This is a genomic window from Ectobacillus antri (genome assembly GCF_003852715.1).
Taxonomy (GTDB): Bacteria; Bacillota; Bacilli; order Bacillales; family Bacillaceae_G; genus Ectobacillus; species Ectobacillus antri.
Map to the genome: position 1 here is coordinate 1 of NZ_RIAV01000018.1, position 57,671 is coordinate 57,671.

Annotated in this window: 58 protein-coding genes, 2 pseudogenes and 2 riboswitches (1 of these 62 running past the window's edge); of the genes and pseudogenes, 48 read left to right on the forward strand and 12 right to left on the reverse strand. The window is 39.1% G+C overall.

The annotated features are described in order from the left end of the window. The 11 genes and pseudogenes from EEJ45_RS13840 to EEJ45_RS18755 all read left to right on the forward strand — a co-directional run. The coding region (locus EEJ45_RS13840) for an RHS repeat-associated core domain-containing protein (protein WP_164464292.1) at nt 1-706 on the forward strand (706 nt) is incomplete at its 5' end. A 20-nt stretch (nt 707-726) separates the two neighbouring features. Continuing rightward, nucleotides 727-1,092 carry a ribonuclease E inhibitor RraB gene (locus tag EEJ45_RS13845; protein ID WP_124565406.1) on the forward strand — a complete coding sequence of 122 codons (366 nt, stop codon included), beginning with the start codon at nt 727-729 and terminating at the stop codon, nt 1,090-1,092. Nucleotides 1,093-1,203: 111 nt separating this feature from the next. After that, on the forward strand, nt 1,204-2,217 hold the full coding sequence (locus tag EEJ45_RS13850) for a leucine-rich repeat domain-containing protein (RefSeq protein WP_124565407.1): 1,014 nt from the start codon (nt 1,204-1,206) through the stop codon (nt 2,215-2,217). A gap of 116 nt (nt 2,218-2,333) precedes the next feature. Beyond that, a protein-coding gene (locus EEJ45_RS13855) for an IS3 family transposase (protein ID WP_124565408.1) occupies nt 2,334-3,484 on the forward strand; the annotation gives its coding sequence in 2 pieces (ribosomal slippage) (nt 2,334-2,583 and nt 2,583-3,484; 1,152 coding nt in all). Nucleotides 3,485-3,543: 59 nt separating this feature from the next. Next, nucleotides 3,544-3,879: a hypothetical protein gene (locus EEJ45_RS13860; protein ID WP_124565409.1), complete on the forward strand. Its 336-nt coding sequence runs from the start codon at nt 3,544-3,546 to the stop codon at nt 3,877-3,879. A gap of 105 nt (nt 3,880-3,984) precedes the next feature. Further along, a pseudogene (locus EEJ45_RS13865) lies at nt 3,985-4,761 on the forward strand (RHS repeat-associated core domain-containing protein); the annotation flags it as partial. An 8-nt stretch (nt 4,762-4,769) separates the two neighbouring features. After that, on the forward strand, nt 4,770-5,309 hold the full coding sequence (locus tag EEJ45_RS13870; RefSeq protein ID WP_124565410.1) for a hypothetical protein: 540 nt from the start codon (nt 4,770-4,772) through the stop codon (nt 5,307-5,309). 551 nt (nt 5,310-5,860) lie between these two features. After that, nucleotides 5,861-6,094: a helix-turn-helix domain-containing protein gene (locus EEJ45_RS13875; RefSeq protein ID WP_124565411.1), complete on the forward strand. Its 234-nt coding sequence runs from the start codon at nt 5,861-5,863 to the stop codon at nt 6,092-6,094. 360 nt (nt 6,095-6,454) lie between these two features. Beyond that, nucleotides 6,455-6,736, forward strand: coding sequence for a DUF3986 family protein (locus EEJ45_RS13880; protein ID WP_124565412.1), 282 nt, complete (start codon nt 6,455-6,457; stop codon nt 6,734-6,736). A gap of 269 nt (nt 6,737-7,005) precedes the next feature. After that, on the forward strand, nt 7,006-7,308 hold the full coding sequence (locus tag EEJ45_RS13885) for a nucleotidyltransferase family protein (RefSeq protein WP_124565413.1): 303 nt from the start codon (nt 7,006-7,008) through the stop codon (nt 7,306-7,308). A gap of 100 nt (nt 7,309-7,408) precedes the next feature. Continuing rightward, nucleotides 7,409-7,633: pseudogene (locus tag EEJ45_RS18755) on the forward strand (HepT-like ribonuclease domain-containing protein); the annotation flags it as partial. 219 nt (nt 7,634-7,852) lie between these two features. Here EEJ45_RS18755 and EEJ45_RS13895 read toward each other — a convergent pair. Together EEJ45_RS13895 and EEJ45_RS13900 are read right to left on the reverse strand one after the other, a co-directional pair. After that, nucleotides 7,853-8,479, reverse strand: a complete 627-nt coding sequence (locus tag EEJ45_RS13895; protein WP_124565414.1) for a hypothetical protein — start codon at nt 8,477-8,479, stop codon at nt 7,853-7,855. Next, nucleotides 8,476-9,276: a hypothetical protein gene (locus tag EEJ45_RS13900; protein ID WP_124565415.1), complete on the reverse strand. Its 801-nt coding sequence runs from the start codon at nt 9,274-9,276 to the stop codon at nt 8,476-8,478. Before EEJ45_RS13900 ends, EEJ45_RS13895 begins: the two co-directional genes overlap by 4 nt. A 493-nt stretch (nt 9,277-9,769) precedes the next feature. On the opposite strand from EEJ45_RS13900, the gene EEJ45_RS13905 reads away from it, so the two are divergent. From EEJ45_RS13905 to EEJ45_RS13960, 12 genes are all read left to right on the forward strand, one after another. Beyond that, on the forward strand, nt 9,770-10,114 hold the full coding sequence (locus tag EEJ45_RS13905) for an ArsR/SmtB family transcription factor (RefSeq protein ID WP_124565416.1): 345 nt from the start codon (nt 9,770-9,772) through the stop codon (nt 10,112-10,114). Nucleotides 10,115-10,137: 23 nt separating this feature from the next. Then, the gene (gene arsB / locus EEJ45_RS13910; RefSeq protein ID WP_124565417.1) at nt 10,138-11,199 is read left to right on the forward strand and encodes an ACR3 family arsenite efflux transporter; all 1,062 of its coding nucleotides are present in this window, start codon (nt 10,138-10,140) and stop codon (nt 11,197-11,199) included. Nucleotides 11,200-11,220: 21 nt separating this feature from the next. Then, complete coding sequence (arsC, locus tag EEJ45_RS13915) at nt 11,221-11,649, forward strand: arsenate reductase (thioredoxin) (protein WP_124565418.1); 429 nt, start codon at nt 11,221-11,223, stop codon at nt 11,647-11,649. A 66-nt stretch (nt 11,650-11,715) separates the two neighbouring features. Further along, the gene (gene arsD, locus EEJ45_RS13920; RefSeq protein ID WP_124565419.1) at nt 11,716-12,075 is read left to right on the forward strand and encodes an arsenite efflux transporter metallochaperone ArsD; all 360 of its coding nucleotides are present in this window, start codon (nt 11,716-11,718) and stop codon (nt 12,073-12,075) included. Between the two features lie 17 nt (nt 12,076-12,092). Continuing rightward, complete coding sequence (gene arsA, locus EEJ45_RS13925) at nt 12,093-13,853, forward strand: arsenical pump-driving ATPase (protein ID WP_124565420.1); 1,761 nt, start codon at nt 12,093-12,095, stop codon at nt 13,851-13,853. Nucleotides 13,854-13,979: 126 nt separating this feature from the next. Continuing rightward, on the forward strand, nt 13,980-14,261 hold the full coding sequence (locus EEJ45_RS13930; protein WP_124565421.1) for an adhesin: 282 nt from the start codon (nt 13,980-13,982) through the stop codon (nt 14,259-14,261). A 23-nt stretch (nt 14,262-14,284) separates the two neighbouring features. Continuing rightward, entirely contained in the window at nt 14,285-14,713 is a 429-nt protein-coding gene (locus EEJ45_RS13935) for a protein-tyrosine phosphatase family protein (protein ID WP_124565422.1), read from the forward strand. A gap of 149 nt (nt 14,714-14,862) precedes the next feature. Then, complete coding sequence (locus EEJ45_RS13940; RefSeq protein WP_124565423.1) at nt 14,863-15,183, forward strand: ArsR/SmtB family transcription factor; 321 nt, start codon at nt 14,863-14,865, stop codon at nt 15,181-15,183. A 96-nt stretch (nt 15,184-15,279) separates the two neighbouring features. Beyond that, nucleotides 15,280-16,641, forward strand: a complete 1,362-nt coding sequence (locus EEJ45_RS13945) for an FAD-dependent oxidoreductase (RefSeq protein ID WP_124565465.1) — start codon at nt 15,280-15,282, stop codon at nt 16,639-16,641. Nucleotides 16,642-16,712: 71 nt separating this feature from the next. Then, nucleotides 16,713-16,916, forward strand: coding sequence for a hypothetical protein (locus EEJ45_RS13950; RefSeq protein ID WP_124565424.1), 204 nt, complete (start codon nt 16,713-16,715; stop codon nt 16,914-16,916). A gap of 4 nt (nt 16,917-16,920) precedes the next feature. Next, entirely contained in the window at nt 16,921-18,171 is a 1,251-nt protein-coding gene (locus tag EEJ45_RS13955) for an MFS transporter (protein WP_124565425.1), read from the forward strand. A gap of 80 nt (nt 18,172-18,251) precedes the next feature. Beyond that, complete coding sequence (locus tag EEJ45_RS13960) at nt 18,252-18,683, forward strand: cell wall hydrolase (RefSeq protein ID WP_124565426.1); 432 nt, start codon at nt 18,252-18,254, stop codon at nt 18,681-18,683. A gap of 170 nt (nt 18,684-18,853) precedes the next feature. On the opposite strand, the gene EEJ45_RS13965 is transcribed toward EEJ45_RS13960, so the two are convergent. Further along, nucleotides 18,854-19,963, reverse strand: a complete 1,110-nt coding sequence (locus EEJ45_RS13965; RefSeq protein ID WP_124565427.1) for a murein hydrolase activator EnvC family protein — start codon at nt 19,961-19,963, stop codon at nt 18,854-18,856. A gap of 526 nt (nt 19,964-20,489) precedes the next feature. On the opposite strand from EEJ45_RS13965, the gene EEJ45_RS13970 reads away from it, so the two are divergent. The 4 genes from EEJ45_RS13970 to EEJ45_RS13985 all read left to right on the forward strand — a co-directional run bounded on the left by EEJ45_RS13970 (nt 20,490) and on the right by EEJ45_RS13985 (nt 25,240). Further along, nucleotides 20,490-22,580, forward strand: coding sequence for a hypothetical protein (locus tag EEJ45_RS13970; RefSeq protein WP_124565428.1), 2,091 nt, complete (start codon nt 20,490-20,492; stop codon nt 22,578-22,580). A gap of 283 nt (nt 22,581-22,863) precedes the next feature. Then, the gene (locus EEJ45_RS13975) at nt 22,864-23,388 is read left to right on the forward strand and encodes a phosphatidylglycerophosphatase A family protein (RefSeq protein ID WP_124565429.1); all 525 of its coding nucleotides are present in this window, start codon (nt 22,864-22,866) and stop codon (nt 23,386-23,388) included. Nucleotides 23,389-23,637: 249 nt separating this feature from the next. Then, nucleotides 23,638-23,742, forward strand: a riboswitch (SAM riboswitch). 108 nt (nt 23,743-23,850) lie between these two features. Next, on the forward strand, nt 23,851-24,429 hold the full coding sequence (locus EEJ45_RS13980) for an O-methyltransferase (protein WP_124565430.1): 579 nt from the start codon (nt 23,851-23,853) through the stop codon (nt 24,427-24,429). A 100-nt stretch (nt 24,430-24,529) separates the two neighbouring features. Then, entirely contained in the window at nt 24,530-25,240 is a 711-nt protein-coding gene (locus EEJ45_RS13985; protein ID WP_124565466.1) for an alpha/beta hydrolase, read from the forward strand. A gap of 214 nt (nt 25,241-25,454) precedes the next feature. Here the strand turns inward: EEJ45_RS13985 and aspA are convergent, their stop codons facing one another. The 3 genes from aspA to EEJ45_RS14000 all read right to left on the reverse strand — a co-directional run bounded on the left by aspA (nt 25,455) and on the right by EEJ45_RS14000 (nt 29,575). Beyond that, entirely contained in the window at nt 25,455-26,870 is a 1,416-nt protein-coding gene (aspA, locus tag EEJ45_RS13990) for an aspartate ammonia-lyase (RefSeq protein WP_245999932.1), read from the reverse strand. A 98-nt stretch (nt 26,871-26,968) separates the two neighbouring features. Further along, nucleotides 26,969-28,138, reverse strand: coding sequence for a beta-aspartyl-peptidase (gene iadA, locus EEJ45_RS13995; protein WP_124565432.1), 1,170 nt, complete (start codon nt 28,136-28,138; stop codon nt 26,969-26,971). A 24-nt stretch (nt 28,139-28,162) separates the two neighbouring features. Further along, the gene (locus tag EEJ45_RS14000; RefSeq protein WP_124565433.1) at nt 28,163-29,575 is read right to left on the reverse strand and encodes a YfcC family protein; all 1,413 of its coding nucleotides are present in this window, start codon (nt 29,573-29,575) and stop codon (nt 28,163-28,165) included. Between the two features lie 198 nt (nt 29,576-29,773). Here EEJ45_RS14000 and EEJ45_RS14005 point away from each other — a divergent pair, with 198 nt between their 5' ends. After that, nucleotides 29,774-31,834: a sigma-54 interaction domain-containing protein gene (locus EEJ45_RS14005; protein ID WP_124565434.1), complete on the forward strand. Its 2,061-nt coding sequence runs from the start codon at nt 29,774-29,776 to the stop codon at nt 31,832-31,834. A 40-nt stretch (nt 31,835-31,874) separates the two neighbouring features. Here EEJ45_RS14005 and EEJ45_RS14010 read toward each other — a convergent pair whose 3' ends face one another. Then, nucleotides 31,875-32,939 carry a cyanophycinase gene (locus tag EEJ45_RS14010; RefSeq protein WP_124565435.1) on the reverse strand — a complete coding sequence of 355 codons (1,065 nt, stop codon included), beginning with the start codon at nt 32,937-32,939 and terminating at the stop codon, nt 31,875-31,877. Between the two features lie 257 nt (nt 32,940-33,196). On the opposite strand from EEJ45_RS14010, the gene EEJ45_RS14015 reads away from it, so the two are divergent. Next, on the forward strand, nt 33,197-33,970 hold the full coding sequence (locus EEJ45_RS14015; RefSeq protein WP_164464293.1) for an MBL fold metallo-hydrolase: 774 nt from the start codon (nt 33,197-33,199) through the stop codon (nt 33,968-33,970). 11 nt (nt 33,971-33,981) lie between these two features. On the opposite strand, the gene EEJ45_RS14020 is transcribed toward EEJ45_RS14015, so the two are convergent. The 3 genes from EEJ45_RS14020 to EEJ45_RS14030 form a co-directional block, all read right to left on the reverse strand. Continuing rightward, on the reverse strand, nt 33,982-34,629 hold the full coding sequence (locus EEJ45_RS14020; protein WP_124565437.1) for a lysozyme family protein: 648 nt from the start codon (nt 34,627-34,629) through the stop codon (nt 33,982-33,984). Between the two features lie 165 nt (nt 34,630-34,794). Further along, nucleotides 34,795-36,399, reverse strand: coding sequence for an MDR family MFS transporter (locus EEJ45_RS14025; RefSeq protein ID WP_278018270.1), 1,605 nt, complete (start codon nt 36,397-36,399; stop codon nt 34,795-34,797). 39 nt (nt 36,400-36,438) lie between these two features. Further along, nucleotides 36,439-36,876: a MarR family winged helix-turn-helix transcriptional regulator gene (locus EEJ45_RS14030; RefSeq protein ID WP_124565438.1), complete on the reverse strand. Its 438-nt coding sequence runs from the start codon at nt 36,874-36,876 to the stop codon at nt 36,439-36,441. Nucleotides 36,877-37,094: 218 nt separating this feature from the next. Between EEJ45_RS14030 and EEJ45_RS14035 the strand changes: the two genes are divergently transcribed. The 5 genes from EEJ45_RS14035 to EEJ45_RS14055 all read left to right on the forward strand — a co-directional run bounded on the left by EEJ45_RS14035 (nt 37,095) and on the right by EEJ45_RS14055 (nt 40,900). After that, nucleotides 37,095-37,757 carry a type 1 glutamine amidotransferase domain-containing protein gene (locus tag EEJ45_RS14035; protein ID WP_124565439.1) on the forward strand — a complete coding sequence of 221 codons (663 nt, stop codon included), beginning with the start codon at nt 37,095-37,097 and terminating at the stop codon, nt 37,755-37,757. Between the two features lie 57 nt (nt 37,758-37,814). Then, complete coding sequence (locus tag EEJ45_RS14040; protein ID WP_124565440.1) at nt 37,815-38,978, forward strand: iron-containing alcohol dehydrogenase; 1,164 nt, start codon at nt 37,815-37,817, stop codon at nt 38,976-38,978. 12 nt (nt 38,979-38,990) lie between these two features. Next, nucleotides 38,991-39,275 carry a putative quinol monooxygenase gene (locus EEJ45_RS14045; protein WP_124565441.1) on the forward strand — a complete coding sequence of 95 codons (285 nt, stop codon included), beginning with the start codon at nt 38,991-38,993 and terminating at the stop codon, nt 39,273-39,275. A 61-nt stretch (nt 39,276-39,336) separates the two neighbouring features. Then, entirely contained in the window at nt 39,337-39,945 is a 609-nt protein-coding gene (locus tag EEJ45_RS14050; protein WP_124565442.1) for a substrate-binding domain-containing protein, read from the forward strand. An 82-nt stretch (nt 39,946-40,027) separates the two neighbouring features. Then, nucleotides 40,028-40,900, forward strand: coding sequence for a LysR family transcriptional regulator (locus EEJ45_RS14055; protein ID WP_124565443.1), 873 nt, complete (start codon nt 40,028-40,030; stop codon nt 40,898-40,900). Between the two features lie 129 nt (nt 40,901-41,029). Here EEJ45_RS14055 and thiC read toward each other — a convergent pair whose 3' ends face one another. Both thiC and EEJ45_RS14065 read right to left on the reverse strand, forming a co-directional pair. Then, nucleotides 41,030-42,799 (reverse strand): phosphomethylpyrimidine synthase ThiC, encoded by a 1,770-nt coding sequence (thiC, locus tag EEJ45_RS14060; protein WP_380018202.1) that lies wholly within the window; start codon nt 42,797-42,799, stop codon nt 41,030-41,032. A gap of 108 nt (nt 42,800-42,907) precedes the next feature. Next, a riboswitch (TPP riboswitch) is annotated at nt 42,908-43,022 on the reverse strand. A gap of 55 nt (nt 43,023-43,077) precedes the next feature. Then, complete coding sequence (locus EEJ45_RS14065; protein WP_124565444.1) at nt 43,078-43,386, reverse strand: DUF4870 domain-containing protein; 309 nt, start codon at nt 43,384-43,386, stop codon at nt 43,078-43,080. A 419-nt stretch (nt 43,387-43,805) separates the two neighbouring features. On the opposite strand from EEJ45_RS14065, the gene EEJ45_RS14070 reads away from it, so the two are divergent. From EEJ45_RS14070 to EEJ45_RS14135, 14 genes are all read left to right on the forward strand, one after another. Beyond that, the gene (locus tag EEJ45_RS14070; RefSeq protein ID WP_124565445.1) at nt 43,806-45,128 is read left to right on the forward strand and encodes a hemolysin family protein; all 1,323 of its coding nucleotides are present in this window, start codon (nt 43,806-43,808) and stop codon (nt 45,126-45,128) included. Then, the gene (locus EEJ45_RS14075; protein ID WP_164464294.1) at nt 45,058-45,576 is read left to right on the forward strand and encodes a sporulation protein; all 519 of its coding nucleotides are present in this window, start codon (nt 45,058-45,060) and stop codon (nt 45,574-45,576) included. Before EEJ45_RS14070 ends, EEJ45_RS14075 begins: the two co-directional genes overlap by 71 nt. Nucleotides 45,577-45,738: 162 nt before the next feature. Next, nucleotides 45,739-46,716 carry an ABC transporter substrate-binding protein gene (locus EEJ45_RS14080; protein WP_124565447.1) on the forward strand — a complete coding sequence of 326 codons (978 nt, stop codon included), beginning with the start codon at nt 45,739-45,741 and terminating at the stop codon, nt 46,714-46,716. A gap of 233 nt (nt 46,717-46,949) precedes the next feature. After that, a complete protein-coding gene (locus EEJ45_RS14085) occupies nt 46,950-47,270 on the forward strand; it encodes an antibiotic biosynthesis monooxygenase family protein (protein ID WP_124565448.1) in 321 nt (106 codons plus the stop codon). Nucleotides 47,271-47,316: 46 nt separating this feature from the next. Continuing rightward, nucleotides 47,317-48,054 (forward strand): helix-turn-helix domain-containing protein, encoded by a 738-nt coding sequence (locus tag EEJ45_RS14090; protein WP_164464295.1) that lies wholly within the window; start codon nt 47,317-47,319, stop codon nt 48,052-48,054. 125 nt (nt 48,055-48,179) lie between these two features. Beyond that, complete coding sequence (locus EEJ45_RS14095; RefSeq protein WP_124565450.1) at nt 48,180-49,946, forward strand: IucA/IucC family protein; 1,767 nt, start codon at nt 48,180-48,182, stop codon at nt 49,944-49,946. After that, nucleotides 49,930-51,660 carry an IucA/IucC family protein gene (locus tag EEJ45_RS14100; protein ID WP_124565451.1) on the forward strand — a complete coding sequence of 577 codons (1,731 nt, stop codon included), beginning with the start codon at nt 49,930-49,932 and terminating at the stop codon, nt 51,658-51,660. Before EEJ45_RS14095 ends, EEJ45_RS14100 begins: the two co-directional genes overlap by 17 nt. Next, entirely contained in the window at nt 51,647-52,879 is a 1,233-nt protein-coding gene (locus EEJ45_RS14105; protein ID WP_124565452.1) for an AMP-binding protein, read from the forward strand. The genes EEJ45_RS14100 and EEJ45_RS14105 overlap by 14 nt, the downstream gene beginning before the upstream one ends. Then, the gene (asbD, locus tag EEJ45_RS14110; RefSeq protein WP_124565453.1) at nt 52,876-53,151 is read left to right on the forward strand and encodes a petrobactin biosynthesis protein AsbD; all 276 of its coding nucleotides are present in this window, start codon (nt 52,876-52,878) and stop codon (nt 53,149-53,151) included. The genes EEJ45_RS14105 and asbD overlap by 4 nt, the downstream gene beginning before the upstream one ends. After that, entirely contained in the window at nt 53,144-54,109 is a 966-nt protein-coding gene (locus EEJ45_RS14115) for a DUF6005 family protein (protein WP_124565454.1), read from the forward strand. The genes asbD and EEJ45_RS14115 overlap by 8 nt, the downstream gene beginning before the upstream one ends. Nucleotides 54,110-54,123: 14 nt before the next feature. Then, nucleotides 54,124-54,933, forward strand: a complete 810-nt coding sequence (locus EEJ45_RS14120; RefSeq protein WP_124565455.1) for a sugar phosphate isomerase/epimerase family protein — start codon at nt 54,124-54,126, stop codon at nt 54,931-54,933. 222 nt (nt 54,934-55,155) lie between these two features. Next, nucleotides 55,156-56,547 carry a PepSY-associated TM helix domain-containing protein gene (locus tag EEJ45_RS14125; protein ID WP_124565456.1) on the forward strand — a complete coding sequence of 464 codons (1,392 nt, stop codon included), beginning with the start codon at nt 55,156-55,158 and terminating at the stop codon, nt 56,545-56,547. 12 nt (nt 56,548-56,559) lie between these two features. Then, a complete protein-coding gene (locus tag EEJ45_RS14130) occupies nt 56,560-57,012 on the forward strand; it encodes a FixH family protein (RefSeq protein WP_124565457.1) in 453 nt (150 codons plus the stop codon). A gap of 316 nt (nt 57,013-57,328) precedes the next feature. Then, nucleotides 57,329-57,671 carry the 5' portion of a GGDEF domain-containing protein gene (locus tag EEJ45_RS14135; RefSeq protein WP_164464296.1) on the forward strand. Its footprint extends 722 nt past the window's final position, so the window shows 343 of its 1,065 coding nt (coding positions 1-343); the start codon lies at nt 57,329-57,331; its stop codon lies off the right edge, out of view.

Below are 57,671 nucleotides of genomic sequence, written 5' to 3' on the forward strand. Positions count from 1 at the left end.
GGGCAATGTGCTGACAAGCAGTGCAGAAGGTTTCGCAGCAGATAATCCGTTTGGATATGCGGGATACATGTATGATAAAGAAATCGGCATGTATTACCTCATGGCGCGGTATTACCATCCGGTGCATGGTGTGTTTATTTCGGTAGACCCAGATCCAGGTGACGCGGATGATCCGATTACGCAAAATGGGTATGCGTATGCGAATAATAATCCAGTAGTATATGTAGATCCAGATGGTCATTACTTTTGGGTTGTAATAAATGCTGGGTTCGCAGTATATGATGGCTATTCTGCTTATAAATCTGGAGCAAACGCTAGAACAATTGTAAGAAAGGCTGCTTTTGGTGCAATTGGCGGTGGTAGGTTTAAGTTAGCAGGTAAGATAGGTGCTACAGCGCTAAAAAGAAGTAAAGGTAAAGGATTTGTATATTTAAGGACTTCAAATACAGGTGGAAAATATGTAGGTCAAGCTAAAAGTTTTTCTAGATATATGGCGAGGCAAAAAGAACATCATAAAAAAAATCCTGGAAACACTTATACTTTCAGGGTAATTGGAAGGGCTAATCCTGGTAGACCTCTAAATGTGTTAGAACAAAACATGATTAATAGATATGGATATCCAAAAAGATATAAAGGTGTATTGGAAAATAAACGACACCAAATAAGTGAAAAGAACTGGAAGAAGTATGGAATTAAAAGATACTGATAAAATGGGGTGATTAATTTATGTTAGAGTCTCAAGAACATAAGAATTGGCGTGAGGAAAGGGACTTAGAAACAATTGCTTCTTTAAAGGAAGCAGGATCTAACATATTTAAAATACATTATTTACAACATTATTTCTTCCCAAAAACAGAAGAAATGGCTCATAAGGTTGCTAAAACTTTATTTCAAGAAGGGTTTGATGTATATGAACCTTTTACAGTTACAGATGAAGATGGTACAGAGTTTTTAGTGCTAAAGGCAGGCAAGAATTCCAGAATAAATGCAAAAGAAATATTTGAATTAACTCGATTTATGACAGAATTAGCAATCAAAGAATTAGGGCAGGCAGATGACTATGATGGCTGGGAAACACAAGTCATAGAATAAATGTATTTCATTTATTAGCTGTATAAAAGGCAAGTGCCGACGAATTTGTAAGGTTACTTGCCTTTTTGGAATCATTCATTGTAATAACTATTACTAAAAGTGGAGGTATGAATGAACGAATTTGAAATTCTTTCCCCGGATCGTGTACACATTCATGAAAATATTTCTGAGGATTCTATACAAAAAATTGCAATGAATTTAGAGGTGAAGTTTGTTCAAATTGCATGTGAATTATCTCAAGGCACATGGGATTTACTAAATAAAATTGTGTTTAAGGAGCGCAAAGATATCACATTAAGGTTATATGGTGACTATCTTGATGTAAGTTTTTTAAGATTTTTATATGAGGTGCAACATATTGCTATTGATTTATCAGAAGAGCCAAGAGGTCTAGAATACTTAGCTGTGTTAAGACAACTCAAATCTTTACATTTTCATATTTTTGAAATAGAAAATTTTGATGCCTTGCACGAAGTTTCCATTGATTTGGAATCATTAGGTATAGGAGAAACTCGCTCTAAAAAACCTACACTAAAGCCTATAGAACGTTTTAAACAGCTTAAGGATTTAGGTGTGGTCGGACACCAAAAGCACATTGAAGCATTAGCAAATCTGATACATTTACAAAAACTCATGTTGACATCTGTGACTACACCGAATTTGGAATATGTAGAGCGATTGAGGAATTTACAGTCTTTATGTATATCTTTTGGAGGTATCCATAATTTTAAAGCAATTGAAGGTATGAGCAATATCAAGCATCTTGACTTATATCAAATTCGTAAGTTACAGGATCTTTCATTTATTTCGCATCTCACAGGCTTACAGACTTTAACGTTAGGTGCATTGCCAAATGTAACGGAACTCCCTTCATTACAGGATTTGAGGTATCTTTATAAAATTGAGTTAGAAAATATGAAGGGATTGAAAAACCTAGATAGCTTAGAGTTTGCACCAGCACTATGCGAATTTTACCATTCTTCAGCTCAAAATATGCAGCCTGAGGATTATATACCGTTACTGTCAAACAAGAATGTAAAAAAAGTTGGTTGTGGTTTTGGAAGCATAAAAAGAAATGATGCATTTAAGCAATTGGCAAATGAATTTCATAAATTTGCATACTAAATTTATTGTACATATAATTGAACACATAGTGCTAATTAATCATTGGAGTTAGTATAGTTTTATGGACACATCTTAGTTAAGTCCTTACAATGTAGTTCAAGGAAGGATGTGTCCGTATGGAACGTAAAAATACAGGCAAAAAATACAATGAAGATTTTAAGAAAACAGTTGTGGACTTATATCATTCCGGTACCTCTGTGAAAGAATTAAGTAACGAATATGGCGTTTCTGAAGTGACGATCTATAAATGGATCAAAGAATTTACTCCTATTGGAACGGGGGAAGAATCCCTCACTCCCAAAGAGCTGGCTGCCATTCAAAAGGAGAACCTTCGATTAAAACAGGAGATTGAAATCCTAAAAAAGGCTATGGCCATATTCGCGAAAAAGTAAACGATACAGAGCTTACCGATTTTATTGATGAACACAAGAAACAGTACCCGGTTCAGATGATGTGTGACGTGCTGGCTGTTCCGAGAAGTACATACTATCATTCATTACACAAAACAGAGTCAAACTGTGAACGTGAAAATCAAGAGTTAACCAAGAAAATCATTCAGATCCATCAAGAGAGTAAAGAACGGTATGGAGCTCCTAAAATTCATCAAACACTCCTGAAAGGTGGATATTCAGTGAGTTTGAAACGTGTACAGCGTCTCATGACAAAAGCAGAAATTCGTTCGATTACCAAGAAAAAATACAGGCCTCATTCCAGCCGAGAAAAAGTGCTGGAACGTAAGAACCTGTTGGAAAGAGACTTCTCTACCACCACGATCAACGAAAAATGGGTGGCAGATATCACCTACATTCACACATTGAGAGATGGTTGGTGTTACTTGGCTTCTGTGATGGATTTACACTCTAAGAAAATTGTGGGCTATTCATTTTCGCGTTCGATGACAACAGACTTAGTAATGAAAGCTTTAGGAAACGCTTACTCTATACAAAAGCCGGCCAAAGGTTTACTCCTGCACACGGATTTAGGTTCCCAATATACAAGCTCTGTGTTTACAGAATACATTCAATCTCACGGCATCATTCAATCATTTAGCCAAAAAGGCTGTCCTTATGATAATGCCTGTATCGAGTCATTTCACGCCATTTTAAAGAAAGAAGAAGTAAATCATGCGCAATATCTAGACTACCACTCTGCCAAACTAGCTATGTTTCAGTTTATTGAAGGTTGGTATAACAGAAAAAGAATACACAGCAGTCTGGGATACCAAACTCCTCAATCAATTGAAGATCAAATCAAACAATCAGCTTAAAACTTAACTTTTTTGTGTCCAACATATTGACTCAAATCCAGAATGGAGGCCTTAAGATAATGAAAAATGAAAGTACAGAGTATGAATTATTATTTGAAAAGTATGTTAAGGATTTAGAAAGTGCTATTGAAGAAGAAAAAGAAAACATTGATGTCTCAGAAGGTGATAAAACATACAGATATGAATTAGCTATATCAGGAAGAGTTATCGATGTTTTTAGAAGATATTGGTTTGAGTGTGATAAATTAAACGATAACGAGGATATTGAAGAGTATGTTAATCCTAAAGACTTTGTCGTAGATTGGCTTTCTGGATTACATCAAAATTTATATGAAATTATAAACTCACTACCATATTATCCTATTGGTATTGATGAAAACGGAGATTACTCTTAATTCTATACAAAGAAATTGTAAGTAATAGCGCAAAGGAAAAGAATTAAATAGGTAAAATAATAATATTGAGAAGAAAAGGTTTTGCGAAGATGTATTCGTAAGACCTTTTTACATTATGGTGATGTTATTGCGATGACAGACAGCACAGGCAAAGTCGTGGTGCAATATACGTACGACGCGTGGGGCAATGTGCTGACAAGTAGTGCAGAAGGCTTCGCAGCAGATAATCCGTTTGGATATGCGGGATACATGTATGATAAAGAAATCGGCATGTATTACCTCATGGCGCGGTATTATCATCCGGTGCACGGTGTGTTTATTTCGGTAGACCCAGATCCAGGTGACGCGGATGATCCGATTACGCAAAATGGGTATGCGTATGTAAATAATAATCCGGTTATGGGTATTGACCCAGATGGGCACTTTTTCTGGCTAGCTGTGAATGCGGGGTTTGCAGCATATGATGGATATAAGGCTTATCGTGCAGGAGCTACTGTTGGAGGTATAGTAGGTGCAGCTGCGTTAGGTGCTGTTGGTGGATCGAGAATAAAAGGCGCTAAATTAGCAATAAAACCCTTTAAAAAACCTTTTCAAGTTCATCATTTTGCAACAAATAAAAGCAAACGTTATACAAAACACTTCCAAGAAATAGCCAATAAATATAATTTGGATTTAGATGCAGGTTGGAACAAAAAAAGGATGATACATCAAGGACGTCACCCTAATGCGTATCATGAATATATGTTAAGAAATATGAAAAAGATTGATAAACATGCTAAAGGAGATAGGGAGGCTTTTTTAAGGAGTTATAGGAGTTTAAGGAAACATGTTCAAAAAAATCCAGACATGTTATACTCAAGATATTGGAAAAATAGGAGATGAAATGATATATGACTCTAATCTTTGATTACTTAGATGAGATGCAAAGTGATATAGTTTCTCTAAATACTGTAGAGTTAGAGCAAAAGTATTTTAATGTTTGTGTTCAAATATCTGGAAAAGATATGGCAGAACAGATAAAAAATATTAATACAACACATTATCAAGAGTTATTAGGTGAAGCTTTCACAAAAGCAATTAAAAGTTCACTTGATTCTGAAACTAAAGCCATTTACTTTGAGTATGATATGGATAATAATTGGAAGGGCACATACTACCTTTGTACGGAATACTATCCACTGTCCGAAGAAAATGATGATTGGGCATGTGAGTGGGAGGAAAGTATTGCAGGTCCATGTTTATTAGAATTTAGTAATTTGTATGACAATAAAGGTGGATTTAATAACAGTCTAAATATAGGAGTAACACTCTATCTTATTGCTAGAACAGTAGTAGTTTTTAGAGAAATAGCTACTAAATTTAATATAAATCTTCCATTATGTATAGCCTATCATGATCAAGATCCAATAATGCGAATTTATGAGGAATAGGATTAAAAATCATAAGAATAGATTTTAGTGTAAACTCTAAGGTGGAAAGCTTTGTATATCCATGCGGTTAAAAAATTAATTGTCCTCAAGTACAAAAGCACGTCATTCTTTTTTCTTATCCTACTAAGAAAGGGTGGCGTGCTTTTTTATGTGATATTAAGTAAAAAAAGTAGACACAGTATATTAATCACAGAGCTGTCAAAGAAATTGTTTAATTGCTCTTTTGTTGAGAATTTTTCGCATAGAACATAAAAGGAATGCAGTGTAGTAAAAACAGAATACTGATATGGTCAAAATCCATCTTCAGATGCATTGAATGCTCAGAAGGTGATTAAGCATCCTATACTTTTCAACCAGCTGACATATCCGTCCACCACCCTGCATAAACTAATGGAAGGCCCCTATACATAACAAGAACGAGCAACCCTTCGCCCTCCCAAAAAAACTGCCGTGATGTATGCACCACGAGTCACATGTGTTCATACAATACAAAGACTAAATGAATACCCAAATCCCAATTTGGCTCAGGGCAGGCAAGGAGGGTTATACAGTTGAAGGAAAAAGACTTTGGATCTAAACCGTTACTTACGAAACGTGAGAGGGAAGTATTCGAGCTGCTTGTGCAAGACAAGACGACGAAAGAAATTGCCGGCGAATTGTTCATCAGCGAGAAAACAGTACGGAACCACATCAGCAATGAGATGTGTGCCCTTTGCAAACAAAATCTTAGGATACATACGAAGGGTCTCTGGTGTCAGAGGCCTTTTTTCTTTACCTATTTATAAATTCTGTTTCAACTCACTATAGTCTATTCATTGACAATTTTTATCTATGAAGGAGTTCTTGTGGCAAAATGCGAATTTTATACAATGAGGATATGCAAAATTTCATGCAGTTTGCAGAAACATGTTCCATTCCTAAATGTAGCCATGTTAAGTGTGTATAAAAAGATGCATACATGATAATAGCGGGAGAGGCTTCAAGCCCTTCCCATTTCTGTGCTTTGAGGCATTTCCCAATGCTAATAATGTGACGTTATATCGACCAGGACCGTATGGGATATACAGAAGGCATTTCTTCTCCTCACTTACAATTTACTGATAAAGGTATGTTACTGAATTTTTGAAGAAAAGAGGACCGGTTTTATGAAGAGCATATATGAACAACACCAACATGCACACATTGGTTATTATGAAAATGACTATGATCTAGAAGCGATAGGTTACAAAAAAGAAGGAATAGATGAATGGGATATATTTTTTGAACCAGAACACTACAAAGATGTTCATGTTCCTGAACAATATCCTTATATTCCAGGATACGGACATGAAATTGGAGTGATATATACTAACAATTTATTATTTGAAGAAGGAGCTGCTTTTTTTAAAAGGTGGTTACAAGATGCAAAAATTATTAACTACATATAGACTCCAATGATAAATCTTATAATAACTAATGATATTAGGTAAAGAAAGTAGACACAGGATGTGTATCGGAGTAATTAAGCACCAATAGCGCAGGCTATTGGTGTTTTTATATTCCCCCATTTATGTACCCCTCCGTTAGGGGAGCGGTCAAATTAGAGATGTTGGAATTGATTTACTGCTAAGCTTTCGGGAAATCCAAAGAATATGCACCTGTTGAAGCAAGAAATGGTGCAATAACATTAAAAGTAAAAGAAGGAGGGATAATTGCGATGACGGATAACGAAGAATTGTTCAAAAAATTACAAGAACGGGCAATGGATATTAAGCAATTTAACGTTGAGCAGTTAGGGATCTTCGGTTCTTTTGCAAGAGGAGATGCGACAGAAACAAGCGATATTGATATACTGGTGAAGTTTAATGATGGACATAAAAAATTCAAATCGTACATGGGACTGAAATTCTACTTGGAAGGATTGTTAGGCAGGGAGGTTGACCTCGTGACGAGTGAAAGTATTCGTAAAGAAATACAACCTCATATCAAGGAGGATATTCGGTATGTCCAAGGATTATAGAATTCATATCAACGACATAATAAATGAAATTGATGAAACACTTTCTTTTATAGAAGGCTTATCTTTTGAGCAATATGAACAGGATTGAAAAACTCAAAAAGCCACGATTCGGGGTTTAGAAATTATTGGTGAAACAATGAACCGGATTCCAAGAGAGTTTCAAAGTAAATATCCTGAAGTGTCTTGGAGGGACTGGATTGCATTTCGAAATGTATTGATACATGTGTACCACGCTGTTGATTTAGAATTAGTTTGGGAAACGATGAAAGATGAATTACAACTGCTTCGCAAGCAAATGGCTTCCATAATAGAAAAAGAATCCTAATATTTGGGTAGTATTCATAAATGAGTCTAATGCTCAGGAATGGAGGGTTCCGAAAAAGCTAAATAAAGCATAAAATACTCCGCACCAATTTCTGAACTGCACCCCGATTGTTAGTTGTGTCTAACAATCGGGGTGCAGTTCATTCATAGGTGGGGAGTATTTGGCGCATACCTTACTCTAAAGAAATCCTGCCTTAGAGTTTCCAAGTTCGTTTGGGAGCTAAAAAGGGTTTACTTTAAATTGGTCACTCGCTATCTTTAGGTATTGCTCTTGCTCTATATCTCTTTCATCTAACCAACTAACCTTTACGTAGATATAAGGACTATCTTTTAATACATCCTGTAGACCAACTCCCTTGTTTAGCATAAATGATGTCGAAGATGAGATTCCTTTAATATCCTTTATATTTGGACCAATCGTAAAGTTTTTTAATGTAGTTGATTTAGGGTAACTTTGTATTTCCATTAAGTTAGTTATAGTCAGGAATGGGGCATGTAAGCTACGCCATGCTTCCTTTTCGAGAGCCCCAAGTATGGTTACATTTTTCATAAACTGCTTGGGGTGATCAATTATCACTTCAAAAGTTATATAATTCTCATTAGTTTGTATCACTATAATAGAAGTTTGAAATAAATCAGTGCTTGGAGGAAATGATTTGATATCTTGTTTAAACAGATCTTCATATTCTTGATTTATAGGATTTTCTAATGCATCTTGATCTGATTCGCTCTGCACAATTATTTGGGATGATTCTGCTTTCTTGGACTCTTGTGAGTTAGAGCAGCCTGTTGTAAGTGCACTTATTAGAGTGAAGCCGCATAAGAGAAGATAGATGTAATTCATCATAGTCTGTAGCCGTATTCCGGATAGCTATAGTATTTATATCCCTTGTACCAGTTAGTCCAAGCCCGGTTTTTCAGTTCGGAATCATTGTTATAGTTAGGAGAGAAATTCGTTACTACCGGATAATATCCATTATCGCGCGTGAAGTCTATTTGTATTGTCTTTGTATAGCCAGAAGAATTTACCCAAGAAGAGTATGTATGTGCAAAGTTCTCACGAGACTTTGCCTCATACCACTTCGACCAAGAACCACGGTTATACACCTTTGCTTTTTTTCCAATGTAACGATAAGATTTATAAGCATAAACAGTAGATTCACGGTACTTATCTATGCTAGTTACTAGTCTATTTGCAGACTCAACTAAGACACCGCCGCCAGTCTTAAAAGTAAAACCTGCAACAGTAACCCCATTACTCCAAATTGAATTGGCTATCCCCTGATCAAGGTCTTGTTGAATTAATGTTCCGTTAGAATAGGCATATTTACTAATGGATGTTGTACCATCTGGATATTCTTGATAATAATTTGGACCAGGGGGAATAGGATCAGTTGCGTTCTTTTTTGCTGCCATCTGGATTTCCATGTAAGTTGGTTCATAGATAGTTGTGCCTTCATATTGTAATGCAGGAGTAGCTGTTGTATCTAACGATGTTTCCTTCTCCTCTGTCACAACTTGGTACCCCTCAATAGGTGGCGTGGGGAATTGCTCACTTGTAGATCCATCTTCAGCAAATGCTGAGGTGGGACTAAGAGAGAATGCTAGAATACCTGTTACTAAAATAGCTGCAGTTTTTCTCATCCTTAACTTCTCCTTCTGTAGATATTTTGTAGAATTATGTATATAAGTCCCACTAATAAAAAATTATATATCTCGGTTAGTATTTTGCCAATAAAAATAATTATGAAAATTCAATTATTTAAGGGTCATGACGAACTTTTTACTTGCCAAACAGGCAACTAAAGAACTCTTTTTCTTTTCATAAGGTTTAATGTGAAGTTTCGGTTCTATAGAATGGTACTTAAAAGAATGAATGAGAAAGTTAGGTGAGCCAAAAGCAATAGAACAGATACTGTATTGCTTTTTTCTATGCCCCAGCCCAAATGTAAAGATTATGTTAAAGTAGAACTATTCACTTGCAGTATATAAGTATTTGATTATATACTTATCAACGAAAAGGACAGAAAATAAGGTTTTGCGTAGAAGCTGTTGCTACTCTCCGTATAAGAAGTATGTTTTTATCAAATATATAAGTATATAATTATTTGTTAAATTAATAGAAAGGAGCGTATGTATGCAGCAAACCATACTAGATATAGAAAAAACCGCACAAACGTTAAAGCTGTTAGGTGACAAAACGAGATTAACCATTATCGCAATTCTGCAGCAGCGTGAGTGCTGTGTGTGTGAGTTTACTGAAGTATTTGATACGAGTCAGCCTTCCATTAGTCAGCATCTGCGCAAATTAAAAGACGTCGGTCTTATTAAAGAAGAACGCAGAGGGCAGTGGATTTATTATTCTTTGCATACACAAAGCGAGTTATACCCTCTTGTGCAGGAGATACTTCGGCATGTTCCCGAGCAGACAGAGAAGATTAAGCATATTGAGCTAAGTAACCCAACTGGTTGTTGTTTATAGCATCATGAAAAGGGAGTGAGGAAATGGGGAATACAGAGAAAAAACGATTGGGTTTTTTGGATCGCTATCTAACGCTTTGGATTTTCTTGGCCATGGCGGTGGGGATTGGGCTAGGATTTGCGGCGCCAGGTTTTGTCGATGGCCTTAATAGCCTACAGGTAGGAACAACGTCTATCCCGCTAGCGATTGGATTGATATTGATGATGTATCCGCCGCTAGCAAAGGTACGCTATGAAGAGATGGGCCGTGTGTTTAAGGATGTAAAGGTATTAGTATTATCGCTTGTACAAAACTGGATTATTGGTCCTGTGTTGATGTTTGCACTTGCGATTATCTTTTTACCTGATAAGCCAGAGTATATGGTTGGTCTCATTATGATTGGTTTGGCGCGCTGCATTGCGATGGTGATTGTGTGGAACGACCTTGCGAAAGGTGATACGGAATATGCTGCTGGCTTAGTGGCCTTCAATTCCGTGTTCCAAATGTTATTTTTCTCCGTGTATGCATATGTGTTTGTAACAATCATTCCAGAGTGGCTTGGATTAGAAGGTGCGGTTGTAAGCATCACAATGGCTGAAGTGGCAAAGTCGGTGTTCATTTACTTAGGTATTCCGTTTTTGGCGGGGATGCTGACACGCTTTACGTTAGTCAAAGCGAAGGGCAGAGAATGGTATGAGAAAGTGTTCATTCCTAAGATCAGCCCCACTACACTTATCGCATTATTATTTACCATCATCGTGATGTTCTCGTTAAAGGGAGACACGATTGTTAGCTTGCCTTTAGATGTGGTGCGAATTGCGATTCCATTGTTGATCTACTTCATTGTAATGTTCTTTATCTCCTTCTATATGGGTAAGAAGATAGGAGCAAATTATCCGGTTACAACAACGCTTGCCTTTACGGCTGGCAGTAATAACTTTGAACTGGCGATTGCAGTGGCGGTTGGCGTGTTCGGCATTCATTCCGGTGCTGCCTTTGCAGCCGTTATTGGACCGCTTGTTGAGGTGCCGGTAATGATTGCATTAGTTAATGTAGCATTATGGTTTAAACGTAAGTATTTCGCGGAACATACCGCATCATCATAATAAAAAAGGTGGAATCACATCATGACAAACAAAAAAACAATTTATTTCTTATGCACAGGTAACTCTTGCCGTAGTCAAATGGCAGAAGGATGGGCAAAGCAATACTTAGGTGACGAGTGGAATGTATACAGCGCAGGTCTTGAGGCACATGGTTTGAATCCCAACGCTGTAAAAGCTATGCAGGAAGCGGGCGTAGACATTACAAATCAAACGTCTGACGTAATTGATCCAAACATTTTAAATGATGCTGATTTAGTTGTTACATTATGTGGTCATGCGGCGGAGCATTGCCCAGCTGTCAGACCGAACAAAGCAAATGCACGTAAGATTCATGTAGGATTTGATGATCCGGCAGGTAAAGAGTGGTCCGAATTCCAGCGCGTACGCGATGAGATTCGTGACGCGATGAAGTATTTTGCCGAGCACGGTAAGTTTCCAAACGAGCAATAAGCTCATTGAAATGAGCAAAAAAGCCGAGAACTTGTTCTCGGCTCATTTTATAGGAGGTGCTAATGCATGAGAAAAATTGAAATCTTTGACCCAGCAATGTGTTGTCCAACAGGTGTATGCGGTCCTAGTATTGACCCGGAGCTTATTCGTATTTCGGTAGCTGTTCAAAATTTACAAAAGAAAGGTGTAGACATCGTTCGTTACAACTTAGGCAGTGAACCTGATGCGTTTGTAAACAATGAGGTAATTAGTCAACTGTTAATGGAAAAGGGGCCAGATGTGTTACCTATCGTTTTAGTTGATGGTACGGCTATCAAGGAGCAAGGGTATCCAACAAACACGGAGCTAGCAGAACTGACAGGTATACCAGAAGAACAATTGAGTCAAAAGCCCAAGGTGCGTTTAAGTTTGAACATTAACAAATAAGAAAGAAGTGAAACAGTATGAAGGAATTGTTTCATCCACAGTCCATAAAACTTACGCCGTTTTTGTTTTTTACTGGTAAGGGAGGAGTGGGTAAAACATCCACAGCTTGTGCAACAGCGGTTACGCTCGCTGATATGGGAAAACGGGTGCTGCTTGTTAGTACAGATCCCGCTTCTAACTTGCAGGATGTATTTGAAGTAGAAGTAAAAAACGAACCTACAGCTATTCCAGGTGTACCGAATTTATTTGCGGCAAATTTAGATCCAGAAACAGCGGCGCTTGCATACAAGGAGAAGGTGGTGGGGCCGTATCGCGGTAAGTTACCTGAAGCTGTCATTTTGACAATGGAGGAACAATTATCAGGAGCATGTACCGTTGAAATTGCGGCTTTTGACGAGTTTTCCACACTGCTAACAAATCAAGAACTCACAAAACGTTTTGATCATATTATCTTTGATACGGCACCGACCGGGCATACACTTCGTTTACTGCAGCTTCCATCAGCATGGAGTGGATTTTTAGAGGACAGTACACACGGTGCGTCCTGCCTAGGACCGCTCGCTGGGCTAGAATCAAAGAAAACATTATATAAGCAAACGATGGATGCATTATCTGATATGAAACAAACAACATTGCTTCTTGTTACAAGACCTGATGCTTCTCCTTTACAAGAAGCGGCAAGAGCGTCTCGGGAGTTAAGAGAGATTGGGCTCGAAAATCAGTATCTCCTTATCAATGGTGTTATGAGAAAGTATGTGAAAGACGATGCAATATCCACAGCTTTGTTCACAAAACAGTCTGAGGCGTTACAAGATATGCCTAGTGAATTGCAGAACTTACAAGGGTTTGAAATACCAATGGTTTCATTCAATCTTACAGGCGTTACACAGATTCGAAAGTTTTTCTCTTTTAAAGAAATAACCAATATGCCAATACAAGAAAATAAGTTTGTAGTAGTTCCTTCATTACAAACACTCCTAGAGAATATAGCAGAAACAAAGAAGCGTGTCATTTTTACAATGGGAAAAGGTGGTGTCGGAAAAACTACCGTTGCTTCTGCAATCGCAATTGGATTGGCTGAAAAGGGACAGCGAGTTCATCTGACCACAACAGACCCGGCAGCACATGTAGAGTACGTTTTCAACGGCGATAAAGGCAATCTCACGATTAGTAAGATTGATCCAAAAGCTGAGGTAGAAAAGTATCAACATGAGGTTATCCGTCAAGCGCAGGAAACCTTGGATGACGAGGGAATTGCTTACTTGGAGGAGGATTTACGCTCGCCTTGTACAGAAGAAATCGCTGTGTTTCGTGCTTTTGCTGATATTGTAGAACGAGCAGAAGAAGAGATTGTCGTAATTGATACAGCACCGACCGGACATACCTTACTGTTATTGGATGCGGCTCAGTCATATCATAAGGAAATTGCACGTTCAACAGGTGAAGTGCCACTATCTGTCCAAAAATTATTACCACGTCTTCGCAATCCTGAAGAAACAAGTGTTGTGATTGTCACACTAGCAGAGGCAACACCGGTTCATGAGGCCAGCCGTCTGCAGGATGACTTGCGACGCGCCAGCATCGAGCCGAAATGGTGGGTCATTAATCAAGCCTTCTACGGAACAGAAACGAAAGATCCGATTCTACATGGACGAGCAGCGTCAGAAATACAATGGATACAAGAGATTAAGCGAAAATCCAACGATTATTGTGTAATCATTCCATGGCAGCCCGAAGAGGTTATCGGGTATGAAAAGATAAAAGCATTAACACTTTAAGGATTCATAAGGAACGATAGATGCGCACAGTGATGGTATATTGTATGCAGTACTTGATTGCGAGCATTTTTTAGAAGAGAGTGCGGTGCATGACGGGAGTCAATCATTATAAAAGGGGAGCTAGTTATGATTATTACAGATAAAGCAAAAGTATTTATTGAAGGGGTTATGAAGGAGAATGGTGTATCTACCCTACGTTTTACGTTTGAAAGTGCAGGCTGTTGCGGTCCGAGCTATCGCATGGTATTAGAAGCTGCACATGAAGGTGATCGAATAGCGCAGATAAACGGAATAGAAGTAGCGATGGAGCCTAAGGTCGCAGACGTAGTGCAAACACTGATGCTAGATTATGAGGAAGATGAGCATGGAGCTGGCTTAGTAGTAAGCGGCGGTTCGAGCTGCTGTTAAATAAACATGAAGGAGAATACAAGATGGCAAATTATCATGAACTGATAACAGGAAAAGTATATATTGGCGGAGTCGATGATATTCAGGATGCGGTGAAAGGACATGGTGTTACAGATGTGTTTGATCTTCGTGAAAATGGTACGGAACCAGAAGGGTTTCCGAAAGAGGTGACACGTCATGCCTATCCAATTGTTGAAGATGTAGAAGGGCAGGATGAATCTGTCCAAAAGGCAATTAAAGCAGTAAAAGAAGCGGTAGAGCAAGGGAAAAAGGTATACTTCCATTGTTCAGGGGGAAAAAATCGTACAGGAACAGTGGCGACAGGATTATTAGTAGAAATGGGACAAGCTTCGAGTGTAGAAGAAGCAGAGCAACAGGCCAAAGAAGTTCGCTCTGTAATTAGTATCAAGCCTGAAATGAAAAATGTTTTACATCGATTATATACGAAATAATGTTGCAGCATTTCCACCTGAATTTGTCGTGAATTCAGGTGTTTTTTCAATGTATTTAAATCAATTTTTTTTGATGAATTAGTTGTTAAAATGAAAGATATGGAATATACTACTAATATCAAAAGAATTTGATTAAAGGAGCAACAGTTATGAAAGAAATTAAACTGTATAATGAATCCATAGTCGCGTCTTTTACAACGTATGAGAAAAAATTTAAGGCATTGGCAGATCAGAAAAGACTTCATATTTTGTACGAACTTTGTCAACGTGGCGAAACGTGTGTATGTGATTTAACAGGCGTGTTGGAATTACCACAGTCAAAGCTCTCGTACCATTTGAAAATCTTACTGGATGCCAATTTGATTACGAAAGACACAAGAGGAACATGGAGCTATTATGATATTAATAAAAAAGAAGTAGACGCCTTGCTTTCTGAACAGCTGTGCTGTATCTTTCGTCCAATGTCCTAAAAATTTTTCGTTAATTAATCAATTTTTTTTGATTAACAAACTTGTTAGTAGTGTATCTGCTTTATACATTATGGAATAGGGAAAGAGGGGAATATGATGAAGCCAATTCAATTGCAAGCAAAAAACACAAAAGGGTGCTGTACATCAGTAAAGGTACCTGTATTCATAGAAGCACAGGAGCAAAGTGTTAAGCGGTTACCTGTTGTAATTATTGGAGCGGGACCTATAGGGCTCGCTGCGGCTGCTCATTTAGCAAAAAAAGGAGAAGCATTTCTCTTGTTAGAGGCTGGGAGTGAAGTTGCATCAAATGTTTCGACTTGGGAACACGTTCGGTTGTTTTCACCTTGGCGTTATAACTTGGATAAAGCAGCAGTTGAATTACTTGAGAAGCAGGGATGGAAAGCTCCTGATTTAAATCAACTACCTACGGGAAAAGAGCTTGTTGACGATTACCTGCGACCTTTATCAAACCTTCCAGAAATTTATCCGTACTTCCATCCGAACACGAAGGTAGTAGGCATGAGTCGAAAAGACACAGATAAAATGAAAACAGCTGGGCGTGAGCATGCACCATTTGTTTTATATACAGAGAAAGATGGTGTATTTACAGTGTATGAGGCGCGTGCCGTTCTAGATGCCTCTGGTACATGGGGAAATCCAAACCCTGCTCATTCTAGCGGGGTATGGCTAACCGAAGAAAAGTCGCTTCATGAACAGATTTTCTATGGCATTCCAGATATATTAGGAAAGAAACAGAATCGTTACGGAAATAAGAGAATCGCTGTAGTAGGAGCAGGTCATTCAGCTATTAATACGCTATTAGAGCTAGCTGCACTACAGGAAATATATCCAGAAACAGATATCGTTTGGGTGATGAGGCGCCAACGTGTTGAAGAAGCCTATGGCGGAGAAGAAAGAGACGCATTGGCAGCTCGCGGTGCGTTAGGAAGCCGCATCCATAAGTTAGTTGATGAAGGAAAAGTAAAGGTGGTTACACCTTTTCAAGTGCAACGTATGTTAAAGACAAACAATGTGATAAATATACTAGGCAATATGAATGGAAAAAAAGAGATGATTGCAGATTTGGATGAAATTATTGTGAATACAGGAAGTCGCCCTAATTTGGATATGCTTCGTGAACTACGTACTTCAATTGATACGGCAACAGAAAGTGTAAAGGCATTGGCATCATTAATCGACCCAAATGTCCATAGCTGCGGAACGGTTCGTCCACATGGTGAAAAAGAACTGCGACAACCGGAAACAAACTTTTATATTTTAGGCTCCAAAAGCTACGGACGGGCGCCTACATTTTTAATGGCAACAGGTTATGAGCAAGTGCGCTCTGTTGTCGCATATTTAACCGGAGATAAAAAGGCGGCAGAGCAGGTAGAATTAGATTTGCCTGAGACCGGTGTTTGCAGTATAAACCGTAATACAGGGAGTTCTTGCTGCTGAGATATGCATTTTATAGGAGCCGGCATGCAGGGCTCCTTTTGTTAATGAATATACACTAGGGGGATGGCGTTATGACAATCAATCATGCAGGGAGACTTGGAAAAGATTATTTTTTATCCTATATGAAGCTCGTTATGCATGCCCGTCAATATTCTGCAGAGGAAGCGAAACAATATGTATTTCAAAACATGTTTGGAATGGATTCCAAAAGTTTGGGGCCAGTTTCATATCGAAGTTTTTTAGAGGCTTATCAAGAGTTGTTGCAGTGCGTATAGGAGGATGAGTGCTCTGAAAATGGAGAGTAAACAGAAAACAATTGTAGTTGTCGCAGTGGTTACAGCATTTAGCCTGCTGGGAGATTCAATGTTATATATTGTTTTACCTATTTATTGGAAAGAAGTTGGTCTTGATTCTTTGTGGCAAGTGGGTGTATTGCTGTCTATAAATCGGTTTATACGATTACCCTTTAATCCATTAGTAGGATGGTTGTATCAAACACTTCCATTACGAACGGGGTTAATGATTGCTGTTGTGCTCGGAGCTATAGCTACATTGGGATACAGTGTTGCAAAGGGATTTATAGCTTGGCTTATTTTGCGAGGACTTTGGGGCATCGCTTGGTCGTTCTTTCGAATCGGTGGTCTTTCAACGGTTGTATATTATGCTGATGAAAACGGACGGGGAAAATCCATGGGGTTGTATAACGGCGTATATCGATTAGGTAGCTTATTCGGCATGTTGTTTGGGGGCATACTGGTGCCTGTCATTGGAATACATTATGTTGCCGGTTTATTTGGGTGCTTGGCCTTTTTAGGTTTGCCTCTTCTCATGATAGCCTTTCGAGATAAAAATGAGAATAAACAACATGAATATAAGAAACAAAATATTATTCTTACACAAACTCAAAATGCCAGCTATAAAGCTAGTATAATCATCAGCGGTTTTTTCATTACTGTATTTATTCAAGGTGTATTCATTGCGACACTCAGTTTTATAATGGAGCGGTATTATGGCAAGGAAGTCAGCGTATTTGGTGTTGTAATGAGCGTCACGTTTCTATCAGGTCTCATACAATCGGTACGATGGGGCTGGGAACCTTACTTGGCGAGTCGGTTTGGTCATTGGTCAGATGGTCCGAAAGGCAGGCTGCCGCTATATGTGATTGCTCTTGTATTTGTGGGGCTGACCTTTGGGATGGTATCTATGAACATATGGCTACCTATGTGGATTGTTATAACACTAGGTGTCATGCTAGGTGCAACTGCACTGACTACTTTAACTGACACGTTAGCTTCAGATGTAGCAAAAACCACAAACGTAGTATCTTTTTTAACAATCTATTCGATTGTACTGGATATTGGAGCTGCAGTAGGGCCTGTGATAAGTTACGTTTTAATCACAGTAGATAAGGGGCTTATGTACCTATATTGGAGTGGAACGGGTACATTCCTTTTATTAGCTGGATTTTGGCTTGTAGTATACGTAAACAAAAAGAAAACCTCAGTAATAGAGGGGGCATATAATGGGTAAATGGTATACTTGCATAAAACACATCACTCAAAGGATTAAATCCATATATGCCTACATAGGATAGAATGGGGTGATATGTAATGCCGAGGATTAAATATACACAATCAGATATAGAACTGTTAGGACGCTTAATGCGAGCAGAAGCAGAAGGGGAAGGACAGCAAGGTATGTTGTTGGTTGGGAACGTTGGGGTAAATAGGGTTTTTGGAAATTGTTTAGACTTTAAGGGCATCACAAATATTCAACAGATGGTATATCAGCAGCAAGGTGGAAGTTATTCATTTGAGGCTGTTTCAAAGGGATATTTTTATCAACGCGCTAGGCAAGTTGACAAGGATTTGGCGAAAAAATGTTTGGATTATTGGCTAGGGCATCCTGCACGAAACTCACTTTGGTTCTTTAATCCGACAGGAAGTTGTCCTCCTGTTTGGTGGAATCAAAGAAAAGCGGGACAGTATAAAGAGCATTGTTTTTATCAGCCGAGTCAACAAGAATGTCCAAGGGTGTTTTAGGTAAGAGGCCGAGACATAACTGCATCATGTAACTCTAAAGCCGAAAGAATAGAGAATAACGAACACTCATAAAGGAAAAATCCGAACTAAATCGAATTCTGTGTCGAGAATGCCGACTAATAGTTCGGATTTTTCTTTGGCTGAAAACCTTTTGTCCCAGCCTCTATTCATTACTTTAAAAACTTCATGGGATCCACTGCGTTCGATTTGGCAGCATTCCAGCTACCTATATGAATTTCAAAGTGTAAATGTTGTCCAAACGATATGCCTGTATTCCCCATAATGCCAATTTGCTGTCCTTGCTGTACAATTTGCCCTTGCTGCACAGAACGGCTACGCATGTGTGCATAAACAGTTGTATAGCTTTTTCCAGCTATATTATGTGACATATATACCACGTTTCCATAGCTAGACGAATATTCTGAACGAATTACGGTTCCTGTTGCTGATGCAACAATGGGAACGGGTCCGGATGCTGCAATGTCTACACCTTTATGATTTTCATTGCCCCGCATGCCAAAACCAGAAGAAAACGAACCGACCGCTGGTTTAATGAATAGCTCTGTGTCTCCTGTGAGTGGAGGAACGATTCCTTGTGACTCTAGTAATCTTTTTTCTTCATCTGCATCTATAAGAGCGCTAAGATTTGCATTGAACTGCTGTTCTAGTGTTTGGATAGCCAGTTTTTTGTCTTGTTGACTCTGTTCGAGTTGTTGCTGTTTTTGAAGCAGAGAGGCCTCAGAGGAACGTAAGGCTAATTCTTGCTCTTCAATGCTGTTTTTTTCATTTTTTAGCTTTTCTTGATCTGTTTTTTGGTCATCTAGAATCGTTTTATCGGATTGAAATATTAAATTCAGCGAGTACATATTATCCAATAGATCAGCGATACTATCTGCATGAAGAAGTACATCTGTTATTAAATTTGACTTAGGTTGATCTTGTAAGGTGACCAGTCGCTTTTTAATCACTTCTTGTCTTTGACTAATCTTTTCTCGCAGCACGGTAATGTTTTGTGCTTTGTTTGCAATCATAGCCTGTGTCTCATTGATTTGGTTCTGAGTAGACTCCAATTCAGCTGCTGTTTGTACAATAGCTTGATCTAGCTGCTCAAGTTGTTGCTTAAAGGACTCAATTTCTTTCTGAAGCTCTTCTACTTGGTTTTCATGTAATCTATTTTGTGGAGTGTTCACATCCGTATTCGCTTGTGTGGATACAGGTAGCATAAAGGCTCCTGCTATCATACTTGTTAGTAAAGTGATATGAATCGCTTTTCGTGTCATTACGTACCTCCCTATGTTATACCAGATAAAGTTATAACATATAAAGGAGGTATTTCTTTGCTTGTAATCTAATTGTAAAGCCTGTTTAAAGCACAGGAGATATTTGGGGGTGATTTTGAAACGTTTTTGTGATATTGATTTCGCATTGATAAAACTATCAACGAAATATAATACAAGCCTGCTTAGTAACAAAACTTACTTCCCAACCTTTTACTAGCTCCCGGCCACGATAGCTGGCTAAGTGGTGAGTAGTTCATTTATACTATAACGTCATTGACCTCGCCTATTCATGTTAAAAACTTGAGGTGGGGCCTTTTTATGAAAAGCATAAATACATCTATTTACTGTATTTTCTGAATAATGTATCATTAATATTGAAGTGGGATACTTACAATTTGCAAATCCGCACTTAGACAATATTAGGTTAGGGGGCGTATATAATTAGCACATACGATATGTATGAAGCAGAATGTGGTTTTGTTATTAACGTATCATATATTATGAAATGAGAAAGGTAGAGAATGCAATGAAGATACATACGAAAGGCTTGCGTTACATATTCATCGTCACTTTACTTGTGCTACTACAGTTTAGTAATATATCTGCTGCATTTGCCGCTTCAACTGTCACACCAGCCAAAGGTTTGGAAGAAATAATTAAGCAAAAAGCACTAGAGCGCCAAAACCTTAAAAAGCAACCTTTTCAGCAAAAAGATAAACAAGGTGTAAATAGATTTATGAAACCATCTGCTTTTGTTGCAACTGAAAAAAGTGCAAAACAACCTGAAAGCAGAAGACAGGTAAACATCACAGGATCTATTCAAAAGGATAAAACAACAGTAAAAGCAGGCAGTGTAGTAATATATAGTCTTAATGGAGAAGGATATGGTGAATATACTACAGCCATTACGAATGGTGTATTTAGTCTGTATTTACCAGACGGTGAGTATGTGCTAGAAACATATTATGATGAAGCGACTCATGAAACTGTCACAACTTCCTACCATTTTACGGTTGTAAATGGAAAATCTGTTCCTGAAAAGCTATCCATTGTTGTGCCTACAGATAACGTGAAAGGGTTTATTCAACAGGCCAAAAACGTTATTTCAAGGGGAACGGTGTATATTACAAGTCTGGATGTAGAGGCACCAAAAGCATATGAAGCACGTATTCTAAAAGGGCAATTTAAGCTATATTTGCCAAAAGGGCAGTACAAAGTGGAAGGTTATTATGATGATACGAAGAGACAGTTTGTTACGCTTTCTCAAGAGTTCTCAATAAAGAACAATAAAAGTACGCCTCTTGCTATTTACGTTCCGGCAGACAATGTAAAGGGAACCGTACAAAAAGGAAAACAAAAGGTGAATGAGGGAGAAATTCAATTCCGAACAAAAGATGATTCTGCTTGGTACAGCGCTCGTATTCAAAAGGGTACATTTAGCTTATATATGCCGGATGGTGAATATGAAACAGACGGATACTTTGATGAAGAGAAGCAAAAGTATGTAAATCATGCTTATTCTTTTATAGTTAAAAACGGAAAAACCAAACCAGCACAGCTTAAAATACAGGTACCTGAGGATAATGTAAAAGGGCAACTAACAAAGGCAGGACAGCCTCTTCAGAGAGGTTTTACAGAGTTTAAAAATATAGATTCGGAACGTTTCTTTGAAGTAGAGATTCAAAATGGTCAATTTAGCTTGTATATGCCTGATGGCCAATATGAAATGACGGGATATTATAATGTAGAAACAGGTTTGTATGTGCCGTTTACATACAAGTTTGCTGTGGTGAATGGAAAAGCGTCACCAGCTTTTCTTAACATTGATATACCAGCTGATAATGTAACAGGTATTGTTTCCAAAAACGGCAAGGTAATACAAAACGGACTTGTGGCAATTCAGGATTCAGAACAACTCTACTCCTATGAAGCAAACATCCAAAATGGTCAATTCAGCTTATATCTACCAGATGGAGAATATGAGATCACGGGTTATTATGATGTCGACAGAGATGTATTTACAGCATTTTATCAGAGCTTTATCGTAAAGAACGGTAAAGCCGAAGCAATCACTGTGAATGTGCCTGCTGATAATGTAACAGGGACGGTACAAAAAGCGGGGCAGCCTGTGCAAAGAGGTGTGCTCATTCTACATGCCGACGAGTCCGGTACAGAAAAATGGTATCGTACAGAAATTAAGGATGGACAAATAAGCTTGTATTTGCCTGACGGTACGTACACAACAGAAGGCTATTATGATATGGAAAAAGGGGATGTTATAGCATTTCGTTATACTTTTACAGTGAAACATGGAACGGTAGAGCCGCTTCGTATTGAAGTACCAGCAGATAATGTAAAGGGAATTGTAAAGAAAGAAAACGGTACTGCATGGGGCATGCTGCAATTGCAAGCGGTTGGTGATGAGGAAGAGCTTTACTATGTAAGTGTGAATGAAGGAAGCTTCAGCTTATATTTACCGGATGGCACCTATCAAGCAGTAACATACTTGGATATGGACCTACTTGAAGAAATACCTGTGAACTATACGTTTACAGTGTCAGGTGGTAAAACAACGCCAGCAGAATTGGAAATTACGATTCCTGGAAATAAAAACTAGTGAAGAGACCGGGACATAACTGCATTATGTAACTCTAAAGCCGACAGAATAGAGAATAACGAACACCCATAAAGGAAAAAATCCGAACTAAATCGAATTCTGTGTAGAGAATTCTGACTAATAGTTCGGATTTTTCTTTGGGTGAAAACCTTTTGTCCCAGCCGCTTTCAAATTTAATCAAATGAAAATAATGATCTACGTTTACCGTATGAATAAAGTTTTAAAAGCATCTTAATAATAAAAGCGATCTCTAAAATAGATAAAGGAGGAATCCATTTAAGAGATGAAGCTTACTTTTATATCGAGTCATGACGTAAAAAAAAGGGCTATTACAGCTTTACATGAACGAGGTGTACATACAGAAGACATTGCAAAATTAACATATTTTTTACAAGAGAAATATATACCGGGTTTAACCATAGAAGAATGTGTGGAGAACGTGGAAAGTGTACTAAAAAAAAGAGAAGTGCAGAACGCTTTGTTAACGGGAATTGAGCTAGATATACTGGCAGAAAAGGGAGCATTATCTTTTCCTCTTCAGCAAATGGTAAAAGAAGATGAAAGCTTGTATGGTGTGGACGAAACATTAGCATTATCGATTTTAAATTTATATGGAAGTATTAGCTTCACGAATTATGGCTACATTGATAAGTTGAAAGAAGGTATTTTACAAATGCTGAATGATAAATCTACAGGGAGCGTACATGCTTTTTTAGATGATTTGGTTGGTGCGATTGCGGCAGCAGCTGCAAGCCGATTGGCACATCGGTACCGCGCAAAGCTGGAGAGGGAGCATAATTCTGAATAAAAAACTACGATTAGTAGGAGTCATTTTATGTGATTACAGGTTAATACAGTCGTGTGTATCATAGTTCTGTTACCGGTTTGATAACAGAGATTTTAACTTCTATATTTTTATAAAAAGGGGTGGCAATTGTATAAAAGTACTAGACTCTTCTCACTTAATAAGTATATAATTACTTTTAACTTGTATCGTGACGAATTGTAATTCGTTGACTTTTCGTATATATTTACTTAGAATTTTAATAGACGTAATTTCTTATCTAGAGAGGTGGAGGGACTGGCCCTTTGAAGCCTCGGCAACGGATTCCTTTAGAATACCGTGCCAATTCCAGCAAGCTGTGGGCTTGAAAGATGAGGAAGGACGAAGATGCTTTTGTGATGTAAAAGTATGTTCAGCCCCTTTCTTTGTTTAGGAAAGGGGCTTTTTCTTGTATAAAATCAAAAGCTCTACATAAAGGAGGATGAAATGAAACAAATACAGCAGCAAGCACCACCTGCATACTTACAGATTATAAAAGAATCAAAGAAGATAGGTTTCAATCAGTTTTGTGACTATAAAACAGGCTTTTTCTTAAAAGGATTGGCCGCAGCGAAACAAAATGGCAGATTTTTAGAACTTGGCACAGGAACAGGAGCATCCGCTTCTTGGATCTTAGAAGGTATGGACGAAACCAGCACATTGATAACTGTTGATATTGATCCTACTGTTCACGCCGTAGCCAAAAAAATGCTGGGGCATGATACACGTATCACATTTCGTTGTGAAGAGGGAAGTGCATTTATTCAAACGATGACTGAAACGTTTGACTTTATCTTTGCGGATACATGGCCAGGAAAATTTGACTTGCTAGATAAAACATTGGATCAGCTGAATGTTGGTGGATTTTATGTCATTCATGATGTATTACCGCATGAAAAATTGCCGGAGGAGTACCGTATTAAAGCGCCAACGTTAGTGCAAGCATTGCGAAATAGAAAAGATATGATTATAACGGAGATGGACTGGTCTACAGGCGTATTACTAGCAATTAAAACAGCAGAATAAATATAAGAGGAAATCCTAAAGATATACAGGATTGTATGCATATTGCGCCTTAGAAAAGTGGTAGTGCAAGTAAACAGTGAACATTGTGAGGAATCGTATGATGAAAAAATCGCTGAAAATAATTCTATTATCTTTCATAGCGCTATTGGTACTGATAACCGCAGGCTTTTTGATTTGGGCGCAAGTTGCTTATAAGCCCACAAAAGAGGCTCTTTCTCTTGTAGGAAAAAAAGAAGACAGGGCTATGGTATTTGGCAATCCAAATGCTGAAACAGGTATTATCTTTTACCAAGGTGCAAAAGTAGAAGCGGAGGCATACAGCTATATTGGATACGAGCTACAAAAGAAAGGCTACTTCACTGTTATACCGCAGTTGCCGTTGCGTTTTGCCATTTTTGATGTCAATAAGGCAGATGAAATCATCAAGAGCTACCCACAGGTAAGAAGGTGGTATATAGCGGGTCATTCTTTAGGGGGAGCGATGGGTGCCAGGTACGCTTATGAAAATAAAGATAAAGTCGCTGGGATCATGTTTCTTGCCGCTTATCCAGCAGATGACCTTTCCAACACGTCTATTCCAATTCTGTCCGTTTATGGTGAAAGAGATGGAGTGGCTACGCTGTCACAAATGAAAGAGAAAGAACAGCTTCTTTCCAAAAACACTACTCTACATATGATTAAGGGTGGAAATCATGCTCACTTTGGCATGTATGGTGAGCAAAAGGGCGATAATAAAAGTACGATTACAGCAAAGCAGCAACAAAAGGAAACCATTGAAGTTATGACAGAATGGTTAAATAGGCAACGCTAAGGAGATAACGTATGAGCGTTGTCTTTTTATATGGACTCACAATATGGTGCATGTCTAAAAAGAAGGTCATTTTTAATACTTTTTTTTAATGCGTTAATTGCTGCGACACCTGTTGTTGGAAGGGACAAAAATGAGAGACCCGCACTGTATGATTTGCTACAAAAACATACTATTTCTTTAAAGTGAAAAAGCTCCTGCGCACAGGAGCTTTTCCTTAGGATGATAACTGCCCAATCACAGATGTAGAAGGGTGTGTCATCGCATAAGGATTTAAAATAGCATCTAACGTACTCTCATCAAGAACATTGTAAAGCAAGCATAGTTCACGGACCGATTTTCCCGTTGAAACAGCTTCTTGTGCAATGCGTGAAGCTGTTTCGTATCCGATATGGGGACTAATTGCTGTAATGATGCCAACACTGTTGTCTACATATTCCTTCAGCATGTTTTCGTTAGCGACAATACCTTCTATACAATATTTTCGGAAGACCTCAAAGGCATTATTCATGATACTCATAGACTGTAGAAGATTGAAAACGAGAACGGGCTCCATTACATTCAGCTCCAGCTGACCAGCCTCAGATGCCAAACAAATGGTATGGTCATTACCGATTACCTGGAACGCAACTTGATTGATTAATTCCGCCATAACAGGATTCACTTTACCAGGCATAATAGAAGAACCAGGTTGTCGCGGCGGAAGCTGAATTTCTGCTAGGCCTACGCGTGGTCCTGAGGCCATAAGGCGTAAATCATTGGCAATTTTAGACATATTCATCATGCATACTTTAAGAGCAGCGGAAACCTCTGTATAAGCATCTGTATTTTGCGTGGCATCCACGAGATGCTCGGCACTTGTTAGAGGAAAGCCGCTAATAACAGATAAATATCGTACAACAGCTTCAATATAGCGAACATCGGCATTTAGTCCTGTACCAACTGCGGTAGCACCGATATTGACTTCATATAAGTGCTGACATGAGATATTCACACGTTTAATATCTCGTTGTAACACACGGCTGTAAGCTTCAAATTCTTGTCCAAGACGAATAGGTACTGCGTCTTGCAGGTGCGTACGTCCCATTTTAATAATATGATCAAACTCAGCCCCTTTTTTAGCAAAAGCTTCTTGTAGCTGATTCATAGTTTGCAATAATGTTTCCGCCATCTGTAGTACTGCGATGTGAATGCCAGTTGGAAATACATCGTTGGTGGACTGTGACATGTTGACATGGGTATTGGGGCTTATATAAGCGTAATCTCCTTTATCTCTTCCTAGCATTTCAAGTGCACGATTGGCAATCACCTCATTCATGTTCATGTTGAGAGAAGTTCCTGCCCCGCCTTGAATGGGATCCACGATAAACTGCTCTAGAAACTGTCCGTCAATAATCTCTTCGGCTGCTTTGACAATGGCTCTTCCTATTTCGGCTGGCAATCGCTTGGATTCCATATTGGCCAAGGCGCATGCTTTCTTGACCATAGCAATCGCTGTAATTAAAGATGGGTGAATACGATAGCCCGTGATAGGAAAGTTTTCTAAAGCACGCAATGTTTGCACGCCGTAATAAGCCTCTTTCGGAACATGCTTTTCTCCCAAGAAATCTCGCTCGATGCGTGTAGCATTCACAATTTTCACGTCTCCTTTTTATTTGAAGCTTTGCCAAAGGCCTCTGTAAATGGCAGTTACGATTTACAGAGGCTAAAAATAGGTAATTTGGATAAGGTTTATTCGAAAGTTCCTTTTACGAGCGTTTGGCTGTGCTTTACCATAACTTTCCCTTGTGCAATGACTGTATCGATTTGTAATGTATCTTTTGTCAGGAGCACAAGATCAGCATCCTTTTCAACTTGCAGACATCCTTTTTGGTTTAGTCTTAACACTTGTGCAGGATTAGCTGTTATAACTTGAAGAGCAGTTTCCAGCGGTATCCCTTCAATCAAAACGGCGTCACGTACTTCTTGGAACAGAGAAGACACTTTTCCGACCTGTAAGCCTTGATACTCACCAGTTGCATCAAATAATGGGAGGCTCGCTTGCCCATCTGAAGAGAAGGTAATGCATCCAATTGGAACACCTTCTTCTAGCATAAGGCGCAGGGCAGTACTACATTTTACTTCACCTTCCTCTAAAAACTGAGGGATGGTACTTGTTGTGAAATCCACATATCCACCGCGTTTGGCATAGTCAATGCCAGCCTGGAACAACTCTTCATTTCTGTTGATATGAGTGGGATGAAAATGACGAATCGGAATATTGGTGCGATCTGCTACTTCGTGAAGCAAAGCTAACTTTTCTTTTCCATCTCCCAAATGAATTTCTAAAAGTCCAGCTTTACCTGATAAAATGCCGCCGTTTCGCGCGGCAGTGGCAATTTTGACAAACTCTTCAAAAGTAGGTTCAGAAGAGCGATGGTCGGAAATAGCAATCTCGCCGACACCGATAATTTTATCAATCAAGATAATATCTTCTTCAATTCGCCCCGTTAATGTTTTTACTGGTACTTGATAAGAACCTGTATGAATCCAGCAGGAAACGCCTTCTTCTTCTAAAGCCCGGGCTTTTGCCAGTAAATCTTCCATTTTGCGGGTTGTACCATCAGTTCCTAGAACACCAATTACAGTTGTAATACCAGATGTGGTGAGATCACTTAATATAAGCTCCGGAGTGCGGGTTTTAAAGCCGCCCTCCCCGCCCCCGCCAATGATGTGAACATGTGAATCAATGAATCCCGGAACTACAAGCAAGTCTGTTGCATCGATAACTTGAACGGGAAAATCATCAGGGACTGTAAGATTGTCGCCCAAATATGCAATTTTCCCGCCTGCAATTAAAACATCTTTATATCCGATCTCATTGGGTGCATATACATATCCGTTTTTTATTAATGTAAGCAATTCTTCTTTCCCCCTAAACGTTGTTTAAAAAGGTCCGTAATTAATGGCATGTGCAATAATTACGGAGATCAGTCCGATGACAAATTGAATCGCGACTAATGGAAGAATCCACTTTGCCCATTTTGTCCAAGGGATACCCGCAATCGCCAAGCCCGCCATTAATGTACCGGCGGTTGGGAAAATAATATTTCCGATGCCATCCGCGAAAGAGAACGAAAGAACAGCAGTTTGACGTGTGATATCAAGTAAATCTGCAAGCGGTGTCATAACTGGCATTGTCAGCATGGCATGTCCGCTACCTGATGCTAAAATAAAGTGAATCAGTGTTTGGAATGTATACATACCAGTAACACTTAAGTAACCCGGTACATGTTTAATTGATTCAGAAACTTCGTATAGCATAGGGTCAACGATATGACCTTCATTTAAAACAACTAGAATGGCACGAGAAATACCGATAACCAAAGCACCGCTAATTAAAGCTGCAGAACCTTCTGTAAAGGATTTTACTGTGCGATCAATTGAAAGTTTACCGATGATAGCGATTACAATTGTTAAAATTACAAACAGAGAAGCAATTTCTGTGATATACCACTGATATTTAATAACACCAAATGCTAGTACCACATAGTTTAGAAGAAAAGCCGCCAGAATCCATTTATGCTTTGCGCTCAAGGACGCTTTAGAAGTTAACAAATCGTTTGCATCTTCAGTACGATATTTCCCGTAGAAACCTAAAGAAGGATTTTTCTTTACTTTCATCGCATAACGATAGACGAAAGTAACAGAAACAAGGTAAACTATCACAAATAAGGCAAGACGATAACCCATTCCTGAAAACGTAGGCAACTCTGCGATACCTTGTGCAATCCCTACTGTAAACGGATTCATAACTGCTGTTGTAAAACCGGCAGAAGCACCAACTAATACAATTGCTGTTCCTGTAATCGTATCAAAACCTAACGCTAAAGCTAGTGGAATTAATAAAGGAATATAAGCCAGAGTTTCTTCCGCCATTCCCATTAAAGAACCACCTGCAGCAAAAAATAGCATCATAACAGGGATTAATAGCTTTTCACGAGTTTGCAGTTTCGTCGCCATTGTTTTAATTAACACATCAACTGTGCCTGTTGCACTTAATACACCAAAAAATCCACCAATAATAAGTACAAAGAAGATAATATTAGCAGCTTCCACCATACCTGTATGAATTGACTTTGTCATATCAAATAATCCGACTGGTGTAGAGTCAATCCATTTAAAAGAGTTTGGATCAACTGTAGTGCGGCCGTCTTGTTCAATACGCGTATACTCACCTGCAGGTAAAATATAGGTTAGTAGTGTCGCGATAACAAGCATGCCGAGCAGTAAAGCAAAAACGTTTAATTTCCATTCTCTTTTACGCTTTGGTTCTGTAACGATTACTTCTTGCTTCATAACCTCTCCCCTTTTGTCTATTTAGTAAGATTGGGTAATGTAAGAGTCCCCTTCGCTTATTGTATAAGCAAATTTCGTGCCAATTCTAGTAGGGTTTAATTTTAAAGAATTTTAAGAAAAATAATGCAATTTTAGGTTTTTTTCGGTTGTTTTTGGGTGTTATAATGAAACCAATTATATGCAGAAAGGTGTTTTCGCATGAAGAAATCGCTTGTTTTGATTGCCGGTAGTGTTAAGACGAAAGAAGCATTACATCATCAATTAAAGCAACTGCTAGGAGATTATATTTCCATTGATAGTTATGCGATTGACGAGGGATTTGTCTGGCCACTAACAGCAGATGTCGTTTTGTATTCATCTGAAGTCGTGAAATTTGAAGCAAATCGAAAGCGGGCAATAGAAACAAATCATAGTATCGTTGGCAAACGAACATTGCATCACGAATATATTGATTTACTCTTACGGATTCCAAGCGGCCGCAGAGTATTAGTTGTCAACGATGACTATGATGCGGCGGTAGAGCTCATTCAATCCTTATATAGACTTGGTATTGATCATATTGAGTTTTTTCCGTTTAAAAAAGAACAGGTATTCTATGAGGATATATACATCGCGATTTCTCCAGGTGAGGCTCATCTTGCACCTCCTTATATGAAAGAAGTTATTGATATAGGCGTACGGTTATTTGATATGACCACAGTGTTAGAGATTGTGAAAGATTGTGGTCTAGATGAAAGTATTTCTGTTATTATTTCCGATCGTTATATTCGTAATATTATTGAATTACAGCGCAAACTCATGGAGGCAGAGCAGCTTACGAAACGTGTAAATGAACATATCCAGAACGTAGTTGATACCGTTGATGACGGTATATTGGCTATTGATGTGAATGAAATTATTACAGTATTTAATAAGGGAATGGAAGCTATTCTTCGGGTACCAATGGAACAAGCGATAGGTCAACCAATCTCTCGTATCCTACCACAGCAGGAAATAGTAGAATTTATTCGAACCGGGATAGAAGACAATAAGTACTTTAATATGAACGGAGTAGATAGTGTTGTATTTCGCTTTCCAATGTTGCAGGAAAATAAAATTGTAGTAACGTTTAAGAGTGTAAGCCAAGCTTTTGAAATAGAAAAAACAGCTCAAAGAGAATTTCGAAATCAGGGCTTTGTGGCGAAATATAGCTTTGAAGATATTATTGGTGAGCACGCTTCTTTAATTGCCTGTAAGCAAGTTGCAAAAAAGCTGGCTTTATCCGATCACCCCATTTTGATTCAAGGAGAGACGGGAACGGGCAAAGAGTTGTTTGCGCATGCTATACATAAACAGTCAAACCGAAAGAATGGCCCGTTTGTCGCTGTGAATTGTAGTGCATTTACTGAGAGTTTATTAGAGAGTGAATTATTTGGATACGAAGAAGGTACATTCACAGGTGCAAAAAAGGGTGGTAAAAAGGGATTATTTGAGCTTGCTGACAATGGTACGATATTTCTGGATGAAATTGGCGATATCAGCTTGCATGTACAATCACATTTGTTACGAGTTTTGCAGGAGCAGGAGATACGAAGAGTCGGGGGCAGAAAAATTATCCCGATTAATGTACGTGTTATTGCTGCTACTAATAAGAATATCCAAAAGAAAATAGAAGACAGTTCGTTTCGTTCGGATTTATTTTATCGGTTAAATGTATTGGGATTCCATATTCCCTCATTACGTCTTCGCAAACAGGACATTCCGCTTCTTATTAGACATTTTATTTCAAAAAGTGGCAGGTGGATTAGTGTCGAAGAAGAGGTTATGCAAACGATGATGGAGCATAACTGGCCGGGGAATATACGTGAATTAAAAGGTGTACTTGATTATATGCTGGCGGTGTCTGATGGCCGAAGCGTTACAACGAAAGACGTGCCGGGAGATCGATTTCATAGCTCAGAGCAATCACGTGCACTTTGGCATACTGAGTATAATTTTGCAAAAACGGTGCTTGAGATGCGTGAACATCTATGTATACTAGAAACAATTAAACGTTGTAATGATGCAGGAAAAGCTGCAAGCAGAGAATATATTTCATTGCAAAGCATGGAATATGATGCCTTTCTCTCTCCGCAGCAGGTTCGCCTTCGCTTAACGCACTTGCAGGAGGAGGGCTTTGTAGTAAAAGGAAAAGGACGAGCAGGAACGAAAATTACGTCTGCAGGTGTGGACTATTTACGCTTTTTAAAAACACAGCAGAATACAACTACAACCATATAAACGTAAAAAGGAAGCCGTTAGTTGGCTTCCTTTTTGTATGTTACGGCGTATTTCCGCCGTATACATTGCCTGTGGAGGAGGTAATGACGCCGTTATTTACATTTAATGTATATGGTAATCCACCGTTTCCAGTCCATGTTGTTAAGTTGAATGTACTTCCATGGAACAATTTGTAGACTGAAATATTTCTAAAGGTCAGTGGAGAACCGCTTTGGCAAACAAGAGGAGCCTCATTTGATTTTGCCATGTAAACACCTGGATTTACAGCGCCGGGTTGTGTTACAACTTTTGCTGTACCGTCTTTTTCAATTAATAGTGCCGATTTTTCGTTTACTGCAATGCCTTTTGCAGTTGCTGCAGTTTCTTCGCCGTCTTGAATATTACGTGCTATAAAGGTTAAAAACCTGCCCATGCGATCACGTTGTTCAAAATGTGTGTCAGTTTGGATATTGTGATTGACTGGTGTTTGAATTAAGTAGTCTGTAAAAGAAATGAGAGAGTTGTAAGGGTTATTGAGTGCTGTCGTGGAATCAAGTGTTGTCGAACCGGCTGAGATAGAATCGTAAATATGATCGCCTTGAATCATTGTACCCGCACTTGTGCCGCCGAACGGGATGTTTTGAATGCGGTTATTTAACGCTGTAAGAGCTGGCGTTCCTTCTAAAAAGTTAACATAATCAGCTTGATTGCCGCCAGCAAAGAAGATGGCCTCCGCTTTATTAATTTTGTCAATAACAGCAGAATCTGAACCCGCATTGTTTAAGTTTGTGACAATCAAAGTGCTAACCGAGTTCAATGGTTTGCCAATAGATTGTGCGAGATCATACACGTATTGATTGTAAGCATCTGTTCCTGTTGCTCGAATGATAAGAAAATCACCGCCGTTCGCCTTTTCAATCATCCATTTAAAAGCTTCGTCTACGTCCGTACTTCCTCCCATCATCACTTGTCCGAATGTAGTGGTAGGTGAAACGTTTGTAGTACTTCCGACGGTGTAAAGCTTGTAATTTGCCGCAGCGGAAGCTGGTAAAGAAGGGGCCACAAGGGCGGCAGCAGACAAAGCAGCAATCACTGTGTGTTTAAAGCGAGTAAAGCGTTTTTTCATACATTTGTTCCTCCTCTGAATAAAGTGTTGATTACAACTTTTACTTATGCAAGTACTGTTCCAAAACTGAAAATTAAAAATTTACAGTAAATTAAAGGGGAGATGGTGTTTTAGGGGTTGTTTAAGGTTGTTATTTGAAACAGAAATGAACCTTATATAGCCTGCAAGACGACTTGAGGAAAAGAAAAGGAGGGAATATGGTATACATAAGCGTATTAAATGTAATAACTCACTACTATAGAAAGAAGAGGAATAAAATGATTCAATCATTTAAACTTATACCAAGTGCAGCAGGAAGGAAAATGCCCGTATATATGTTTCAAATTGATGATCTTTTGCTCGATACAGGACCGAGAAGTGTAGAAAAGCAAGTACGTTCTATCGTAAAAGATATCCATATTACGCGTGTCATTCATACCCATCATCATGAAGACCACACTGGGAATAGCGCATGGATACAGAAGGAATACAATTTGCCTCAATGGATTCATCCTGTAGGAGTATCTATGTGTCAAAGGGCAACGAGATTGCCCTTTTACAGGGCTTTCATGTGGCATAACCGAGATGCTTTCTTTCCAACGCCTTTAGAGGCTGAGTATGTTGAAACAGACTTTTATCGATTTAAGGTTGTTCATACTCCAGGACACGCAGAAGATCATATTGTGCTTATCGACGAGGAGAAGGCAATTTGTTTTACTGGAGACTTATACTTATTTCATTCACCCGTTTCTAATTTTTCATTTGAATCTGTACCTGAGATCATTAGGTCTTTAGATAAAGTATTAACCTATTCTTTTCAAGATATCTACTGCTCTCATCGTGGCTACATCAGAAACGGGCGGAAGTTATTAGAACGAAAGCATGCGTATTTATTAGAACTTCAAGAGCGTGTTGTACAAGCTTTTCAAGCAGGAAGATCACCAAAACAAATTCGTAAGGAATTACTGCCAAAAAGTAAATGGTTTCAATATATATCATTTTTTGAAAATTCATCTATACACACAGTGCAATCCATTTTAAAAGAATTATAATAAATAGGGAGTCACTTAACGGATGCAGTACGAGACTCCTTGCTTCTAAGTTGTTTTTCAAGAACAGTCATATGTTTTTGAACTTTATCCGCATAGGAAAAATCACCAAAGCAATATGGATATCGGAAATTAGCCATAGAGCCGCCGCATGTATATAAATCAGGTCGATTGTCCACTTGCATTTTAGAGTAGGCTTTAGCGAGCTCTTGTGTATGCTGGGTACCATTACCTGCAATATACATAATATAGCCTGGGCCCATATTATAGCTTTGTACAATTGTGCTTAAATCTACATGGTGTTTTTGACCAAGCTTGTACATGTGTTGAAAATGAAAGACCCCTTGCGAGATGCTTTGCTGCGGGTTTTGAATCGCGTTGCGCTTCAGACCGGCTGATTCTGAAGATTGCATCGGATCTAAGCCCTCGCCTTTACTTTCTTGATACATAATTGCTAATAGAAGCGGAGTGAATTCGCTCAAGTTATATTTGGTTAATTCATTTTTAATGTCTGTTTCATATGTCAATACTTTATCTGTATGACTTGGTAAAAATGTTGTAAAATAATCGTTTAATTTATGTTTTATATCAGGCTTTGCTAGCAGTAAAATAAACGGAAATGAAAGTAGCATGAGTAAAGAGAATAGTAGTCTTCTCAACATTATTCTGCCATTCCTCCAATAATAAGATAATGAGTTGTCACTCTTTCTTATCGTATCATAAATGGGAGGAATATTTGACAAGGGATGATAGAAAAAAGCAAAGAATAATTGGAAGCTAGAGAGTTAAAGTAAAAAACCTTCGCCGTTTGGGCGAAGGTATAATAATTAGGAAGGAGAAACAACGTTGTCTTCAGATGGTTGTTCTTCTTTCTTATTTGCTAATTTAATTTGATGAAGAAATACAGTGAATACTGCTCCAATGATAATAAAGATTAATCCTACAAAAAACACGCTGTGCAAGGAGTCCATCAATGCCGTTTTTAGGATAGGTATCATGCCATCGACAAAGGTTTTTGGAAGCTGCTTTAATGTATCTGGATTGAACAGCATTTGAAAAAGACCTTCTGGATTTGTAGCAATCATATCTTTAAATTTATCAGTCATGGCACCGGCTTCCGCAGGAAGTGTGTTTAAGAAGGGAACCAATTTGTCTGTCAGCAGTGTTCCAGATTTGCTATTCATAACAGCACCTAAAATAGTAATTCCAAACGTACCGCCAATCGAGCGGAAAAACTGGCTAGATGATGTAACAATACCAAGTTCTTCTTTTGAAAAGCTTTCTTGTAGCGCTAGTGTCAAAATCGGCATAACCAATCCCATACCTATACCAATGATAGCCATATAAGAGGTTGCTGCAAGTTTACCGGTATCTATATCCATAGTAGTCAACAAGAAAAAACCACCGCCCATAATGAGCATACCGGTAATAATCTGTGGTTTAATACCAACTTTGTAAACTAACTGTCCGCCGATAACACTTGTAATAATCATTGCAATCATCATAGGTGTCATAATGGTTCCGGATTCTGTAGCGCTGACGCCGACAATCCCTTGCATAAAGAATGGTACAAAAGTAATAGCCCCAAACATACCAATCGCCATAAAAAAGCCGATTAGGTTTAATAATGTAAAGGTCTTATTTTTAAATAAATACATGGGAAGAATAGGTTCTTTTGCTTTTGTTTCTATTATGACAAAGCTAATTAAAGCCACAATGGCGAGCAAAAACATGCCAATAATTTGCCAAGAATCCCATGCGTAATCTTTACCGCCAAGACTAAGCGCTAGCAATAGACTGACAACACCAACAATCATAGTGAACATACCTAACAGATCGAAGTTGATAGGACCGGTTTGTCGTTTACCTCTAAGCCCTAAAGCAATAAAAATGGTAGCTATAATACCAACAGGTAAGTTAATATAAAATACCCATTTCCAATTCCAAGTATCAACAATCCAACCGCCGATTTGTGGACCAATAACAGAAGCAAGGCCATAAATTCCTCCGAACACGCCTTGAAATTTAGCACGCTCTTTCCCTGTAAATAAATCTCCAATGACAATCATGGCCATAGGCATCATAACACCGCCGCCAATACCCTGCAGCCCACGATATATAATGAGTTCAGTCATTGTATCTGCAATGCCGCAAAGAGCGGAAGCTCCCATAAATATAATTAATCCTGTTACATAAACTACTCTACGTCCTAATAAATCTGCCAGTTTACCGGCAATAGGAACAACAGTCGTTGAAGTAAGCAAATAAGCTGTAGTAAGCCAAGTCATCATGCTTAAGCCGCCTAAATCTCCGACAATTTTTGGCATCGCAGTTCCCACAATTGTACCGTCAAGTGCTGAAAAAAACATGGCAATAATTAAACCAATCAGCAACAAAGTACGATTCTGGCTTGTATTCTCAATTGTATGCACTATATGTCCTCCTTTTGTAGTTGTTTCTATTAAGAACGATTACTCTTCTTCCATCATCAAATGCACCAGCTTTTCGTAAATAGCTGCTATTGTGGCTAGCTCCGTTTCATCTAGATGAGAAAAGTAACGGTTAATAATCGCTTTTCTGGCTTCTAGAACTTGTTGAAACGTATGATTTCCTTGCGCCGTAAGACGAATGTTCACAACCCGTCGGTCCTTTGTATCATGCTCTCGTATAACAAGCTCGTTTTGTTCCAGCCTATCCACCATAAAGGTAACAGCGCTAGGTTTTACCCCCATTTCTTCCGCTAATTCAGAAATTTTACAGCTGCCTTTTCTCTTTAAAAAGCCAATAACAAATAATTGAGTAGGAGTAATTCCATGCTCTTGAATACTTGCTTGCATCTGCGGCTGTAGTTTTTGAAACATAACATACAGGGCAGTGTGAATGCGTTGTAGATAAGGATGGTTATCCATATTGTTAATCACCTTTAAAATTTATTTAATATAAATATATAACATGGTTAAATATAAATGGTATATAAAAAAATGTCAATTCCTAATGTTGTTAAACTTGTGTTTTAATCTATAAATATATTTATGAATTAATGTATATTTACTAATTTGTATTATCGTTTTGTTAAGGCTACAATAAGTTTCGTAAGCTACATTAGATTAATAGGGAGGAATTACTCATGAAAAAACATATATTAATGGTTGTTACAACAGCAGATAAAATGAACGAAGATCATCCAACAGGACTTTGGCTTTCTGAGTTCGGTGAAGCGTATGTAGAATTCGCGAAAAAAGGTTTTGATATCACAGTAGCGAGTCCGCTTGGCGGTAAAGCACCTGTAGATGCTCGTAGTTTAGAAGGTGATGTACCGCAGGAGATTTTAGATACAGCTAAGCACCTAGAAAATACAATGAAGCTAGAGGACATTAAAGACGCTTCTCAGTTTGACGCGATTTTCTTACCAGGTGGACACGGTACAATGTTTGATCTACCAGACAATGCCAAGCTACAAGCTTTAATCAGAGAATTGTATGAGGCAGATAAAGTGGTAGCAGCTGTATGTCACGGTCCTGCTGGTTTAGTGGGTGTTACGTTATCTGATGGTACACCTTTAGTAGCAGGCAAAAAGGTCGCTGCGTTTACAGACGAAGAAGAAAGAGAAACAACATTGGATCGCTTTATGCCATTCCTATTGGAAAGCCGTCTTCGTGAGCTAGGTGCTGAAATGGTTGTTGCACCGAACTGGTCCAACAATGTACAAGCAGATGGATATTTGATCACCGGTCAAAATCCACAATCTACAGTTAGTGTGGCAGAAGCGGTTATTAACAAATTAAGCTAATTTATTATAAAAGTCTGTAGCTTATCAGTTGCAGGCTTCTTTAATGGAGGAATCATTATGGAAAACTTTCGATTTCATAACCCGACAAAGTTGATTTTCGGTAAAGGGCAGTTAGAAGCGCTTAAAACAGAAGTGCCTCTATATGGAAAACGTGTACTTTTATTGTACGGAGGTGGAAGCATCAAGCGGAGCGGCTTGTATGACCAAGTACAGACTTTACTTGCAGAAGCAGATCTATTTGTGGTAGAGCTTGGCGGCGTAGAACCAAATCCACGTGTATCTACAGTCAACAAAGGAATTTCTTTAATTAAAGAACACAATCTGGACTTTATTTTAGCTGTGGGTGGCGGCAGTGTCATTGATTGTGCAAAAGCCATCGCAGCAGGTAGCCATTACGATGGTGATGTATGGGACATTGTGACGAAGAAGGTAGTTCCAACTTCGGCAGTTCCAATTGGCACTGTTCTTACCCTTGCTGCAACCGGCTCCGAAATGAATGGTGGTTCGGTAATCACAAACTGGGAACAGAATGATAAGCGCTCTTTCGGTTCTATTTATACGTATCCAAAATTCAGTATTTTAGATCCGCAGTTAACATTCACTGTACCACGCGACCAAACGATTTACGGCATTGTAGACATTATGTCTCATGTGCTTGAGCAATATTTCCATGCTTCAGAAAATGCACAGCTGCAAGAGCGTATTGGAGAATCCATTCTACGCACTGTGATGGAAGTGGCGCCTAAGCTAGTGAATGATTTAGAGAACTACGCTTACCGTGAAGCTATTATGTTAAATGGTACATTTGCTTTAAATGGTATTTTATCTATGGGCGTGAAAACGGATTGGGCGACACATATGATGGAGCATGCAGTCTCAGCTGTATACGATATTCCGCATGGCGGTGGCTTGGCCATTTTGTTCCCGCACTGGATGGAGTATGTGGCAGCCACAAAACCAGAAAAAGTGGCACAGCTTGGGGTACGTGTATTTGACTTGCACACAGAAGGGAAAACAGAAGCTGAGCTTGCAGCTGAAACGGTAGCCGCATTGCGTGCCTTCTGGACTTCCATTGATGCGCCGCAAAAGCTAGCGGATTACAATATTAATGACGAGCAATTGGATTTGATGGCAGAGCGTGCTATGGTAGCGCCGACAATTGGTAATTATGTGCCGCTTACGAAAGAAGATGTGCGCGAGATTTTAAAACGAGCATTATAAGGAGGCGATGATATGACAGTTATTATTAATGCCATCATAAAACCGAAAGCAGGGAAGGAAGCAGAACTTCGCAAAGAATTAATAGATGTTATTGCACCTTCTCGCGCAGAAGCTGGTTGTATTCAATATACATTACATGAAGCTACTGACCAAAGTACGTTTGTCTTTTATGAAATCTGGCAGGATGAAGAAGCATTGCAATCTCATATTGAAACACCTCATTATAAGCAATATAGAGAAAATGTCGCTTCATTGGTTGAAGCGCGTGAAGTATACAAATTGCAAAAAGTAAATTAATAGGAGATGGAGCGCCGCTTATGAGCGGTGCTTTGTTTTGAATGTAGGAGAGGGAATTCGCATGAATCGTACAAAATGCGCACATGTTCGTATTGGCGCTCCAGCTGAATTTTTTTCGTGTCGAGCGCTGGATGTACTTGATACAGAAAATATGCGCTACGAAGTAACATTCGGCTTAACAAGAGAGTTATTAGAGCAATTACAGAAAAGGGACCTGGATTGTGTAATCGCTACAAAACAATATGACATACCAGGTATTCAATATACGACATGGGAAAGTGAAACATTTGTAATAGTAGGGGCTGCTCATATGAATGTAAGCTTAGATGTGTGTGAACAAACATGGCTAGAGCAGCAGCGCTGGATTAGCTATGGGAGGGAGTTACCGATCATAAGACGCATATGGAAGCAACACTTTCATACACGTGCTGTTATAGAAGCAGCGCATATTATCCCTGATTTACGAGGTATATTAAAAGCTGTAGAGCTTGGCATGGGAATAAGTGTGCTACCAACATATATTGCCAAGGAATGGATTGAAGCAGGTCGCTGCCAAGTATTATTTCCACATGTAAGCTGTACTAACGCATTATATTTTGCTTATCGTGAGGAAGATAGTGAGGTATTTGCTATCCAAAATATTAAAAAGAGCATAGCAAAATTGTCATAATATATCCGTACTTGTTTTTATCGATTATCTAGCGGTATGATAGAAAGAAAAAAGTCTTCTATGAAATCAAGAGGGACAGTCTATGATTGACTTTGAATGGTACCGTAGCTTTATTAGTATATATCAACATCGTTCTGTGTCGGGGGCGGCAAAGGCGCGTATTTTAACGCAGCCGGCCATGAGTCAGCATCTAGCAGCTTTGGAGGCGGAAGTGGGCGAACCGCTATTTATTCGTGCACCGCGCAAGATGATTCCAACAGATAAAGGAAAAGAATTGTATAGTAAGCTTGTTCCCCTTATTGAAAGCCTGGAAAAAGCGACTCTTGAAATACGCCATGCTTCGTACGATGTAGCTGTTCCGGTTATACGGATAGGTTCACCGGGGGAGTATTTTACAAAAAACGCATTACAAAAGATAAAGCACTTAAATATTCGCTACACAGTACAATTTGGTGTTGCCGGCGAGTTGTTGGAACTACTACAACGAGATGAAGTTGACTTTATTATATCTCCCCAAAAGTCTCAGACGCCTGGGATTACGTATACTCAACTTGAAGACGAGCGGTTTGTTGTGGTTGTACCGCCGGATTATACAGTGGATTACAAGGGAATAACAGAGATAGAAGCTTGGTTAAAAGAGCAAAGATGGCTAAGCTACGGATTAGAATTACCGATTATTAGACGATATTGGCAGACGCATTTTGGAAAGCGACCAGATTTCCAACCCTTTCATGTGATGCCAGATTTACGCGCTATTTTAGAAGCTATTGAAAACGGTATGGGAATTAGTGTATTACCTACGTATTTAATAGAAGAATCTATACGTTTGCGAAAAGTAAAAATCATGTTCCAGCACTTACATGTGCATAATATCATTTATGCTGGTTATAAAACTGAAATGAAGGACGATCCGGTCATTTCACAATTGATACAGAGTTTGCAAGGAGAAAGATAAAGCTCGTTTTGCTAGTATATGTGGCAAAGCGAGCTTTTTGAGCTAGAGGCTAAAGTTTGTTGCTGATGCGGCTACGGAGGTTCGCTTTCCTTAGGCAGTCAGGGAGCCTTCTCGGCGCTTCAGTTATAGTTAACGGTATAGCTGTGAACCGCTCTGCATAAACTCTGTAGCTTTTTGTTCCATCTCTTGTTGAACCCAGTTTTCAGCACCCATTCCTTTTTCCTTAGCAACATTTCGTATATCCTGCGAAATGCGCATGCTACAAAACTTCGGTCCACACATCGAACAAAAGTGGGCTGTTTTTGCTCCTTCGGAAGGAAGTGTTTCGTCATGATATTCCATAGCGCGTTCTGGATCAAGAGAGAGGTTGAATTGATCGCGCCAACGAAATTCGAATCTAGCTTTCGAAAGAGCATCATCTCGTTTTTGTGCACCCGGGTGTCCCTTTGCTAAATCCGCCGCATGAGCAGCGAGCTTGTATGTCACAACGCCTGTGCGAACATCTTCTTTATTAGGAAGGCCAAGGTGCTCTTTTGGTGTAACATAACAAAGCATTGCTGTTCCAAACCATCCAATCATTGCTGCACCAATAGCTGAGGTGATATGGTCATAACCAGGCGCAATATCTGTTGTGAGTGGGCCTAGTGTATAAAATGGTGCTTCCTGGCATAGTTCTAACTGCTTCTCCATGTTTTCTTTTATTAAATGCATGGGAACATGACCTGGCCCCTCTACCATCACTTGCACATCATGCTTCCAAGCAATTTTAGTCAGTTCCCCGAGTGTTTCTAGTTCTTTAAACTGCGCTTCATCGTTTGCGTCCGCGATTGAGCCTGGACGTAACCCGTCTCCTAAGGAAAAGGCGATATCATATGTTTTCATGATTTGGCAAATGTCTTCAAAATGCGTGTACAAAAAGTTTTCTTGATGATGTGCAAGGCACCACTGCGCCATGATGGAGCCGCCTCTTGAAACGATACCTGTCACCCGATTTGCAGTGAGTGGAATGTAACGTAAAAGAACACCAGCGTGAATAGTAAAGTAATCTACACCTTGTTCAGCTTGCTCAATCAATGTGTCACGGAATACGTCCCAGTTCAAGTTCTCCGCAATACCGTTTACTTTTTCAAGTGCTTGATAGATAGGAACCGTTCCTATAGGTACCGGTGAGTTGCGAAGAATCCATTCCCTTGTTGTATGTATATGTTTTCCTGTTGACAAATCCATAATTGTATCTGCGCCCCAACGAGTAGCCCATGTCATTTTTTCTACTTCATCTTCAATAGATGAAGTAACGGCAGAGTTACCAATATTGGCATTGATTTTCACATGAAAGTTGCGACCGATAATCATGGGCTCGCTTTCTGGATGATTGATGTTGCACGGGATGATAGCGCGTCCACAAGCGACCTCGGCACGTACAAACTCCGGAGAAACTTGCTCCCTTATTGCAATAAATTCCATTTCAGGTGTGATAATACCTTTGCGCGCATAGTGCAGTTGTGTAACATTTTTTCCAGACTGTGCACGGCGTGGCTTTTTGCTTGAATTAGGGAAAGTGTATAAATTTACACGAGGATCATGGTCTTTAAATCCGTTATCAGCAGCCTGTATATCTCTGCCTTCATATAGTTCCGTATCATTTCGTTCCACGATCCAATTTGTTCGTAGTGGCTGTAGGCCTTTTCGTATATCAGTAGCAATATTCATATCTGTATAAGGACCGCTCGTATCATATACCCGAAATGGCGCGTTCTCTGTCATTCCTAATGCGTCTATCGTAGGAGATAACGAAATTTCGCGCATTGGGACTTGGATATCAGGTCTAGAACCTTCAACATATACTTTTTTGCTACCTGGAAAAGACATAAAATCTTGTGCAGAATTGCTTTTCATCATTACATCGCTCCTTTTTCCATAATAAAAGGACCGTGTCTACTTTCATAAGCATGAAAAAAGCCAGGCTCTGCAGAACCTGGCTGAATGTTAGGAAATAAGCATAATACAAATTATGCGCGCTAACTTCCCCACGCTGGTATGAACCAGATCAGGTCCTGAGGGTTAAGAAACTTCACTGTGTTTCTCTCTCAGCCCAACTCGTTGGACACCCCTAGTCATTAAAAATTTTCAATTTTACAAAATAAATATATGGTATTTGCATAAATTTGTAAAGGGTTTTAGTCAACTAAAGAGCCAATGATAGGATAACGGTAAGGTTTATCATTTATCGCTCTTAAAATACCCATGATAGGAGCAATAATGGCCATCAATCCAAATATAATTAGGAATGGAATACCAATTAATATCCAGGATAAGAACAAGGATACGGAAATTAAAATACTCATGATCACGTGAAACAGTAGCGCTTGTAAGGACAGACTTTTTACTTCACGATCGGATATTAACAAATACACCACCAATGGGACAATAATAGGCGCAAACCAAGTGCTTGCATGAACTAGTATTTTTAAACCTTTGTGTTCCAAAGAAAACACTCCTTTGATGTAAGTCATATTCTTATTATACGTTATGGAAAAAGGGAAAGATTCAGACCAAAGATGTATTTATCTATACATCTATAGAATGGCATTCATAATCTTATTTCGTTAAGGTGATGCGACTTGAAATGTGACAAAATGATTTTTAATTATATATACGAAAGTAAGTAAAAATAGAGTAAGGCTCACTTTCCTCTAAGTTATTCTTATTCTTTACATAATAATGTAACCATAACGTTTGACTGTACAGTAACACTCGTTTTATGATAAAAGTATGATACCTTATTTGCTAGATGGCTTCTTAAATCTGTCATGATTTCTTTTTGGAAAATGAGGCAAATTAATGAGAAGAGGCGAATATTCACACAGGAGGTGAACACTCCGGCTTTTTGTAGCGGAGGGCACATTTGGAGATATTGAATTTAATTTTAGTCGCAGTTTTAATTGCACTTACCGGTTTTTTTGTTGCCGCTGAGTTTGCGATGGTGAAAGTGCGCGGAAGTCGAATTGATCAGCTGGTTGCTGAAGGAAGAAGGGGTTCACACGCAGCAAAGAAACTTGTTTCAAACCTAGACGAATACCTGTCTGCTTGTCAGCTCGGTATTACAATGACTGCTTTAGGTCTTGGTTGGCTAGGAGAACCAACCGTTCATCATATGCTCGAACCGCTTTTTAAAGACTTGAACTTTTCAGATGCTGTGGCAGGTACAGTATCCTTTATTATTGCGTTTTCATTAATTACCTTCTTACATGTAGTAGTGGGGGAGCTTGCGCCCAAAACCGTTGCTATTCAAAAGGCGGAGCAAGTTACTTTGTTATTTGCTAAACCGCTAATTTTGTTTTATAAAATCGCATACCCATTTATTTGGATTTTAAATGGGTCTGCGCGTGTCTTGGTCGGGATGTTTGGCTTTAAGCCTGCATCTGAGCATGAAGTGGCTCATTCTGAGGAAGAGCTGCGTTTGATTTTAACGGACAGCTTTGAAAGCGGAGAAATTAATCAAGCAGAGTATAAATATGTAGAAAATATTTTTGAGTTTGACAATCGAATTGCAAAGGAAATTATGGTACCCCGTACTGAGATTGTTGGCTTATATGTAGAAGATTCATTTGAACAGCATAAAGTGATTATTGGAAATGAACGCTATACAAGATATCCCGTTTTTGGTGAAGATAAGGATGATATTATTGGTATGGTGAATGTGAAGGACTTTTTCATTCGCTATATGAGTGAAGATGGGACGCACACCCGTTCTATTCGGGACTTTACGCGACCGGTTATTGAAGTGATGGAAACGATCGCAATTCATGATTTATTGCTGTTAATGCAGAAAAAACGTATTCCAATGGCCGTTTTATATGATGAGTATGGGGGAACAGCGGGGTTAGTTACCCTAGAAGATATTCTAGAAGAAATCGTCGGAGAAATTCGTGATGAATATGACGATGACGAGCGTCCGCCAATCCAGCATATCAACGATGAACATAAAATTGTAGATGGAAAAGTGCTGATTGAGGAAGTTAATGATTTGTTCGGCCTTGATATTACGGATGAAATTGTAGACACGATTGGCGGCTGGATTTTAACTCAAAATCATGAGATTCAAGAGGGACATGCCGTTGAGGCTGGTGGTTACGAATTTAAAGTGCTGGAGAAAGATGCGCATCAAATTAAACGAGTGGAAATTCGTAAAGCGCAGGAGCGAGAAGAACAAGCAACGGCGCAGTAAGTCGTTGCTTGCGTTTTTGCCCACTCGTATGTTTGCCGGACAAATCAGTGAGTTGGAATTACGATTTGCGTATGAAGCATCTGGCTTACGTGTTTGGATGGAAGTAGATTGCCGCACTGGTTTCCACGAGATGGAAGCAAAGCGGGAATTTGTGCTAGAGCATGTACATTTGCAAGATCAATCGTATGTGGTACAGCTTTTAGAAGAGTATATCACAGATTCTTTGAAACGCCCTCACCTTTACACAGAGCCGTTCTCTTATAAAACACACGGATACCATGGTAGTGGAATTGGCAGTATGATTGGTGGTTTAGCAGTCGGACTTTTAGGTGCAATGGTGTTAGACGAAATGATAGAAGAAATGTTTGAGGACGTAGCTGAAGAAATGGGATTTGATGAAGAATCTGGGTTGGGAGATTTCTTTGGTGGTGACGGGGAAGAGTTTTAATGAGGAAAAGGACGCAAATGTGCGTCCTTTTTTGTTGCCCGAAATGCTACTTGGTATGAACAAAAAGTCCATGAAAACGGACAGAAAAGTACATGGTAACTTTAGGCAAAAAAACGTATCATCATAAATGAGATTGATTATCAATAACAAAGGAGAATATAAATGAGAAACAAAAACAGAAGTCGATTTATGAGCATTATGCTCCTTGTAAGTATAGTGGGAATGATTTTGGCAGGCTGTGGGACAAGCAAGGAAACAATGGGTGAGAATAAAGAAAAGGCTAAAACGGATGAAGTGCGCAAAGTAAAACATGCAATGGGTGAAACCACAATACAAGGTACGCCAAAGCGTGTTGTTGTGTTAACAAATGAAGGTACTGAAGCAGTATTAGAATTAGGTGTAAAACCAGTCGGTGCAGTGAAATCTGGTGTTGGTGAAACATGGTTTCCGCATATTGTAAAGAAAATGGAAGGTGTAAAGGAGTTAGGAGAAGAAGCACAGCCTAACTTAGAAGCGATTGCTTCCTTAAAGCCAGATCTTATTTTGGGCAACAAAGTTCGCCATGAAAAAGTGTATACACAATTATCTGCGATTGCACCAACTGTATTTTCTGAAGACTTAGCAGGAAGATGGAAAGAAAACTTTACGTTGTATGCAGAGGCTTTGAATAAAGCAGCAGAAGGAAAAAAAGCAATGACAGCTTATGATAAACACGTTGCCGATGTAAAGAAAAAGCTAGGTGAAAAAATAAATACGCAAGTATCGCTAGTACGTTTCTTACCCACAACAGTTCGTATTTATCAAAAAGATACATTTGCTGGTACGGTATTAAACGATGTTGGTATTGCACGTGTACCTTCACAAGATAAAGACAATTTTATGGAAGTGATTACAGAAGAACGTATGAAGGATATGGACGGGGATATTATGTTCTACTTCAACGCTGATTATGACGAAACAAAAGGCGGTACGAAAAAGCAACAAGAGTGGATGAACCACCCGCTGTATAAAGAGCTAAACGTAGCTAAAATTAATAATGCTCACCAAGTTGATGAAGTCATTTGGAACCTGTCCGGCGGCATTAAGGCAGCTAACTTATTGCTGGATGATATTGTGAAGCACAAGGATTACATGAAGTAAAGTCGAGATGTTTTTAGGGGAGGGAAGAATGGGAGCGGTGTAGTTGCGGTTAGGATGTAAGAGGAGTTTATATCTAGTAAGACCATACAAACTTGTGCATGCCTCGCGTTTGTTTCCTTGTTGTTGATAGGTGAGAAAAACTGGCTGACATAAAAAGTACGCCATTATAATTGAAACAGATAATCATTTTCAATTATAATGGTGTACAGTTACATGAATAGGAGAATTTGTATATGTTTATTCAAATTAAAACAATTTCTGTAGAAGAGGGTTATGCGGAACAAATGGTAGAGCGTTTTGCAGGAAAGGGTGTCATTGAAGAGCAACCTGGTTTTTTAGATTTAAGTGTGTTAAAGAAAAAGCAAAGAAAAGGTGCAGAAGAAGTTTTAGTTGTCATTCGCTGGGAATCGGAAGCAGCGTGGAAGGCTTGGGAGACGAGTGAGATTCATTTAGCAGGTCATCTTGCGAACCGTGGTAAACCAGCACCTTCTTTCATTTTAAATAGTCGTCAAGATGTATACCATGTATTGGGACAGAAAATGTGTCAAGTGTAAGAAAAAATACATTGTATCAATGTGTATAGGAAAGATGGTGTTTAGGTTGTCAATTATAAATGGGATTTCTTTGTTAGATATTCAAGTTTTTTCACAAGAAATACACAGTGCTGATGTAAATACAGACAAAAAGTTCATGCTTTTGTATGTGAGCGCAGGCAGTGGTTTACTTACAGAAGGAGAGAAAGAAACCTTCTTATATGAAGGAATGAGTTATTGGAGTAATCAAAGTGTACATATTACATCAAGAGAAGCTATGCATGTATATATACTATTTTGGGACACCCAAGCAAAGTGGACACAGCTTCCTTTGGCACAACAACCACTACTAAAGCTTATTCCGCTATGGGAGGATTTGTTGCATTTGCAACAGGGATCTTCTTTTTCCGAGCGATGCCGCTTTAACGCAGCCGCATGGAATCTGATTTCATTGTTAACAGATGACACTTCCTACGACAGTATTCAAGAAGCTATATTGTTTATGAAGGAGAATGTTTCAAAGGTATATACAATTGCAGAATTGGCTACGAATGCAGGAATGACACCAACTTCATTTACAAGAGCGTTTAAAAAAAAGACAGGGATATCTCCAAAAGAATTTTTAAATGAACAAAGAATTAAGTTGGCAAAAGAGTTAATGCAGCAACACGAGAACATTACAACAAAAGACATTGCCTTGCAGGTCGGGTTGCAGGATGAATTTTATTTTAGTCGATTATTCAAGAAAAAAGAAGGTATACCACCTTCTGTATATATGAAAAAATTTCATGAAAGACGTGCGTAAGGTACGTTATTTTTTTGGAACTATATGAGAATTATTATCAATTGTAACATTTGGATATACCATTGAAAGGTGCGCAAGTTGTTTAGACGGTAGGTTGTAGAAGACTAAGGCGAAAGGGTGGAAATATGCGCCAAACTGCAAAACAAATAGCTGCGAACGCTTCATTTCAAGCGTTTATGAACAGTTATCTTAAAGAACTTGGTCAAGAGGAGTGGTATAGAAAGGATGAAGTTCATTTTCCATGCCCAAGTGGTATAAATGGTGAGGAACTATTATATGTAAGGCTTCCAAAGCAGAAACAGGAGCTGATATTAGAAGTTGCATATCGCTCTCTAGTCGGAAGACATACTTTTTCACGTGTATTTTGCCTAGCAGATACAACATGGGTAGAACAAGATTTTTATGCAACTGTGGTCATGCTTATTCAAGAACTGCATATGAAGCAAACAAAGCATATTGATGGCTATGATACTTCACATTGCGATGAATTGCTTGTTCGTTTTTTGGAAAGCTATCAAAATATGACTCATTATATTGAAAAGAGACTAGGTGAGCATAAACATAGGGTTCATTCCTTTATTGAAGCAGAGCAGTCACTTGTATATGGTCACTGGCTGCATCCAACACCAAAAAGCAGACAAGGCATGGCATCTTGGCACCATAACAGTTATGCACCGGAACTGCGAGGTACGTTTCAGCTTCATTACTTTAAAGTCCATATGAGTCTAATAAAAGAGGATTCAGCATTGGCTATGTCGGCTCGTGCCATTGTCCAACAGAATATAATGCCAGAGATCCAAATACGAGAAGACGAAATAGTGATTCCGATGCACCCACTTCAGGCGCAGTGGCTTTTACAGCAGTCTTACGTACAAGATGCCATGCAAAAAGGAAACATTCTTCACTTAGGTCCTTTAGGCTCATGTTACACAGCAACGTCTTCCATTCGTACTTTATATCAAGAGAACAGTAAATGGATGTATAAGTTTTCCATTCCTGTTAAAGTGACAAACTCCTTGCGAACAAATCGATTACATGAATTAAAAGCAGGAGTAGCAATGGCTAGGCTTATACAAACCTTGCAGTGCGATACAGTTTCATTTCGAATTATTCAAGACCCGGCGTATCTTACTGTGAATTTACTTGGAGAAGAAAGTGGGTTTGAAGTTATCATCCGTTCTAATCCATTCCAGCAAGGGCATGACCAAGGAATATTTACAATTGCTGCGCTCGTACAGGATCCATTGCCCGGCAGAATATCAAATATACGGAAAATCATAGAATCGCTTGCGTTACAAGAGAACCGTTCTGTACAAGAAGTAAGTCGAAAATGGCTGCAGCACTATTTTACATGCGCAATTGAACCATTGCTGCGTTTATACGATACACACGGTATTGCACTAGAAGCACATCAGCAAAACAGTATATTAGATGTAAGTAGAGGATATCCGACTGTATATTATTATCGCGATAACCAAGGCTACTATTTATCACGTTCTTATCAAGCTTACTTACAAGAGAAAGAACCATCATTAGAGCCGGACTTATTTTATGAAGATGCGATTATCCAAGAACGCTTTGCGTACTATTTATTTGTAAATCAGGTATTTTCTGTTCTACATCGTTTTGGTGTGGAAGGCTTGTTAACAGAAGAAGAATCTGTTCATTGGTTGACGGTTTCTTTACAAGAGTTACAGAAGGATTTTACAGGACCCGGCAAATCCTTTTTACACATGTTGTTTATGCAGGAGAGTTTTCCTTGTAAAGCCAACTTGCTAACGCGCTTATACGATGTGGATGAATTGGCTGCAGATTTGGAGCAAGCTGTGTATGTAACGATTGCTAATCCGTTTGTATCACGAAAGGAGCTGCATTATGCACACAGTGTGTGAGGCAACAGAACGAGTAATCAGGCAGCTTGTAGAAGCATTATTATATGAAAACTTAGTAGTATTTGAAGAGGTTTTGCAGCAAAACAATACGTGTATTTACTATATACAAGGGCAGTCCGAGCAGTATGTGTGTACAGGAAAAAGAACGGGGTTCGAACGAGTTAGACTCAAATCAGACATAAAACACCGAAGTGGTGCCCCTGTATTGTTGCACGAACTTGTAGCAGAGTTATTACCGACAGCCGTTCAAAGTGAAATACTTTACGAATTAGAAAGGACAATTTATTTTAGCAATTGGAACAAAATGAATGTGAATCATATCTTACGCAGACAGATGAACTATGAGGAGCTCGAGTCCGCTATTGACGAAGGACATCCGTATCATCCTTGCTATAAAGCGCGCACAGGCTTTTCTGATTACGACCATGAGCGCTTCGGTCCTGAAGCGGGAGGAGCATTTTACTTATACTGGCTCGCTGTAAAAAGAGAGCATACAAAGCTCATGCTGCCAACGGAAGAACAAAGCTTTTGGCAAAAAGAGCTGGGGGGCTATGATTGGAAGATGCTGATTACGGAGTTATATCAACAAGGTGGAAATATAATGGATTACACGTTTTTGCCTGTGCATCCTTGGCAGTGGAAGCAATGTAAGGAAAAATGGGAACAACTCCTTACAGAAAAAGAAATAATCCCACTTTGTTACGCAGGGGATTTGTACCGGGCGACGCAATCGATTCGTACACTTTGGAATCAAGATGACCCGCTTAAATCTCATATTAAATTATCTCTGAATATGAGTAACACATCCGCAAAACGGGTGCTTGCGCCGGAGTCTGTAACCTCTGCACCGGCAGTATCCCGTTGGTTGCGTACGGTTATTTCATCAGATTCATATTTTCAAAGCTGCGGGTTTCAAATATTAGAAGAGTATGCGGGAATTGTGTATGATCCTGCTTCTATACAACTGAGAGCTCTTACAGAGGGGCAGCTTGGTGTAATCTGGAGAAAAAGCGTGCGGCACTATGTAAATGAAGGTGAAAACGTACTACCATTCACTGCTCTTCTTGTAACAGAGGAAGATCATGCGCCGTTTGTCGATACATGGATTCAAAAATATGGCTTACAAGCCTGGTTCACGCAGCTTGTGAACGTTGCTGTTTTACCTGTATGGCATCTGCTGCTTGCTCACGGCATCGCAATTGAAGCACATGCACAAAATGTATTACTGGTTCATAAAGAAGGTTGGCCGCTTCGCGTAATTGCCCGGGACTTTCATGAAAGTGTAGAGTATACAGAAGAGTTTATTGCAAACGGGGAATGGGTGCCGGATTTTTCAACGTATCACGAGCGTTATCAACAGGTAAAACCTGATAACTACTTTTGTATGTCCTCTGTCGAAGCATTGCGGGAGTTATTTACAGATACGATGTTTGTGTTTCATTTCAGTGAATTGATTTATGTAATGAGTGAGTATTACAAGGTGGATGAATTGCTATTTTGGAAGCTGATTTATAAGGCAATAAATTTGCACATTGAAAGCATGCCGCATTTACGAGAACGAGCAGAGCAATTATGCTGGCAAGATTCATTTGTGCAAGTGGAATCACTCTTAAAGAAAAAAATATACAACACAAAGTCAGAATATCATCACATGGTAAGAAATACATTAGCTGATGCCGCAGATAAAGGGGACATTTCACATGTTATTTGTTAATGAACAATACTATACAATCAGTGACTTGGAAGAATATCATTATAAATTTGAACATTTGCCAGAGCTACAAGACTGTCAAAATAAGAGAATTGCAGCTTGTTTGCCTGAGGCTTTTTCGTATATTGCGCTGTGCTTATACATATGGAAAAAGGGAGGAAGCTTTGTTCCTATTCATGCAGCAACGCCCTTTTTAGCAGCAAAGGAAATTGCGTGTGAAAGTGCCGCTCATGTACTATTCTTTCATTCATTTGAAGATGCAACCATCATCAAAAAGGAACAAAATGAGCAAGAAGGCTTTCTGGTACAAATGAGTTCAGGAACGACAGGGACACCTAAAAAAATCCTGCGTACATGGCTCATGATTGAGGAAGAGCTGGAGGCATACACTTCCGTCTTTCCTGAACATGTGGGGAGTACCACGATCATTGCGTGTCCGGTGACACACTCATACGGTTTAATTAGTGGTGTATTTGCAGCGCTGAAAAGAGGAAGCACGCCTGTAATTATAACAAATTCAAATCCAAAGTATGTACTGCGTATATTACGTGAGTATCCAGACCACATTTTATATGCGGCGCCGGCCTTGCTTCATATGTTAGTTCAATTGGCAAAACCAGTCGGTCAGTTTAATGCAGTGATGACTTCGGGAACGTTAATGCCGCAGCCTTGGCTTGACGCACTTTGCCTGACAGCAAATCGCGTGCTGCAGCAATATGGCTGTTCTGAAACAGGATGTGTGACATTACATCCAGACCTTCGACATGCGGAAGAAATGGGGCGTGCTTTGCCACACGTGCGAATCCAAACGGGAACAGAAGACGCACCAGGTGAAATTGTAATTTCCACAAAGCACGGGAAAATCTTTACAAAGGACATAGGGTATGTCAAAGGTGATATGCTGTGCTTTGTTACGAGGCAGGACGATATGATTAATGTAGCGGGCTTAAACGTCTATCCATCAGTGGTAGAAAAAGTTTTGTTATTGGATGAGAGGCTGGAAGAAGCTGTTGTATATAAGAAGCAGGATATGTATGCAGGTGAGCGTGTGTGCGCACAATTCACGTCGGTGGCCGTTATTGAGATAACAGAACTGCTTATATTATGCCAAAAGTATTTAGCACCGCATCAAATTCCTGTTGAACTTGTTCAAGTAGATGAAATAAAAAAACTGCCAAACGGTAAAGTGAGTCGCCGTATGCTAGGAGGGATTATGGTATGAGCAGGACGGAATTATATGACGCCATCTATCACATTCTGAAAGAAAAATTAGCTTTATCTCATGTATCTGCGTTTCATGAACATGCCAGATTAAATGAGGATTTATATATGGATTCAATTATGGTGCTGCAGCTTATTTTACATATTGAAATTGATCTAGGGTTCAACATTCCAGATGATGCAATCGTACCGCAGGACTTCCATACGGTAGGTTCCTTGCTGTCATTTCTAGAGGGGATGGAGCAAAATCTGGGGAGGAAGGTCTATGATTAAGGTGCATTGCTTTGTCAGCTGTGTATGCGAAGTGATTAAGAAAACAGCCGATGTTGATCATCGTCCGTACTACTTTGGTGTATGGGATGCTGATTTTGATATCAGTCATGATTATATATTGCGTTATCATTCCGAAACAATAGATCATGAATTTTTTAAACAATGGTACGAAATGCTATACGGCATTCACATTCATCGCTGGTATGAGGAAGAAAAAACAAAGGATGAAAATGTGGAAACGCTGTTAACGTTATTGCAGAATAAACCTGAGAACCGTTATGTAATGGTCATGCTTGATTTGTCCATGTTGCCTGAACGTGAAAATAAGTTCCATCAAAGCCCATTTCCGCACTATGTGATGCTAGAGCCGACTGCTAATCAAGAAGAGTGGTGTATGTATGATCCGGATTTTCGCTGGGAGGGATATTTACCCAAGGAAAGAATTTTAGCTGCAATTCGTGAGCCAGCTGTAAAAGGTGGCTACTACTTTGATGCGGAGCATATACACCCAGCCTCTCCTGAAACGGTAATTGCATATTTCCACACATGTCTAAAGAAATATGAAAATCCAATGACAGATGGCGTGAGGAAGATCGTCCAAGCCTACACAACGGGAAATCAACAGCATCGGCTGCACGAGATTGGCATAGCCTTACAGCAGCTGCCTGTACTTGCTATTCGGAAATATGCGTACGAGCATGCCTTTGCCTATTTTTGGGAGAATCTTTGCTGGAGTGATGAAGAGTTTGAAGCATGGTGCGATGAGGTAGATTGTTTAGTCAAAGGGTACACGAAAGTACAATACCGGGCGATGAAGCTTGGAATGACAAGGAATATGGACCTAGTTCAGGACATTTTTACGTGCTTGGATGAGCAAGATGAACGTGAATTTAAAATTAAAGAGGCACTGAAACAATGCTTTGAAGCATGGCAGCAAACTTGTATTGTGTCACAATAGAAAGGAGAGCAACAATGGAACTTTCTGTTTGTACCATTTCATTTCGGCACCATTTGCAATCTATTGAAGAGATTGCAGCATGGGCAAGCCAAACAGGCTTTACAGGTATAGAGCTTTGGGGAATTCATGCTAGATATTTAGAGGCGTATGACTATGATGAACATTGGCTAAAGTCCTATCACCTACACACAGCTATGTTAAGTGATTATATTCCTTTTGAAGAAGAGGAACGTCTGAAATCTGTTCAAACGCTATCTCGTTTGGCACATAGATGGGGAGCGAATAAGATTCGAACATTTGCAGGGGGGAAAGGGAGCCAATATACGCACGGTGCCGAGCGAAGAGAGATTGTTAGCGCTTTACGGCGTAATTGTGAACAGCTCAGTGAACACGGACTATCTCTGCTCATTGAAATACATCCTAATACATTGGCAGACACACTGTCATCTACACTACAATTGATAGAAGAGATTGACCACCCTGCTTTATACATCAACTATGATGTCCTTCACATGTGGGAGTCAGGTGTTGATCCAGTCCAAGCATACAAGCAATTACAGCCAGCTATAGCTCATCTACATCTTAAAAATATTTCATCGCGGCAATACTTGCATGTATTCGAGCCAGCCAATGTATACGCCGCTTCCGGCTCTAGGAAAGGAATGGTTGGACTATTTGAGGGGGCAGTAGACTATCAGGACTTTTTTTCCAGGATTAAGACACCCATTTCTGCCTCTTTAGAGTGGTTTGGAGGCGATGTAAAACGAGTGTTACAACAAGATGTACTTGCATTGCAAGAAATATTGTATAAGAAACTCGTTTAATCAAAGCAGCATGTTTCCGTTCAATGGGAAAATGCTGTATCTGTTAGCTCTTTACATCTCTCATTTTTCTTTCTAATCCACAACAAGCGCTGTTTTTTAATAGAAGATGTGCTGAAAGTATGAACAGGACAGCTCTTTTTTCATATCAATCAAAAATACCCCATAATTTCTTCACATTTCTTTTTTATACTTTAGTTAGAAAAAAAGAGAGAAGGGGAAAATATGGAAGCATTGCAAAATACACCGCATGAGATGCCAAAGCAACAACAAAAGACAGGTAAGTCCTTATATCAAACAATTTGGAGATGGCATTTTTATGCGGGCATTATTTTTACGCCATTTCTCATTATATTGGCGCTAAGCGGAGCAGTATATTTGTTTAAACCACAAATTGAGAACACTTTATATAAGGATTTATACTTTGTTGAATCAAAAGGAGAAAAACTTGCTGTATCGAAACAGATGGATGCAGTAAAACAAGCATATCCATCAGCAGTTATTGCTGCGGTAACTGTTCGTGATGAAGCAAATCGAACGAATAAGGTTAGTGTACTTGAAAAAGGAAAAATGTTCTCTGTCTATGTTAATCCGTATACAGGAAAAGTAGTGGGTGAATTGCAGCCAGAGAAAGAATTTATGACTATTTTCAAAAAGCTCCACAGCGAGCTAATTGTAGGTGGTACGGTTGCAAATCGTCTTGTAGAATTAGCAGCTTGCTGGGCCGTCATTCTTCTTGCAACTGGATTATATATTTGGTGGCCTCGAAACAAAGCTTCCATTTGGGGAACGGTCTTGCCACGTTTGAATAAAAGAGGACGCACATTATGGAGAGATTTACATGCAGTACCTGCATTTTGGCTAACAGGTGGTATACTCCTTCTTATTGTAACAGGACTTCCTTGGTCAGGTGTAATGGGAGAGCAAATCAATAAGTTGGCAACTGCTACACATACAGGCTATCCTACTTTTTCATTTGGATTTGGTCCGAAGCCGGAATCTGCTACATTAACAAAGGATATAGCGAAGGATGTGCCTTGGGCAACAGAAAACTTGCCAGTGCCTGCTTCGCAAATTAATGGATATGTACCATTGTCTGTTGATGATATAAACAAGGTGGCAAGAGCAGAGAATATCAAAGCACCGTATACGCTGTCTATGCCACAAGGGCCAAAAGGTGTGTACAGTATTACAACATCTCATACGAAGCCAGGAGATAATGCTACCCTGCATGTCGATCAATATAGCGGCGCTGTGCTTAGTGATGTTCGTTATGAGGACTATGGTGTAATGGCTAAAGGTATTACATTAGGTATTGCACTGCATGAAGGACGATTATTTGGTCTTGCAAATCAACTTTTAGGATTAGTGATTTGTTTAGGACTTATCGGAATTTGTGTAAGCTCTTTTGTGATGTGGCGCAAGCGAAAGCCGATAAACAAAGCAGGCGCACCAGCTCCTATAAAGGATAAACGTGTTCGTATCGGAGTAATGATTATCATGTTGTTGTGTGGTCTTATTATGCCGCTTGTAGGTATATCCATTATCGCGGTGTTAATTCTGGATAAGCTTATCATTACGAACATCAAGCCTCTTCGTAATTGGTTATCAGCTTAAGGGGGATAGCAGATGAAAAGAGTATGTGTTGCATTAACAGTGATGTTGCTTGCAGCTTGTGGTACGCAAAGTAAAGAAAGCGGCATGAAAAAACAAAATGAGCTAGTACAAGCTCATGTGCTAGTGCCTGAAAATGTGGAATTGCATAAAGAACAGCAGCTTCAGATACAGGTGAAAAGCAGTAAAGCGCTATCTTCTCCAAACGTTTCCTTGAAAATCTGGAACGAGCAACAAGAGCCAATGAATTTACCAGTTCAATATGAGCGCGATGGTGTATATAGTGTGAAAACGATGTTTCATCATAAAGGTATTTATTACGTACAAGCTACTGTACAAGGAGAGGACTTTCAGTTAATGCCAAAGAAGCGCTTTGCAGTAGGAACAATTACAAATCAAGAACTGAAGCAGTTAGAAGAGGTGCCGCAATCTAAGAAACCGTCTTCTCAGCAAGGACACCATCACTGATAAAGGAAAACATAAACGGGCAAGAGATATAAGAAGGTTTCATTCATAAGAACATGATTCTAATGTTGTAAGATAATGCTTACGATTTTTGAATTATGTTCTTTTTTATTGTATAAATACAAGATAGTATTTTGAATATTTTCCTGAAATTACACCTTTAAGCAAGAGCTCTTAACTGTAATTATAATAAAGAATGTAATAAAATATACTATAAATAAATGTGATTTCCATTTTAAACAGTGGATGGAGTAAAACTTAAAAGGTGAGCTAGATGTGTCGTATATAGAGAATGGGCAAACCGGAAAGAAGAATGTCTATGATGCAACAAGAAACAACATTGCAAAGTGTTAAGAAAACAGTTTATATGTATGTATTACCAATCGGTTTTATAGGATGCACTATGGATTTTATCTTTGGTATGTCTATTGGAACAAATGAAACAGTAGAACGCATATCATCTCCCATAATAGGTATTTGGTTGCTCGTATCGTTCATATTATTATTGTGTAATTCTCCATTGTTTGCAAGGTCGGAGGAGGGTTTGTTTTGGCTTGTAGGTGCATACTACAATATCAAGTTTTACACGTTTTTAGCTGCACAATATACTGGTCGAACAGAATATATTGACGGATTTGCGTTATGGATGCCGCTCGTATTCA

What these genes read in the sequence shown, in the direction of transcription:
- EEJ45_RS13845 (WP_124565406.1), top strand. Translation starts at nt 727, where the DNA reads ATGTTAGAGTCTCAAGAACATAAGAATTGGCGTGAGGAAAGGGACTTA.
- EEJ45_RS13850 (WP_124565407.1), top strand. Translation starts at nt 1,204, where the DNA reads ATGAACGAATTTGAAATTCTTTCCCCGGATCGTGTACACATTCATGAA.
- EEJ45_RS13860 (WP_124565409.1), top strand. Translation starts at nt 3,544, where the DNA reads ATGAAAAATGAAAGTACAGAGTATGAATTATTATTTGAAAAGTATGTT.
- EEJ45_RS13870 (WP_124565410.1), top strand. Translation starts at nt 4,770, where the DNA reads ATGACTCTAATCTTTGATTACTTAGATGAGATGCAAAGTGATATAGTT.
- EEJ45_RS13880 (WP_124565412.1), top strand. Translation starts at nt 6,455, where the DNA reads ATGAAGAGCATATATGAACAACACCAACATGCACACATTGGTTATTAT.
- EEJ45_RS13885 (WP_124565413.1), top strand. Translation starts at nt 7,006, where the DNA reads ATGACGGATAACGAAGAATTGTTCAAAAAATTACAAGAACGGGCAATG.
- EEJ45_RS13895 (WP_124565414.1), bottom strand. Translation starts at nt 8,479, where the DNA reads ATGATGAATTACATCTATCTTCTCTTATGCGGCTTCACTCTAATAAGT.
- EEJ45_RS13900 (WP_124565415.1), bottom strand. Translation starts at nt 9,276, where the DNA reads ATGAGAAAAACTGCAGCTATTTTAGTAACAGGTATTCTAGCATTCTCT.
- EEJ45_RS13905 (WP_124565416.1), top strand. Translation starts at nt 9,770, where the DNA reads ATGCAGCAAACCATACTAGATATAGAAAAAACCGCACAAACGTTAAAG.
- arsB (WP_124565417.1), top strand. Translation starts at nt 10,138, where the DNA reads ATGGGGAATACAGAGAAAAAACGATTGGGTTTTTTGGATCGCTATCTA.
- arsC (WP_124565418.1), top strand. Translation starts at nt 11,221, where the DNA reads ATGACAAACAAAAAAACAATTTATTTCTTATGCACAGGTAACTCTTGC.
- arsD (WP_124565419.1), top strand. Translation starts at nt 11,716, where the DNA reads ATGAGAAAAATTGAAATCTTTGACCCAGCAATGTGTTGTCCAACAGGT.
- arsA (WP_124565420.1), top strand. Translation starts at nt 12,093, where the DNA reads ATGAAGGAATTGTTTCATCCACAGTCCATAAAACTTACGCCGTTTTTG.
- EEJ45_RS13930 (WP_124565421.1), top strand. Translation starts at nt 13,980, where the DNA reads ATGATTATTACAGATAAAGCAAAAGTATTTATTGAAGGGGTTATGAAG.
- EEJ45_RS13935 (WP_124565422.1), top strand. Translation starts at nt 14,285, where the DNA reads ATGGCAAATTATCATGAACTGATAACAGGAAAAGTATATATTGGCGGA.
- EEJ45_RS13940 (WP_124565423.1), top strand. Translation starts at nt 14,863, where the DNA reads ATGAAAGAAATTAAACTGTATAATGAATCCATAGTCGCGTCTTTTACA.
- EEJ45_RS13945 (WP_124565465.1), top strand. Translation starts at nt 15,280, where the DNA reads ATGAAGCCAATTCAATTGCAAGCAAAAAACACAAAAGGGTGCTGTACA.
- EEJ45_RS13950 (WP_124565424.1), top strand. Translation starts at nt 16,713, where the DNA reads ATGACAATCAATCATGCAGGGAGACTTGGAAAAGATTATTTTTTATCC.
- EEJ45_RS13955 (WP_124565425.1), top strand. Translation starts at nt 16,921, where the DNA reads ATGAGTGCTCTGAAAATGGAGAGTAAACAGAAAACAATTGTAGTTGTC.
- EEJ45_RS13960 (WP_124565426.1), top strand. Translation starts at nt 18,252, where the DNA reads ATGCCGAGGATTAAATATACACAATCAGATATAGAACTGTTAGGACGC.
- EEJ45_RS13965 (WP_124565427.1), bottom strand. Translation starts at nt 19,963, where the DNA reads ATGACACGAAAAGCGATTCATATCACTTTACTAACAAGTATGATAGCA.
- EEJ45_RS13970 (WP_124565428.1), top strand. Translation starts at nt 20,490, where the DNA reads ATGAAGATACATACGAAAGGCTTGCGTTACATATTCATCGTCACTTTA.
- EEJ45_RS13975 (WP_124565429.1), top strand. Translation starts at nt 22,864, where the DNA reads ATGAAGCTTACTTTTATATCGAGTCATGACGTAAAAAAAAGGGCTATT.
- EEJ45_RS13980 (WP_124565430.1), top strand. Translation starts at nt 23,851, where the DNA reads ATGAAACAAATACAGCAGCAAGCACCACCTGCATACTTACAGATTATA.
- EEJ45_RS13985 (WP_124565466.1), top strand. Translation starts at nt 24,530, where the DNA reads ATGAAAAAATCGCTGAAAATAATTCTATTATCTTTCATAGCGCTATTG.
- EEJ45_RS14000 (WP_124565433.1), bottom strand. Translation starts at nt 29,575, where the DNA reads ATGAAGCAAGAAGTAATCGTTACAGAACCAAAGCGTAAAAGAGAATGG.
- EEJ45_RS14005 (WP_124565434.1), top strand. Translation starts at nt 29,774, where the DNA reads ATGAAGAAATCGCTTGTTTTGATTGCCGGTAGTGTTAAGACGAAAGAA.
- EEJ45_RS14010 (WP_124565435.1), bottom strand. Translation starts at nt 32,939, where the DNA reads ATGAAAAAACGCTTTACTCGCTTTAAACACACAGTGATTGCTGCTTTG.
- EEJ45_RS14015 (WP_164464293.1), top strand. Translation starts at nt 33,197, where the DNA reads ATGATTCAATCATTTAAACTTATACCAAGTGCAGCAGGAAGGAAAATG.
- EEJ45_RS14020 (WP_124565437.1), bottom strand. Translation starts at nt 34,629, where the DNA reads ATGTTGAGAAGACTACTATTCTCTTTACTCATGCTACTTTCATTTCCG.
- EEJ45_RS14030 (WP_124565438.1), bottom strand. Translation starts at nt 36,876, where the DNA reads ATGGATAACCATCCTTATCTACAACGCATTCACACTGCCCTGTATGTT.
- EEJ45_RS14035 (WP_124565439.1), top strand. Translation starts at nt 37,095, where the DNA reads ATGAAAAAACATATATTAATGGTTGTTACAACAGCAGATAAAATGAAC.
- EEJ45_RS14040 (WP_124565440.1), top strand. Translation starts at nt 37,815, where the DNA reads ATGGAAAACTTTCGATTTCATAACCCGACAAAGTTGATTTTCGGTAAA.
- EEJ45_RS14045 (WP_124565441.1), top strand. Translation starts at nt 38,991, where the DNA reads ATGACAGTTATTATTAATGCCATCATAAAACCGAAAGCAGGGAAGGAA.
- EEJ45_RS14050 (WP_124565442.1), top strand. Translation starts at nt 39,337, where the DNA reads ATGAATCGTACAAAATGCGCACATGTTCGTATTGGCGCTCCAGCTGAA.
- EEJ45_RS14055 (WP_124565443.1), top strand. Translation starts at nt 40,028, where the DNA reads ATGATTGACTTTGAATGGTACCGTAGCTTTATTAGTATATATCAACAT.
- thiC (WP_380018202.1), bottom strand. Translation starts at nt 42,799, where the DNA reads ATGATGAAAAGCAATTCTGCACAAGATTTTATGTCTTTTCCAGGTAGC.
- EEJ45_RS14075 (WP_164464294.1), top strand. Translation starts at nt 45,058, where the DNA reads ATGCGCATCAAATTAAACGAGTGGAAATTCGTAAAGCGCAGGAGCGAG.
- EEJ45_RS14080 (WP_124565447.1), top strand. Translation starts at nt 45,739, where the DNA reads ATGAGAAACAAAAACAGAAGTCGATTTATGAGCATTATGCTCCTTGTA.
- EEJ45_RS14085 (WP_124565448.1), top strand. Translation starts at nt 46,950, where the DNA reads ATGTTTATTCAAATTAAAACAATTTCTGTAGAAGAGGGTTATGCGGAA.
- EEJ45_RS14095 (WP_124565450.1), top strand. Translation starts at nt 48,180, where the DNA reads ATGCGCCAAACTGCAAAACAAATAGCTGCGAACGCTTCATTTCAAGCG.
- EEJ45_RS14100 (WP_124565451.1), top strand. Translation starts at nt 49,930, where the DNA reads ATGCACACAGTGTGTGAGGCAACAGAACGAGTAATCAGGCAGCTTGTA.
- EEJ45_RS14105 (WP_124565452.1), top strand. Translation starts at nt 51,647, where the DNA reads ATGTTATTTGTTAATGAACAATACTATACAATCAGTGACTTGGAAGAA.
- asbD (WP_124565453.1), top strand. Translation starts at nt 52,876, where the DNA reads ATGAGCAGGACGGAATTATATGACGCCATCTATCACATTCTGAAAGAA.
- EEJ45_RS14115 (WP_124565454.1), top strand. Translation starts at nt 53,144, where the DNA reads ATGATTAAGGTGCATTGCTTTGTCAGCTGTGTATGCGAAGTGATTAAG.
- EEJ45_RS14120 (WP_124565455.1), top strand. Translation starts at nt 54,124, where the DNA reads ATGGAACTTTCTGTTTGTACCATTTCATTTCGGCACCATTTGCAATCT.
- EEJ45_RS14125 (WP_124565456.1), top strand. Translation starts at nt 55,156, where the DNA reads ATGGAAGCATTGCAAAATACACCGCATGAGATGCCAAAGCAACAACAA.
- EEJ45_RS14130 (WP_124565457.1), top strand. Translation starts at nt 56,560, where the DNA reads ATGAAAAGAGTATGTGTTGCATTAACAGTGATGTTGCTTGCAGCTTGT.